The sequence below is a fragment of the Pseudomonas xanthosomatis genome (genome assembly GCF_019139835.1).
Lineage (GTDB): Bacteria > Pseudomonadota > Gammaproteobacteria > Pseudomonadales > Pseudomonadaceae > Aquipseudomonas > Aquipseudomonas fakonensis.
Genome location: NZ_CP077075.1, coordinates 2,016,701 through 2,072,016 on the forward strand (window position 1 = coordinate 2,016,701; position 55,316 = coordinate 2,072,016).

53 protein-coding genes and 1 pseudogene (2 of these 54 running past the window's edge) are annotated in these 55,316 nt (G+C 64.3%); 21 read left to right on the plus strand and 33 right to left on the minus strand.

Translation table 11 applies throughout. From position 1 onward, the window contains the following. From KSS93_RS09015 to KSS93_RS09030, 4 genes are all read right to left on the minus strand, one after another. A protein-coding gene (locus tag KSS93_RS09015; RefSeq protein WP_217842077.1) for an amino acid ABC transporter ATP-binding protein crosses the window boundary here: on the minus strand, positions 1-281 show its start. 454 nt of this gene lie to the left of the window's left edge; 281 of the gene's 735 nt are visible here — the first part of the coding sequence; its start codon is at positions 279-281; the stop codon falls past the left edge of the window. After that, a complete protein-coding gene (locus tag KSS93_RS09020; RefSeq protein ID WP_217887989.1) occupies positions 278-949 on the minus strand; it encodes an amino acid ABC transporter permease in 672 nt (223 codons plus the stop codon). Before KSS93_RS09020 ends, KSS93_RS09015 begins: the two co-directional genes overlap by 4 nt. Then, entirely contained in the window at positions 950-1,696 is a 747-nt protein-coding gene (locus KSS93_RS09025) for an amino acid ABC transporter permease (protein WP_217842079.1), read from the minus strand. 148 nt (positions 1,697-1,844) lie between these two features. Continuing rightward, positions 1,845-2,762 (minus strand): glutamate/aspartate ABC transporter substrate-binding protein, encoded by a 918-nt coding sequence (locus KSS93_RS09030; protein ID WP_217887990.1) that lies wholly within the window; start codon positions 2,760-2,762, stop codon positions 1,845-1,847. Positions 2,763-3,002: 240 nt separating this feature from the next. Here KSS93_RS09030 and KSS93_RS26890 point away from each other — a divergent pair, with 240 nt between their 5' ends. Then, positions 3,003-3,773 carry an NEL-type E3 ubiquitin ligase domain-containing protein gene (locus KSS93_RS26890; RefSeq protein WP_437182122.1) on the plus strand — a complete coding sequence of 257 codons (771 nt, stop codon included), beginning with the start codon at positions 3,003-3,005 and terminating at the stop codon, positions 3,771-3,773. A gap of 39 nt (positions 3,774-3,812) precedes the next feature. Here KSS93_RS26890 and glpD read toward each other — a convergent pair whose 3' ends face one another. The 4 genes from glpD to KSS93_RS09055 form a co-directional block, all read right to left on the minus strand. After that, entirely contained in the window at positions 3,813-5,345 is a 1,533-nt protein-coding gene (gene glpD, locus KSS93_RS09040) for a glycerol-3-phosphate dehydrogenase (RefSeq protein ID WP_217887992.1), read from the minus strand. Between the two features lie 243 nt (positions 5,346-5,588). Beyond that, positions 5,589-6,344, minus strand: a complete 756-nt coding sequence (glpR, locus tag KSS93_RS09045) for a DeoR/GlpR family transcriptional regulator (protein ID WP_217842083.1) — start codon at positions 6,342-6,344, stop codon at positions 5,589-5,591. Positions 6,345-6,586: 242 nt separating this feature from the next. Beyond that, entirely contained in the window at positions 6,587-8,086 is a 1,500-nt protein-coding gene (glpK, locus tag KSS93_RS09050) for a glycerol kinase GlpK (RefSeq protein ID WP_217887993.1), read from the minus strand. A gap of 66 nt (positions 8,087-8,152) precedes the next feature. Next, on the minus strand, positions 8,153-9,004 hold the full coding sequence (locus KSS93_RS09055; RefSeq protein ID WP_217842085.1) for an MIP/aquaporin family protein: 852 nt from the start codon (positions 9,002-9,004) through the stop codon (positions 8,153-8,155). A gap of 305 nt (positions 9,005-9,309) precedes the next feature. On the opposite strand from KSS93_RS09055, the gene ybaK reads away from it, so the two are divergent. Together ybaK and KSS93_RS09065 are read left to right on the plus strand one after the other, a co-directional pair. Next, positions 9,310-9,780, plus strand: coding sequence for a Cys-tRNA(Pro) deacylase (gene ybaK, locus KSS93_RS09060; RefSeq protein ID WP_217887994.1), 471 nt, complete (start codon positions 9,310-9,312; stop codon positions 9,778-9,780). A gap of 148 nt (positions 9,781-9,928) precedes the next feature. Then, positions 9,929-10,714 carry a PhzF family phenazine biosynthesis protein gene (locus KSS93_RS09065; RefSeq protein ID WP_217887995.1) on the plus strand — a complete coding sequence of 262 codons (786 nt, stop codon included), beginning with the start codon at positions 9,929-9,931 and terminating at the stop codon, positions 10,712-10,714. A gap of 334 nt (positions 10,715-11,048) precedes the next feature. On the opposite strand, the gene KSS93_RS09070 is transcribed toward KSS93_RS09065, so the two are convergent. Together KSS93_RS09070 and argF are read right to left on the minus strand one after the other, a co-directional pair. Next, positions 11,049-12,158, minus strand: coding sequence for an ABC transporter ATP-binding protein (locus tag KSS93_RS09070; protein WP_217887996.1), 1,110 nt, complete (start codon positions 12,156-12,158; stop codon positions 11,049-11,051). Next, positions 12,155-13,075, minus strand: a complete 921-nt coding sequence (argF, locus tag KSS93_RS09075; RefSeq protein ID WP_217842089.1) for an ornithine carbamoyltransferase — start codon at positions 13,073-13,075, stop codon at positions 12,155-12,157. The genes KSS93_RS09070 and argF overlap by 4 nt, the downstream gene beginning before the upstream one ends. Positions 13,076-13,439: 364 nt before the next feature. Here argF and KSS93_RS09080 point away from each other — a divergent pair, with 364 nt between their 5' ends. Then, positions 13,440-15,548, plus strand: a complete 2,109-nt coding sequence (locus tag KSS93_RS09080; protein ID WP_217887997.1) for a molybdopterin oxidoreductase family protein — start codon at positions 13,440-13,442, stop codon at positions 15,546-15,548. 91 nt (positions 15,549-15,639) lie between these two features. Next, positions 15,640-15,975: a Grx4 family monothiol glutaredoxin gene (grxD, locus tag KSS93_RS09085; RefSeq protein ID WP_103449407.1), complete on the plus strand. Its 336-nt coding sequence runs from the start codon at positions 15,640-15,642 to the stop codon at positions 15,973-15,975. A 150-nt stretch (positions 15,976-16,125) separates the two neighbouring features. On the opposite strand, the gene bfr is transcribed toward grxD, so the two are convergent. Next, positions 16,126-16,599: a bacterioferritin gene (gene bfr, locus KSS93_RS09090; RefSeq protein ID WP_217887998.1), complete on the minus strand. Its 474-nt coding sequence runs from the start codon at positions 16,597-16,599 to the stop codon at positions 16,126-16,128. A 201-nt stretch (positions 16,600-16,800) separates the two neighbouring features. Further along, positions 16,801-17,022 (minus strand): bacterioferritin-associated ferredoxin, encoded by a 222-nt coding sequence (locus KSS93_RS09095; RefSeq protein ID WP_046854452.1) that lies wholly within the window; start codon positions 17,020-17,022, stop codon positions 16,801-16,803. 213 nt (positions 17,023-17,235) lie between these two features. Between KSS93_RS09095 and KSS93_RS09100 the strand changes: the two genes are divergently transcribed. Then, entirely contained in the window at positions 17,236-17,838 is a 603-nt protein-coding gene (locus tag KSS93_RS09100; protein WP_217842092.1) for a peroxiredoxin, read from the plus strand. Positions 17,839-17,975: 137 nt separating this feature from the next. Here KSS93_RS09100 and rnt read toward each other — a convergent pair whose 3' ends face one another. Both rnt and pyrC read right to left on the minus strand, forming a co-directional pair. Further along, positions 17,976-18,650, minus strand: coding sequence for a ribonuclease T (rnt, locus tag KSS93_RS09105; RefSeq protein ID WP_217887999.1), 675 nt, complete (start codon positions 18,648-18,650; stop codon positions 17,976-17,978). Further along, complete coding sequence (pyrC, locus tag KSS93_RS09110; RefSeq protein WP_217888000.1) at positions 18,647-19,693, minus strand: dihydroorotase; 1,047 nt, start codon at positions 19,691-19,693, stop codon at positions 18,647-18,649. The genes rnt and pyrC overlap by 4 nt, the downstream gene beginning before the upstream one ends. Positions 19,694-19,823: 130 nt before the next feature. On the opposite strand from pyrC, the gene KSS93_RS09115 reads away from it, so the two are divergent. Then, positions 19,824-20,795 carry a flagellar protein MotY gene (locus tag KSS93_RS09115; protein ID WP_217888001.1) on the plus strand — a complete coding sequence of 324 codons (972 nt, stop codon included), beginning with the start codon at positions 19,824-19,826 and terminating at the stop codon, positions 20,793-20,795. Positions 20,796-20,923: 128 nt separating this feature from the next. Continuing rightward, entirely contained in the window at positions 20,924-22,147 is a 1,224-nt protein-coding gene (locus tag KSS93_RS09120) for an argininosuccinate synthase (protein ID WP_217842096.1), read from the plus strand. A 55-nt stretch (positions 22,148-22,202) separates the two neighbouring features. Here KSS93_RS09120 and KSS93_RS09125 read toward each other — a convergent pair whose 3' ends face one another. After that, positions 22,203-22,688, minus strand: coding sequence for a hypothetical protein (locus tag KSS93_RS09125; RefSeq protein WP_217888002.1), 486 nt, complete (start codon positions 22,686-22,688; stop codon positions 22,203-22,205). A gap of 367 nt (positions 22,689-23,055) precedes the next feature. Between KSS93_RS09125 and KSS93_RS09130 the strand changes: the two genes are divergently transcribed. After that, complete coding sequence (locus KSS93_RS09130; RefSeq protein ID WP_217888003.1) at positions 23,056-23,682, plus strand: response regulator transcription factor; 627 nt, start codon at positions 23,056-23,058, stop codon at positions 23,680-23,682. A gap of 42 nt (positions 23,683-23,724) precedes the next feature. Here KSS93_RS09130 and KSS93_RS09135 read toward each other — a convergent pair whose 3' ends face one another. The 7 genes from KSS93_RS09135 to metG form a co-directional block, all read right to left on the minus strand. After that, a complete protein-coding gene (locus KSS93_RS09135) occupies positions 23,725-23,901 on the minus strand; it encodes a PA3496 family putative envelope integrity protein (protein WP_217842098.1) in 177 nt (58 codons plus the stop codon). 103 nt (positions 23,902-24,004) lie between these two features. Further along, a complete protein-coding gene (gene nth, locus KSS93_RS09140) occupies positions 24,005-24,643 on the minus strand; it encodes an endonuclease III (protein WP_217888004.1) in 639 nt (212 codons plus the stop codon). A 4-nt stretch (positions 24,644-24,647) separates the two neighbouring features. Next, a complete protein-coding gene (locus tag KSS93_RS09145; RefSeq protein WP_217888005.1) occupies positions 24,648-25,169 on the minus strand; it encodes an NADH:quinone oxidoreductase in 522 nt (173 codons plus the stop codon). Beyond that, positions 25,162-25,776 (minus strand): RnfABCDGE type electron transport complex subunit G, encoded by a 615-nt coding sequence (locus KSS93_RS09150; RefSeq protein WP_217888006.1) that lies wholly within the window; start codon positions 25,774-25,776, stop codon positions 25,162-25,164. Before KSS93_RS09150 ends, KSS93_RS09145 begins: the two co-directional genes overlap by 8 nt. Further along, a complete protein-coding gene (locus tag KSS93_RS09155) occupies positions 25,773-26,753 on the minus strand; it encodes an RnfABCDGE type electron transport complex subunit D (protein WP_217888007.1) in 981 nt (326 codons plus the stop codon). Before KSS93_RS09155 ends, KSS93_RS09150 begins: the two co-directional genes overlap by 4 nt. Next, entirely contained in the window at positions 26,750-27,298 is a 549-nt protein-coding gene (locus KSS93_RS09160) for an Rnf-Nqr domain containing protein (protein ID WP_217888008.1), read from the minus strand. The genes KSS93_RS09155 and KSS93_RS09160 overlap by 4 nt, the downstream gene beginning before the upstream one ends. Positions 27,299-27,385: 87 nt before the next feature. After that, the gene (gene metG / locus KSS93_RS09165; RefSeq protein WP_217888009.1) at positions 27,386-29,428 is read right to left on the minus strand and encodes a methionine--tRNA ligase; all 2,043 of its coding nucleotides are present in this window, start codon (positions 29,426-29,428) and stop codon (positions 27,386-27,388) included. Positions 29,429-29,586: 158 nt separating this feature from the next. Here metG and apbC point away from each other — a divergent pair, with 158 nt between their 5' ends. Further along, positions 29,587-30,681 carry an iron-sulfur cluster carrier protein ApbC gene (gene apbC, locus KSS93_RS09170; RefSeq protein ID WP_217888010.1) on the plus strand — a complete coding sequence of 365 codons (1,095 nt, stop codon included), beginning with the start codon at positions 29,587-29,589 and terminating at the stop codon, positions 30,679-30,681. 170 nt (positions 30,682-30,851) lie between these two features. Here the strand turns inward: apbC and KSS93_RS09175 are convergent, their stop codons facing one another. Next, complete coding sequence (locus KSS93_RS09175) at positions 30,852-31,061, minus strand: cold-shock protein (protein ID WP_003254922.1); 210 nt, start codon at positions 31,059-31,061, stop codon at positions 30,852-30,854. Between the two features lie 343 nt (positions 31,062-31,404). On the opposite strand from KSS93_RS09175, the gene dcd reads away from it, so the two are divergent. Beyond that, positions 31,405-31,971, plus strand: coding sequence for a dCTP deaminase (gene dcd, locus KSS93_RS09180; protein ID WP_003258001.1), 567 nt, complete (start codon positions 31,405-31,407; stop codon positions 31,969-31,971). A 99-nt stretch (positions 31,972-32,070) separates the two neighbouring features. Beyond that, entirely contained in the window at positions 32,071-32,301 is a 231-nt protein-coding gene (locus KSS93_RS09185; RefSeq protein WP_217888011.1) for a hypothetical protein, read from the plus strand. On the opposite strand, the gene pdeM is transcribed toward KSS93_RS09185, so the two are convergent. The 9 genes from pdeM to KSS93_RS09230 all read right to left on the minus strand — a co-directional run bounded on the left by pdeM (position 32,302) and on the right by KSS93_RS09230 (position 43,577). Beyond that, positions 32,302-32,958 (minus strand): ligase-associated DNA damage response endonuclease PdeM, encoded by a 657-nt coding sequence (pdeM, locus tag KSS93_RS09190; protein WP_217888012.1) that lies wholly within the window; start codon positions 32,956-32,958, stop codon positions 32,302-32,304. It abuts the gene before it with no gap. Next, a complete protein-coding gene (locus KSS93_RS09195) occupies positions 32,951-35,398 on the minus strand; it encodes a ligase-associated DNA damage response DEXH box helicase (protein WP_217888013.1) in 2,448 nt (815 codons plus the stop codon). Before KSS93_RS09195 ends, pdeM begins: the two co-directional genes overlap by 8 nt. Positions 35,399-35,464: 66 nt before the next feature. Further along, complete coding sequence (locus tag KSS93_RS09200; protein WP_217888014.1) at positions 35,465-36,580, minus strand: succinylglutamate desuccinylase/aspartoacylase family protein; 1,116 nt, start codon at positions 36,578-36,580, stop codon at positions 35,465-35,467. A 76-nt stretch (positions 36,581-36,656) separates the two neighbouring features. Then, positions 36,657-38,309: an ATP-dependent DNA ligase gene (locus KSS93_RS09205; RefSeq protein ID WP_217888015.1), complete on the minus strand. Its 1,653-nt coding sequence runs from the start codon at positions 38,307-38,309 to the stop codon at positions 36,657-36,659. Further along, positions 38,306-39,322, minus strand: a complete 1,017-nt coding sequence (locus KSS93_RS09210; protein WP_217888016.1) for a ligase-associated DNA damage response exonuclease — start codon at positions 39,320-39,322, stop codon at positions 38,306-38,308. Before KSS93_RS09210 ends, KSS93_RS09205 begins: the two co-directional genes overlap by 4 nt. 400 nt (positions 39,323-39,722) lie before the next feature. Beyond that, entirely contained in the window at positions 39,723-42,152 is a 2,430-nt protein-coding gene (locus KSS93_RS09215) for a penicillin acylase family protein (RefSeq protein WP_217888017.1), read from the minus strand. A gap of 190 nt (positions 42,153-42,342) precedes the next feature. After that, positions 42,343-42,540, minus strand: coding sequence for an SEC-C metal-binding domain-containing protein (locus KSS93_RS09220; protein ID WP_029613223.1), 198 nt, complete (start codon positions 42,538-42,540; stop codon positions 42,343-42,345). A gap of 61 nt (positions 42,541-42,601) precedes the next feature. After that, entirely contained in the window at positions 42,602-43,078 is a 477-nt protein-coding gene (locus KSS93_RS09225) for a YchJ family protein (protein WP_217888018.1), read from the minus strand. Between the two features lie 4 nt (positions 43,079-43,082). Next, on the minus strand, positions 43,083-43,577 hold the full coding sequence (locus KSS93_RS09230; protein ID WP_217888019.1) for a DUF6231 family protein: 495 nt from the start codon (positions 43,575-43,577) through the stop codon (positions 43,083-43,085). Positions 43,578-43,737: 160 nt separating this feature from the next. Here KSS93_RS09230 and KSS93_RS09235 point away from each other — a divergent pair, with 160 nt between their 5' ends. The 5 genes and pseudogenes from KSS93_RS09235 (at position 43,738) to KSS93_RS09255 (ending at position 47,727) form a co-directional block, all read left to right on the plus strand. Beyond that, positions 43,738-44,430: a PA1041 family peptidoglycan-binding anchor lipoprotein gene (locus KSS93_RS09235; protein WP_217888020.1), complete on the plus strand. Its 693-nt coding sequence runs from the start codon at positions 43,738-43,740 to the stop codon at positions 44,428-44,430. Positions 44,431-44,519: 89 nt separating this feature from the next. Further along, positions 44,520-45,242 carry a PA1041 family peptidoglycan-binding anchor lipoprotein gene (locus tag KSS93_RS09240; protein WP_217888021.1) on the plus strand — a complete coding sequence of 241 codons (723 nt, stop codon included), beginning with the start codon at positions 44,520-44,522 and terminating at the stop codon, positions 45,240-45,242. A gap of 98 nt (positions 45,243-45,340) precedes the next feature. Next, a complete protein-coding gene (locus tag KSS93_RS09245; RefSeq protein ID WP_217888022.1) occupies positions 45,341-45,616 on the plus strand; it encodes a DUF1145 domain-containing protein in 276 nt (91 codons plus the stop codon). After that, the gene (locus KSS93_RS09250; protein ID WP_217888023.1) at positions 45,609-46,367 is read left to right on the plus strand and encodes a collagen-like protein; all 759 of its coding nucleotides are present in this window, start codon (positions 45,609-45,611) and stop codon (positions 46,365-46,367) included. The genes KSS93_RS09245 and KSS93_RS09250 overlap by 8 nt, the downstream gene beginning before the upstream one ends. A 116-nt stretch (positions 46,368-46,483) precedes the next feature. After that, positions 46,484-47,727, plus strand: a pseudogene (locus KSS93_RS09255) (IS256 family transposase). A gap of 844 nt (positions 47,728-48,571) precedes the next feature. Here KSS93_RS09255 and KSS93_RS09260 read toward each other — a convergent pair. Then, positions 48,572-49,036: a CopD family protein gene (locus KSS93_RS09260; protein WP_217842119.1), complete on the minus strand. Its 465-nt coding sequence runs from the start codon at positions 49,034-49,036 to the stop codon at positions 48,572-48,574. A gap of 98 nt (positions 49,037-49,134) precedes the next feature. On the opposite strand from KSS93_RS09260, the gene dinG reads away from it, so the two are divergent. From dinG to KSS93_RS09280, 4 genes are all read left to right on the plus strand, one after another. Further along, positions 49,135-51,279 carry an ATP-dependent DNA helicase DinG gene (gene dinG / locus KSS93_RS09265; RefSeq protein WP_217888024.1) on the plus strand — a complete coding sequence of 715 codons (2,145 nt, stop codon included), beginning with the start codon at positions 49,135-49,137 and terminating at the stop codon, positions 51,277-51,279. Positions 51,280-51,361: 82 nt separating this feature from the next. Next, positions 51,362-53,584, plus strand: coding sequence for a beta-galactosidase (locus KSS93_RS09270; RefSeq protein ID WP_217888025.1), 2,223 nt, complete (start codon positions 51,362-51,364; stop codon positions 53,582-53,584). 389 nt (positions 53,585-53,973) lie between these two features. Next, entirely contained in the window at positions 53,974-55,119 is a 1,146-nt protein-coding gene (locus KSS93_RS09275) for a serine hydrolase domain-containing protein (protein ID WP_217888026.1), read from the plus strand. A 98-nt stretch (positions 55,120-55,217) separates the two neighbouring features. Beyond that, positions 55,218-55,316, plus strand: partial view of an OmpA family protein gene (locus KSS93_RS09280; protein WP_217888027.1) — the 5' portion only. Its footprint extends 888 nt past the window's final position; only the first 99 of its 987 coding nucleotides appear in the window; it begins with the start codon at positions 55,218-55,220; the stop codon falls past the right edge of the window.

A 55,316-nucleotide genomic window follows, 5' to 3' on the forward strand; every position in this document is an offset into this window, starting at 1 on the left:
ATGGTCAGGTGCGGGAACAGCTCGAAGTGCTGGAACACCATGCCCACCCGCGAACGCAGCTTGGGCAGGTTGGTCTTGGGGTCGGCGATGGAGGTGCCGTCGACCACGATGTCGCCTTTCTGGAACGGCTCCAGCGCGTTGACGCACTTGATCAGGGTCGACTTGCCCGAGCCGGACGGCCCGCACACCACCACCACTTCACCCTTCTTGACCTCGGTGCTGCAGTCGGTCAGCACCTGGAAGTCCCCGTACCACTTGTTGACGTTCTTGATGGAAATCATACGGTGATCCTTTTTTGCAGGCGCTTGACCAGCCACGAAGCGGAGAAGCTGATGATGAAGTAGACGACACCGGCGAAGATCAGGAACTCATGGGAGCGCCCGATGATGTCGCCGTTGGCACGCGAAGAGTTGAGGAAGTCGACCAGGCCCACGGTGTAAACCAGCGAGGTGTCCTGGAACAGGATGATGCTCTGCTGCAGCAGTAGCGGGGTCATCTTGCGAAACGCCTGGGGCAGGATGATCAGGCGCATGACCTGGCCGTAGGTCATGCCCAGGGCCTGGGCGGCGCCCATCTGGCCCTTGGAGATCGACTGCACGCCGGCACGCACGATTTCGCAGAAGTACGCCGCCTCGAACATCATGAACGCCACCACGCACGAGGTGAACGCACCGACCGGGGTGTCTTCGCCGGTGATCCAGCGCAGCACGAACGGCACCGCCAGGTAGAACCAGGTGATTACCAGCAGCAGCGGGATGGAGCGGAAGTAGTTGACGTAGGCCCCGGCCAAGTTGGCCAGCAGCTTGCTCGACGACAGGCGCATCAGGGCCAGCACGGTGCCCAGGGCGATACCGCCGACCACGCCCATCACCATCAGTTGCAGGGTCAGCAGCATGCCGTCCCACAGCGCCGGCAGGGCAGGGATGATTTCGCTGAAGTCCATTTCCATTTACTTGCCCCCCACGGAAATCAGGCCAGGCACGGCGACTTTCTTCTCGACCATGCGCATCAGCAGCATCAGGCCCATGTTCAGGGTGAAGTAGATCAGCGTGGCCAGGGTGAACGCCTCGAACAGGTTGGCGGAAAACTCGGCCGTCTGTTTGGTCTGTGCCAACAGCTCCATCAGGCCGATCAGCGAGGCCACCGAGGAGTTCTTGAACACGTTGAGAAATTCGGAGGTAAGCGGCGGAATGATGATCCGGTAGGCTTGTGGCAGCAGCACGTTGCTGTAGATCTGCGACAGGCTGAAGCCCATGGCGCGGGCAGCGGCTTCCTGGCCGCGGGGCAGCGCCTGGATACCGGTACGCACCTGTTCGCAGACCCGGGCAGCGGTGAACAGGCCCAGGCAGATGACCACGCTGATCAGCGCCGAGGTGGTCGGGTTGAGGTCCTGCTTGAACCACTCCTGCAGGCCTTCGGGCAGCAGGTCGGGGACCAGGAAGTACCAGATGAACAGCTGCACCAGCAGCGGCACGTTGCGGAACAGCTCGACGTAGGCGGTGGCGATCCCTGACACCAGACGGTTGGGCACGGTGCGCATGACGCCGAGGACCGACCCCAGCAGCAGCGCGATGATCCAGGCGGAGATGGCGATGGCGATGGTCCAGCCCAGACCGGTGATGTACCAGTCCAGATAGGTCTCGCTGCCCACGCCGGTGGACTTGAAGAACACGCCCCAGTCCCAGTTGTAATTCATCGGGATTTCCCCTCAGACGGTTGTTTCACGGGCACCTTCGAGCTTCCAAGGGCGCTGGGCGCCCTCGGAAGAAGGGTAGACACTTAATCAGTGGCCTGTCGGAACGATTCGCGCAGTTGAGCGCCAGGCCACTATCTGCAGCTGAGGATCAGGACTGCTTGTCGTCGGCGGCCTTGTCGGTCGGCTCGGCGATCAGTTTTTTCAGCTCGTCGCTCATCTTGAACTGCAGGTTCAGGCCTTTTGGCGGGATCGGCTGCTGGAACCACTTGTCGTAGCTCTTGTTGACTTCACCGGACTTGTAATAAGCAACGATGGCGTCATCGACGGCTTTCTTGAACGCTGCGTCTTCCTTGCGCACCATGCAGCCGTAGATTTCGTACGACTGCGGGGTGCCGGTGATGACCCAGTCAGACGGCTTGCGCGCCTTGGCCATTTCACCGGCCAGCAGGGCGTCGTCCATCATGAAGGCCACGGCGCGGCCGCTTTCGAGCATGTTGAAGGCTTCGCCGTGGTCTTTTGCCGAGATCACGTTCATCTTCATCTGCTTGTCGGCGTTCATCGCCTTGAGCAGGCGCTCGGAGGTGGTGCCTGCGGTGGTCACCACGTTCTTGCCGGCCAGGTCCGGGAAGTCTTTATAGGATGGCTGGCCATCCTTGACCTTGGTCAGCAAGCGGGTACCGACTTCGAAGATGCCTACAGTGAAGCCGACCTGCTGCTGGCGCTCGACGTTGTTGGTGGTGGAGCCGCACTCAAGGTCGACGGTGCCGTTTTGTACCAGCGGGATGCGGGTTTGCGAGGTGACGAGGTTGTACTTGACCTTGATGTCGGTGCCCAGTTGCTTCTTGAGCGCTTCGACGACGGCCAGCTGGATGTCGTGGGAGTAGCCTACCGGTGTAGTGCTGCCGGCCAGGTAGGAGAACGGGATGGAGGAGTCGCGGTGGCCCAGGGTGATGGTGCCCGAGTCCTTGATCTTCTTGAGCGTGCCGGTCAGTTCTTCAGCCATGACTGGCGACGAGATGACAGCAGCCGCGATGGCGGCGCCCAGCAATTGACGAACGATGCGCATCAAATTTTCCTCGACGTGTTTGTTTTTTTTATGGAGCCGTTGGCGGACTCTTTCGTTCAACGAATACAGCATCCAGTGTGGTGCATTCGGCTTCCAAGTGTAGAGCATGACTCGTGCCAAGCTCTGATGTTGATCATAACGGCGCGAAATCATTGGGGATTAATCTTTTCTTACGATTGCTTTGTAAGAATTTTCGTACGGGCTTCCGAACGAATTGTATGGCTGCATTCGGAAATCCGAATGAGTGGCGGTAGCTGTCTACGGCCTGGACGCTTGGCAAAGCGCGTTTGCTGGTGGCTTTGCCCAGGAGCACCGCCATGCCGTTCGACCACCTACCCGCTGACACTGTCGATCACTCGAACTGCTGCGCCTGAGGTTGCACGACAATCCGCTGGAGCAACGCGCGCTAGAGCGCCTGGACGAAGTCTCGGAGTCTTCCAGCGAGTCTTCCGGCGCCTCGACGCGCAGGGCGTCCTTCACCCATGGCGAGGTCAACGAGGCCTTGCTCGACAGCCTGTTGATCGATACTCGCCCCGAACAGCGGGCCGCGCGGCAGCCATGTGGCACCGGTTGCAGGCAGAAACGCAAGCCTTGGATCTGTTCATTTTCATTGCCGATCTGGCCAACAGCACAGACTTCCGGGCGACCCCACAGGCCTATCGTGGGCGGATCTGGCGCATTCTCGAGGCCTGTGACCTGCATGAGACCCTGCGTGTTCGGGCGTTCACCGAGGCGGGAGGGGGTTGTGCCTGCGAGGATCGCCTGCTGTTGATCCTCAGCCAGCTGGAAACCGCCGTGCTGGCTGAGGAGGCGGTAGCCGGTGGGCCGGCTAGCCAGGTCGAGAGTTATGCCAGGGAGCGTTACGCCGAGCGCTTCGAGGCACTGGAGCAGGAGGCCAGCAGTGGCGCGCGGGTTGCTGGTAGTGATGCGCTGCGCCGGGAGCTCGAGCTCCAGAAGCAGCAACTATTGAAGCGGCTGGCGCGCAAGGCCTATGACCGTACGCAGCCTTGAAGGCCAATGGGGCCGCCTTGCGGCCCTTCGCGGGGGCTGTCAGGCTGCTTCGACCCGACCGCGTTTCGCTTTCGCGCAGCCCAGATAGTCCACCAACACCTGCTGCTCCGCCGCACTGGTGAACAGGCCCAGCTTGGTGCGGCGCCAGAGAATGTCATCGGCATCCACCGCCCACTCTTCGGCTTGCAGGTAATCCACCTCGCGGGTGAACAGGCCGCCGCCAATGGCACGGCCGAGGTCTTCCGGGCCGTTCACGCCATCGAGCAGGTGCCACACGCGGCTGCCGTAAGTCACGGCCCAGCGCTTGGCGATATCTACCGGCAGCCAGCCATGGCTGGCCAGCACGGAATCGACCAAGGCTTGCACGGTGGTCATGTTCTCGCCGCCTGGCAACGGCGCATCGGCGGTCCAGCTGCCGCGCATCTGGGTGAAGAACGGCTTGAGTTCGGCCATGGCCGATTCGGCCAGCTTGCGGTAGGTGGTGAGCTTGCCGCCGAACACCGACAGCAGCGGCGCCTCGCCTGCGCCGGCAGACAGCGCCAGGGTGTAGTCGCGGGTCACCGCCGAGGGGTTGTCCGACTCGTCGTTGCACAGCGGGCGTACGCCGGAGTAGGTGTGCAGGATGTCGGCGCGGTCCAGTTGATGGTTGAAGTGCTCGTTGACCACCTTGAGCAGGTAGTCGGTCTCCTGCTCGGTGATCGCCACCTGGGCCGGGTCGCCGCCGTATTCGCGGTCGGTGGTGCCGACCAGGGTGAAGCGCTCCAGGTAGGGAATGCAGAACACGATGCGCTGGTCTTCGTTCTGCAGGATGTAGGCGTGCTCGCCTTCGTACAACCGCGGCACGATCAGGTGGCTGCCCTGGATCAGGCGGATGCCATATGGCGCATCGAGCTTGAGGTCGTCCTTGATGAAGTTGGCGACCCACGGGCCGGCGGCGTTGACCAGGGCGCGGGCACGGATGGTCTGCAGGCTGCCGTCGGCGTGCTGAAGTTCGACCTGCCACAGGCCATCGACACGCTCGGCACGCAGGCAACGGGTACGGGTATGGATGTGCGCGCCCTTTTCACGGGCGGCCATGGCGTTGGTTACCACCAGGCGGGCGTCGTCCACGGCGCAGTCGGCGTATTCGAAGCCACGGGTAATGGCCGGCTTGAGCGGGTAGCCCGGGCCGAAGCGCAGGCTGCGCGAGGCGCCCAGGCGCTTGCGTTTGCCCAGGTGGTCATACAGGAACAGGCCGGCGCGGATCATCCAGGCGGGGCGCAGGTGCGGGCGGTGCGGCAGCACGAAGCGCATCGGCTTGACGATGTGTGGGGCCTTGGCCAGCAGCACCTCGCGCTCGGCCAAGGCTTCGCGCACCAGGCGGAATTCGTAGTGCTCCAGGTAGCGCAGGCCGCCGTGGATCAGCTTGCTGCTGGCTGACGAGGTGTGCCGGGCCAGGTCGTCCTTTTCGCACAGGAACACGCTCAGGCCACGCCCGGCGGCATCGGCGGCAATACCCACGCCATTGATGCCACCGCCGATCACGGCGAGGTCGTAACAGTCAAGCGGTTGTGGCGAAACGGGCTGGGACACGGCAAGGCCTCCTGGGCTGTTCATAGCGAATATGAACATTGATGTTCGTTTTCGAAAATACTAGCGCAATGAACAGGCGGTCGCCAGTCAGTCTTCATAGAAAAAACTGATCAGATGACAATCAAGTGAACATAAACGAACAGATAACCTGTTGGAGCCCGCTTGCCTGCAATAGCGTCCGTGCCGGTAGACGCTATTGCAGGGCCAGCCCCATCGCCGGCAAGCCGGTTCCTACAGGGGGGCTCAAACCACCTCGAGGCGGATCTTGTGCTGGTTGAGCTGCTGGGTGAGGGCGGGGGTGGGGGGCTGGTCGGTCACCAGGCAGTCGATCAGGCTGATCGAGCCCAGGCGAACCATGGCATTGCGGCCGAACTTGCTGGAGTCGGCGGCGAGGATCACCTGGCGGGCATTGGCGATGATTGCCTGGGAAACCCGCACTTCTTGATAGTCGAAGTCCAGCAGGCTGCCGTCTTCGTCGATGCCGCTGATGCCGACCACGGCAAAGTCGACCTTGAACTGGCTGATGAAGTCGACGCTGGCCTGGCCGACCACGCCGCCGTCGCGGCGCACCGTGCCGCCGGCCACCAGCACCTCGAAGTCATCCTTGGCGCCGAGGATGGCCGCCACGTGCAGGTTGTTGGTGATGATCTTCAGGTGGTTGTGGTTGAGCAGCGCGCGGGCGATGGATTCAGTGGTGGTGCCGATGTTGATGAACAGCGAGGCATGGTCGGGGATTTGCCGGGCCACGGCTTCGGCGATGCGCTGCTTTTCGTCGCGCATCTGGTCGGCACGCATGGCGTAGGCGGTGTTCTCGATGCTTGAGTCATAGGCCGCGCCACCGTGGTAGCGGCGCAGCAGGTTCACTTCGGCGAGCTGGTTGATATCGCGGCGGATGGTCTGGGGGGTGACGACGAACAGCTGCGCCATTTCCTCGATGCTGACGTAGCCGCGTTCGCGTACCAGCTCGAGGATTTGTTGTTGGCGTGGGGGCAGATTCATGGGCGGTCCTTGGGGGCTGCCGGACAAATGCTGCAATGATGCCGTAGGACGTTGTGTAGGACCAGCGCGGTTTTTGCGCAAACGTTCAGCCTGGCATCGCGGGGCAAGCCCGCTCCCGCGGGGGCGGCGCTTGCTTCAGGCCTGTGCTGTACCTGTAGGAGCCGGCTTGCCGGCGACGAGGCCGGCTCAGGCAGCACAAGACAGTTAGTTGTTCCCGCGGGTGCCCTGCGCTGCGGTCGATATCAGGCGTCGTGGTCTTCCCAGTCGCGGGTACGGTCCACGGCCTTGCGCCAGCCTTTGTAGAGCTTTTCTTTCGAGGCTTCATCCAGCTGCGGGCTGAACTCGCGTTCGATGATCGCCTTGTCGCGCAACTCGTCCAGGCCGCTCCAGAAGCCGCAGGCAAGGCCGGCCAGGTAGGCGGCGCCAAGGGCGGTGGTTTCGCGCATTTTCGGGCGCTCGACGCAGGTGCCGAGGATGTCGGCCTGGAACTGCATGAGGAAGTTGTTGGCCACCGCGCCGCCGTCCACACGTAGCTCGCTCAGGCGCTGGCCGCAGTCCTGCTGCATGGCGTCGAGCACGTCGCGGGTCTGGTAGGCGATCGACTCGAGCGCGGCGCGGATGATGTGGTCGACCTTGACCCCGCGGGTCAGGCCGAACAGCGCGCCACGGGCATACGGGTCCCAGTAGGGGGCACCCAGGCCGGTGAAGGCGGGCACCAGGTACACGCCGTTGCTGTCCTTGACCTTGCTGGCAAAGTATTCGGTGTCGTGGGCGTCGTTGACGATCTTCAGCTCGTCACGCAGCCACTGCACGGTGGAGCCGCCGTTGAACACCGCGCCTTCCAGTGCGTAGGCCACTTCGCCGCGCGGGCCGCAGGCGATGGTGGTGAGCAGGCCGTGGGACGATTTGACCGCCTGGCTGCCGGTGTTCATCAGCAGGAAGCAGCCGGTGCCGTAGGTGTTCTTGGCCTGGCCGGCCTCCACGCACATCTGGCCGAACAGCGCCGATTGCTGGTCGCCGGCGATACCGGCGATGGCGATGCCGCTTTTGGTGTGGCCGTAGACCTCGGACGATGGGCGTACTTCGGGCAGCATCTGCCGTGGGATGCCGAGGATCTCCAGCAGCTTGTCGTCCCACTGCAGGCTGTGGATGTTGAACATCAGGGTGCGCGAGGCGTTGGTGTAGTCGGTGACGTGCACCTTGCCGCCGGAGAATTTCCAGATCAGCCAGCTGTCGACGGTGCCGAACAGCAGCTCGCCGCGCTCGGCGCGTTCGCGGGCGCCTTCGACATTGTCGAGGATCCACTTGAGCTTGGTGCCGGAGAAGTACGGGTCGGTGACAAGGCCCGTGGCTTCGCGGATGTAGTCTTCGTGGCCGTCACGCTTGAGCTGGGCGCAAATCTCGGTGCTGCGACGGCACTGCCAGACGATAGCGTTGTACACCGGGCGGCCAGTTTGCTTGTCCCACACCACGGTGGTTTCACGCTGGTTGGTGATACCGATGGCGGCCACCTGGGCGTGGCTGATACCCGCCTGGGCCAAGGCCTCGACCATGGTTGCGCTTTGCGTGGCGAAGATTTCCATCGGGTCGTGCTCGACCCAGCCCGCTTGCGGGTAGTGCTGGGCGAATTCGCGCTGCGAGGTGCCGACCACGTTGGCGTCGCGGTCGAAGATGATGGCCCGCGAACTGGTGGTGCCCTGGTCCAGGGCGATGATGTAGTTCTTGTCCAGGGTGTCTGTCATGTCGATGGCCTTGCACGAAATGGGAGTAGGTCAGGGCGTGGCGGGCGTTCTCGCCCGGCGCTGGCGTCAGGAAACCTGGGTGTCGCCCTGCGGAGTATCGTCTGCTTGTGCGGCTGCGGCCTGCGCACTTGGCAGGTTGCGGGCAATCAGCCCGCGGTACAGGGCCGCGCCCAGGCTGGCGCCGAGGATCGGGGCGAACACCGGCACCAGGAAATACGGAATGTCGCGCCCGCCAGTAAAGGCCACTTCGCCCCAGCCGGCCAGGAAGGTCATCAGCTTGGGCCCGAAATCACGTGCCGGGTTCATCGCAAAACCGGTCAGCGGGCCCATGGCGCTGCCGATCACGGCAATCAGCAGGCCGATCAGCAGCGGCGCGGTGGCGCCCCGGGGCAGGCCATTGTTGTCGTCGGTCAGGGCCATGATCACGGCCATCAGGATGGCCGTGATCACCACCTCGACCAGGAACGCCTGGCCGGTGGACAGCGCCGGGTGCGGGTAGGTGGAGAACACCGAGGCCAGCTCCAGGCTGGCCTGGCTGCCGCGCAGCATGCCGTGGGCTTGTTCGAAATCGAAGAACAGGTTGCTGTACAGCGTGTATACGAGCGCGGCGCCGCAGAACGCGCCGCACACTTGGGCGAGGATGTAGAAGGGCAGTTTGCGCTTGTCGAAGCCGGCGAACAGGGTGAGGGCGATGCTCACTGCCGGGTTCAGGTGCGCGCCGGAAACACCGGCGGTGAGGTAGATGGCCATGCTCACGCCAACCCCCCAGATGATGCTGATTTCCCAAAGGCCGAAGCTGGCGCCTGCGACCTTGAGCGCGGCGACGCAGCCGGTGCCGAAGAAGATGAGCAGCGCGGTGCCGATGAACTCGGCCATGCATTGGGCGGACAGCGTGGGCTGGCGTAGAGCAGTCGTCATGTATTGACCTCGGTTCTTGTTGTTGTGAGGCGCTGGGCGCTCGACAGCAATTAGCCCAGCGCCAATCCCCATTGACGTCAGGCGGGTTACATCAGGTGCACCTAATAAGTGCACCGCTTATTCAGAAACGAAAAAATATAGACAAGAAACGCTGATGTCAAAGGTCGAAAATGAACGTTCAGCCACATTCTGACTGCCGCGGCGCCCCGTGAATCCATAGCCGCTGCTCTAGCCCGGGGGCGTGCTGGATGGCGCCGGGCATTTGCCCTAAAGTAGCGCCGACCTGTGATCGACTGGAGCCGTTGATGACCCCCGCCCTGGACCTGCTGAAAAAGGCGCGTGCCGAACACCGCGTGCACAGCTACGAACATGACCCGAAAACGGCCTCTTACGGCCTGGAGGCGGCGGAAAAGCTCGGCCTTGACCCGCAGCGGGTGTTCAAGACGTTGCTGGCCAGTAGCGAGAAGGGCGAGTTGCTGGTGGCGGTGGTGCCGGTGGTGGGCACCCTCGACCTCAAGGCGCTGGCACAGGCCGCAGGCGTAAAGAAATGCGAAATGGCCGACCCTCAGGCGGCTCAGCGCTCTACCGGTTACCTGGTGGGCGGCATCAGCCCGCTGGGGCAGAAGAAGCGCCTGCGCACGTTCATAGACCAGTCTGCGCAACAGCATGAAACCATTCATGTGAGTGCTGGCCGGCGGGGGCTGGAGGTCGAACTGGCAGCAGCGGTGCTGGCAGAGCACACCCAGGGGCAGTTTGCCGGGATTGGCCGCGGCTGAGCCTGCTGGCTGGTCTGGCGAGGCCGCTCCTAAAAAGGGCGCAGCAGCTGGATCTGTATGGTCACAAATATCTGCACTCTGTCACTGTTCGCCTGGCGCGCCTTGCCCCATGCTCGGCCCTCGATAACCAGGACAGAAGGACCGTGTCATGCAGTTGCACTTTCATCAGGTCGACGCCTTCAGTGACCGCCCGTTCGCCGGCAACCCCGCCATGGTCTACCTGCTCGAACGGTGGCTCGACGAAGCGCTGATGCAGCGTATCGCCGCCGAGCACAACCTGGCCGAGACCGCATTCGTGGTGGCCAACGGCGAAGCCTACGAGATCCGCTGGTTCACCCCCACCACCGAAGTGCCGCTGTGCGGCCATGCCACCCTGGCCAGTGCCTATGTGCTGTTCGAGGTGTACGGCGAGCAGAAGCCGCGCCTGGACTTCTACAGCCAGTCCGGCCCCTTGAGTGTCAGCCGTGAGGGTGATCGCCTGTTGCTGGACTTCCCGCGCATCGACCCGCAACCGGTGGACCAGCCGCTACCGGTGGCCGAGGCGCTGGGTTGCGAGGTGCTTGAGGTGCGCCACAGCAAGGGGAAGGAGCTGTTTGTGGTATTGCCGTCGGAGCAGGCCGTGCGCGACTGTACGCCGGACATGGCTGCAGTGGCCAACCTGCCTGGGCTTGGGGTGATCGTCACCGCGCGCGGTGACCAGCATGATTTCGTCTCGCGCTACTTCGCCCCGGCCATCGGCATCCCTGAAGACCCGGTGACCGGCTCTACCCATTGCCTGCTCATTCCGTACTGGGCCGAGCGCCTGGGCAAGACCGAACTGCGTGCAGCCCAGCGCTCGGCGCGCGGCGGCGAGCTGTTCTGCAGGCTGGAAGGGGAGCGGGTGAAGATTGGCGGGCATGCCACGCGGGTGGCCAGCGGAACGTTGACGCTCTGAGCAGGTGCTGATGCGCAGGCTTGCATAATCCCTGTAGGAGCCGGCTTGCCGGCGATGAGGCCGGTAGCCATTCGTATCCAGGCCTGGCCCTATCGCCGGCAAGCCGGCCCTCATAGAACTGCACATAACTCATTGATTTAGCATGGACCTGTGGGAGCGGGCTTGCCCGCGAAGCAGGCGACGCGGTGTCTGGCACCGGCTTCGCCGGTGTTCGCGGGCAAGCCCGCTCCCACAGGGTCCGCGGCGGGCTCGTGCCCAGTTCTCTGCGTGACAGCGCAGCCCGAAAGGGCTGGGTGATCTCCTACAGGGAACGTGCTGCGTTGTCAGCCGTTGCTCAGTGCGCCGAGCTGTAACGGCGCACGCCGCTTTCCTGTGCGGTCAGCTGCGCGGCCACGCTGCCTGGCACCGGGAACAGCACCAGGTGGTCCGCCGCCACGGCAATCCCTACGTCCTGCCCGACCTGGTGGTCGATATGGCTGGGGAAGATCGCCTCGAGCTGGCTGCCGGTGGGCAGTTGCAGGCGGTACAGGGTGGAGGCGCCAAGGAAGCTCTTGCCGACGATCTGTGCTCGCAGCGCGCTGTCGGGCGCATGGATGATGTCGTCCGGGCGCAGCAGCACGTCTACCGAACTGCCCAGGGCCATGGTGTAGGCGCGGTTGCCGCGCAGCTCGCCAAGCTCGGTGGTGACCGCCTCGTGGCTGCTCATCTGGCCGCGGATGAAATAACCCTGGCCGATGAAGCTGGCCACGAACGGCGTTTGCGGTTCGTGGTAGAGGTTGTAGGGTGTGTCCCACTGCTCCAGACGGCCTTCCTTGAACACGCCGACCTGGTCGCTGACGGCAAAGGCTTCCTCCTGATCGTGGGTGACCAGGATGGCGCTGGTGCCGCGGCTCTTCAGGATGTCGCGTACCTCATGGCTCAGGCGCCGGCGCAGCTCCACGTCGAGGTTGGAGAACGGCTCGTCGAGCAGCAGCAGTTGCGGCTCGGGGGCCAGGGCGCGGGCCAGGGCGACGCGCTGCTGCTGGCCGCCGGACAGCTCGTGCGGGTAGCGCCCGCCTAGGCCGCCGAGCTTGACCAGCTCGAGCATCTCTTCGACCACCTCGGCCTGCTTGGGGTGCTTGCCGATGCCGAAGGCGATGTTCTGCGCCACGGTGAGGTGCGGGAACAGCGCGTAGTCCTGGAACACCATGCCGATGCGGCGCTTCTCGGGCGCCAGGGTGAAGCCTGCGCGGGAGATGACCTCGCCGGCCAGCTGGATTTCACCGTCGTGCACCGGCTCGAAGCCGGCGATGGCGCGCAGCGTGGTGGTCTTGCCGCAACCGGACGAGCCCAGCAGGCAACCGATGTCGCCTGCGTTCAGGTGCAGGTTGAGGTTCTGGACGATGCGCTGGTCGCCATAGCCGCAGGCGAGGTTGCGCAGGTTGAGCAGTAGGGGTTGACTCATGCGTGGTGGTAAGCCGGTTCTACAAGGAATTCCAGAAGGGCCTTCTGTGCATGCAGGCGGTTTTCAGCTTCGTCCCAGGCGACCGAACGCGGGTCGTCGAGCAGGTCGTGGCTGATTTCCTCGCCGCGGTGGGCGGGCAGGCAATGCATGAACAGGGCGTCGGGTGCCGCCAGGTCGAGCAGTTCGCGGGTGACCTGGTAAGGCGCGAAATGCGCCAGGCGCCGTGCAGTTTCCTCTTCCTGGCCCATGGAAGTCCAGACATCCGTGGTCACCAGGTGTGCGCCACGTACGGCTTCTTTCGGGTCACGGATGATCTGCACGCGCTCGCCACCCAGTTGCAGGAAGCGGGCATCGGGCTCATAACCTTCGGGGCAGGTGATGCGCAGCTGGAAGTCGAACTGGCAGGCGGCCTCGATGTACGAGTTGCACATGTTGAAGCCGTCGCCGATCCAGGTGACGGTCTTGCCCTGGATCGAGCCGCGGTGTTCGAAGAAGGTCTGCATGTCGGCCAGCAGCTGGCACGGGTGCGATTCGTCGGACAGGCCGTTGATCACCGGCACTTTGGAGTTGGCGGCGAATTCGGTGAGGGTGCTGTGGGCATGGGTGCGGATCATCACCGCATCGACCATGCTCGACAGCACGATGGCGCTGTCGGCGATGGGTTCGCCGCGGCCCAGTTGCGTGTCACGCGGCGACAGGAAGATGGCCTGGCCACCGAGCTGGATCATGCCGGCTTCGAACGATACGCGGGTGCGGGTGGAGGATTTTTCGAAGATCATGCCCAGCACGCGGTTTTTCAGGGGCTCGAACAGCACGCCGCGCTTGCGCAGGTCCTTCAGCTCGATGCCTCGGCGGATCACACCGAGCAATTCGTCGGTGGTGAAATCCAGCAGGGAGAGAAAGTGCCTAGCGCTCATGATTGACTACCTTATCTGCAACGGTGTGCAGGTCGACCGTATGGGTTTTGTTGACAACGGGAGTGACCTGCGGCGTAAGCCGCACGGGGCGGACGGAATAGGGAAAGGCGCAATACTATAATTAAATGTCGCCTCAAACCAAGAGGGGAAACAGTGCGTCTGTGTCAGCGAGTGTCGTAAACCCTTGCAGGCGTGCTGTTTTTTATTTGCTACAGCGGTTGTACACGCCCGGGCGCGCCTTTGGCAAACGCGCTGTCGCGAATCGCCTGCCTGATGTCGGCCGATTCACGCCGCGAAGTGCGCTGGCCGGGCCTGTTGCACCGGCGCATAGTCGGCGTTCAAGAACAACCAGGCAAAGGCGGCCATGACCACGACCCTGCATCACCGAGCCTGTCACCTGTGCGAGGCCATTTGCGGCCTGAACATCGAAGTCAGCGTCGAGCCCGACGGCCGGGCGCGTATCGCCTCGATCAAGGGCGATGCTCTAGACCCGTTCAGCCGCGGGCACATCTGCCCCAAGGCGGTGGCCCTGCAAGACATCCAAGAAGACCCGGACCGCCTGCGCCAGCCGCATCGGCGCGTTGGCGGGCAGTGGCAGGCGATCGGCTGGGACGAGGCCTTCGCCCTGGCTGCCGAGCGCCTGTGGGCGGTGCAGCAGGCCCATGGGCGCAACGCGGTGGCGGTGTACCAGGGCAACCCGAGCGTGCACAACTACGGGTTGATGACCCACAGCAACTACTTTCTCGGTTTGCTGAAAACCCGCAATCGCTTTTCTGCCACGTCGGTGGACCAGTTGCCCCAGCACCTGACCAGCCACCTGATGTACGGGCATGGGTTGCTGTTGCCTATCCCGGACATCGACCATACCGACTTCATGCTGATTCTCGGCGGCAACCCGCTGGCGTCCAACGGCAGCATCATGACCGTGCCCGATGTGGAGAAGCGCCTGAAGGCGTTGAAGGCCCGTGGCGGGCGGCTGGTGGTCATCGACCCGCGGCGCAGCGAGACCGCAGCGTTGGCCGACCAGCACCTGTTCATCCGCCCCGGCGGCGATGCGGCGCTGCTGGCTGCGCTGCTGCATACCTTGTTTGCAGAACACCTGGCCAGGGGCTCGCACCTGTCAGTCAATGGCCTTGAGCAGGTGCAGCAGGCCATCCAGCCGTTCGACGCCGACAGCATGAGCGCCCATTGCGGCATTCCGGCAGATGCCATCCGCCAGTTGGCACGGGACTTCGCCAGCGCCGGCAAAGCGGTGTGCTATGGGCGCATGGGCGTTTCTACCCAGGCCTTCGGCTCGCTATGCCACTGGCTGGTGCAACTGATCAACCTGGTCACCGGCAACCTTGACCGCGTGGGCGGGGCACTGTGCACCGAGCCTGCGGTGGACCTGGTGGCAACCACCTCGGGTGGGCATTTCAACCAGTGGCAGAGCCGCGTGTCCGGGCTGCCTGAGTACGGCGGCGAGTTGCCGGTGTCGGCCCTGGCCGAGGAAGTCCTGGTGCCCGGCGAGGGCCAGGTGCGGGCATTGGTGACGGTGGCCGGCAACCCGGTGTTGTCCACCCCCAACGGTCGGCGCCTGGACCAGGCGCTCGAGGGGCTAGACTTCATGCTCAGTATCGACCTGTACATCAACGAGACCACCCGCCACGCAGACCTGATCCTGCCGTCCACCTCGGCGCTGGAGAACGACCACTACGATTCCACCTTCAACCTGCTGGCGGTGCGTAATGTCACCCGTTTCAACCGGGCGATCCTGAGCAAGCCTGAAGGGGCGTTGCATGACTGGGAGATTTTCGTCGGGTTGGCCAAGGCCTTCGCCGCGCGGGCCCAGCTCGAGCTCAAGGCGACCCTGCCGCCTGCACAGATGATCGACTATGCCCTGCGCAAGGGGCGTTATGGCGATGATGCGCCACAGCGCTTGTCGCTGCAGGCCCTTGACCAGCACCCCCACGGCCTGGACCTGGGGCCGCTGCAGCCGAACCTTGCCGCCCGCCTGCGTACCCCAAACCAGGCCGTGGAGGCGGCGCCGGCGGTGTTGCTGGCCGACCTGCAGCGCTTGGCCAGCCAGGCCGCTCCAGAGCCTGGCCAGTTGCTGTTGATCGGCCGCCGCCATGTACGCAGCAACAACTCGTGGATGCACAACTTCCATCGCCTGGTCAAAGGCAAGCCGCGCCACCACCTGCTGATGCACCCCGACGATTTGCGCCAGCGCCAGTTGCAGGACGGCCAGACCGTACGCATCCGTTCGCGCACCGGGGTGATCGAGGTGCCGGTACAGGCCAGCGAGGAGATGATGCCCGGCGTGGTCAGCCTGCCCCATGGCTATGGCCACAACCGTGCGGGAGCGCAGTTGCAGGTGGCGGCGGTGCAGCCCGGTGTGAGTGCCAACGACCTGACCGACGAGCACCTGCGCGACGGCGTGTCGGGCAATGCCGCGCTCAATGGCGTGCCGGTGCAAGTGGAGGCCGCATGAAGATCGGCAAGGCCGAGCACGCTGCTCGGCTTTCCGATACAATGCGCCACCGTGGCGACGATCACGTCGCAAAGTTCAGCCGAGGTGCTTCATGGATATCATCGATACAATCAAAGAGCAGATCGCCAACAACACCATTCTGCTTTACATGAAAGGTTCGCCGAATGCCCCGCAGTGCGGCTTCTCGGCCAAGGCATCGCAAGCTGTGATGGGTTGTGGCGAAAAGTTCGCCTACGTCGACATCCTGCAGAACCCGGAAATCCGCGCCAACCTGCCCAAGTACGCCAACTGGCCGACTTTCCCGCAGCTGTGGGTGGCCGGTGAGCTGGTCGGCGGCAGCGACATCATGCTGGAAATGTTCGAAAAGGGTGAGCTGCAGACCCTGATCAAGGACGCGGCCGCCAAGGCCAAGGCTTCCGAAGCCTGATTCCGGGTTTTCCAGCCGGAATGCAAAAGCCCCGCGAATGCGGGGCTTTTTTGTTGGGGCTGTCGGGCCGCAAAAAGCATCGCCGGCAAGTCGGCTTCTACAGGGGATCCCTTGTAGGAGCCGGTTTGCCGGCGATGCTGTTCAGGGAACTTACTCTTCGCCCATCTGCGATTGCAGGTAGTTCTCGATAGTGATCTTGTCGATCAGGCCCAGCTGGGTTTCCAGCCAGTCGATGTGTTCTTCCTGGTCTTCGAGGATGTCTTCAAGCACATCGCGCGAACCGAAATCGCCAGCGGTTTCGCAGTGGGCGATGGCCGCCTTGAGGTCGCCGTGGGCTCTTTTTTCAAGCTTCAGGTCGCAGTCGAGCATCTCTTTGGTGTGCTCGCCGATCATCAGCTTGCCCAGGTCCTGGACGTTGGGGATGCCTTCGAGGAAGAGGATGCGCTTGATCAGCTTGTCAGCGTCCTTCATCGCCTGGATGGACTCTTTGTACTCAAGCTTGCCGATCTTGTTCAGGCCCCAATCTTCGTACATGCGGGCATGCAGAAAATACTGGTTGATTGCGACCAGCTCGTTTCCGAGGATCTTGTTGAGATGCTGGATGACGCTTACGTCGCCTTTCATGATGGGGTCCTGCCCTGTAGAAGTTGAGCCAATGAAAACAAGTTTGAGCCCGACAACTACCTATGTCAAACCTAAGTTATTGAATAATAAGTGAAATTTAATCGGAATAAGAATGTTTGTGAACCGCGTTAGAACGCTAACTTATTGAATTACAGGCATAAAAAAACCGGGCACTGGGCCCGGTTCTTCGAAATGGGTTGTTTACGCCGCGTTGAATTCAACGGGGTAGGGCAGGGCAGCCTGCTGACTGAGTTGCAGCTCGGTCAGGGTCTCGCGCACCACCTGCTTGGCGAGGCAGGCGCATTTGCCGCACTGGCTGGCGACGTTGGTGGCGGCTCGAACTTCCTTGTAGCTGCAGCATCCTTCGTAGATCGCATCGCGGATCTGTCCGTCGGTAACACCGACACAAAGACACACATACATAAAGGCTGACCATCGCGGGTGGATTCGATGGTTTGCAGAGTAATGGTAATGAGAATGCTTGTCAAAGCACTTTCTGGGAGGGCCGTGCTTGAGCGACCGGTGGCACAGATTCGGCCTGTCACGATAAGCCGTGTATGATGGTCGGCCTTTGCCGGTTCCGGGGGACGCGTTCCGCCCGGGCAAGGTTTTCCACCCCTCATCAGGAGAAATCGCATGAGCGTACTCGTTGGTAAAAAAGCCCCTGACTTCACCGTCCCGGCTGTTCTGGGCAATGGCGAAATCGTCGACAGCTTCAACCTGGCCTCGGCCATCAAGGGCAAGTACGGCCTGGTGTTCTTCTACCCGCTGGACTTCACCTTCGTCTGCCCGTCCGAGCTGATCGCCCTGGACCACCGCATCCCTGACTTCCAGGCGCGCAACGTCGAAGTGATCGGCGTTTCGATCGACTCGCACTTCACCCACAACGCCTGGCGTAATACCCCGGTCAACAACGGCGGCATCGGCCAGGTCAAATACACCCTGGCAGCCGACATGACCCACGAAATCTGCAAGGCCTACGACGTCGAGTCCGAAGGCGGCGTGGCTTTCCGTGGCGCGTTCCTGATCGACACCAACGGTGTTGTGCGTTCGCAGATCATCAACGACCTGCCACTGGGTCGTAACATGGACGAGCTGCTGCGCCTGGTCGACGCCCTGCAATTCCACGAAGAGCACGGCGAAGTCTGCCCTGCCAACTGGAAGAAAGGCGACAAGGGCATGAATGCTTCGCCAGAGGGCGTAGCCGCCTACCTGAGCGAGAACGCTGGCAAGCTGTAAAGCAGGTGTACAAAAAAACCGGCCCTGGTGGCCGGTTTTTTTGTGCTTCGAGTTTCAAGCTGCAAGCTACAAGAGAAGGCACGGCGTACGCGGTCTGCGCTCTCTTGCGGCCTATAGCTTGCAGCTTGCAACTGCCTTCAATCGTTGAAGTCGCGCCAGCCGCCCATTTCTTTCCAGCGATTGACGATGCCGCAGAACAGCTCGGCGGTCTTCTCGGTATCGTAACGCGCCGAATGCGCCTCACGCCCGTCGAAGTCGATGTCGGCGCTCTGGCATGCTCGCGCCAGTACGGTCTGGCCGTAGGCAAGGCCGGCCAGCGTCGCGGTGTCGAAGCTGGAGAACGGGTGGAACGGGTTGCGCTTGATGTCGTTGCGCGCCACCGCGGCGTTGAGAAAGCCCAGGTCGAAGCTGCTGTTGTGGCCAACCAGGATCGCCCGCTTGCAGCCGTTGGCCTTCAGCGCCTTGCGCACGCCACGGAAGATGTCGGTCAGCGCGCTCTCTTCGCTGACTGCCATGCGCAGCGGGTGGTCCAGCTTGATGCCGGTGAACTCCAGCGCAGCCTGTTCGATGTTGGCCCCTTCGAACGGTTCGACCCGGTAGAAGTAGGTGTGCTCGGGGAACAGGAAGCCCTTTTCGTCCATGCCGATGGTCACCGCGGCGATTTCCAGCAGGGCGTCGGTGGCGCTGTTGAAGCCGCCGGTCTCGACATCCACCACTACCGGCAGGTAGCCGCGAAAGCGCTCGGCCATGGGGTGGCGCGAGCCGCTGCTGGCCTGGCCGTCCTGTTCGTCGTCGTAGAGGTCTTCGCTCACGCGTTGTCCTCCAGCAGGCGCCAGTGCAGTTTTTCACCGGCACGCAGCGGGATCACGGTGTTGTCGCCGAACGGCAGGCTGGTAGGGGCGGTCCACTCGTCACGCACCAGGGTGATGGTGTCGGTGTTGCGTGGCAGGCCGTAGAAGTCCGGGCCGTGCTTGCTGGCAAAACCTTCGAGCTTGTCCAGCGCGTTGCGCTGCTCGAACGCCTCGGCATACAGCTCGATGGCGGCGTAGGCGGTGTAGCAGCCGGCACAGCCGCAGGCGTTTTCTTTGGCGTGCTGGGCGTGGGGTGCCGAGTCGGTGCCGAGGAAGAACTTCGGGCTGCCGCTGGTGGCCGCGTCCAGCAGCGCCACCTGGTGGGTGTTGCGCTTGAGGATCGGCAGGCAATAGAAGTGCGGGCGAATACCACCGACCAGCATGTGGTTGCGGTTGTACAGCAGATGCTGGGCAGTGATGGTGGCGCCGACGTTGGCCGGCGCCTCGGCGACGAACTGCGCGGCATCGCTGGTGGTGATGTGCTCGAACACCACTTTGAGCGTTGGGAAGCGTTCGACCAGGCGGCGCATGTGCTCGTCGATGAAGCGCTTCTCGCGGTCGAACACGTCGATCTCGCTGCGCGTCACTTCACCGTGCACCAGCAGCGGCATGCCGGTTTCGGCCAGCGCTTCGATGGCCGGGAAGATGTTGTCGATGCTGGTAACGCCGGAATCGGAGTTGGTGGTAGCGCCGGCCGGGTACAGCTTGGCGGCGTACACGAAGCCGCTGGCCTTGGCTGCGCGAACGTCCTCGGGGCTGGTGCGGTCGGTGAGGTACAGCACCATCAGCGGCTCGAAGCGGCTGCCGGCCGGGCGGGCAGCGAGGATGCGCTGGCGGTAGGCATCGGCTTCGACGGCATTGCGTACCGGCGGGACCAGGTTGGGCATGATGATGGCACGGCCGAAGGTGCGGGCCACATCAGCAACGGTATGGGGCAGGACGGCACCATCGCGCAGATGGATGTGCCAGTCGTCGGGACGCAGGAGGGTCAGGCGATCGGACATTGGGGATTCCAGGCGGGTCGAACTCAGGCGCCAATGCTACCGGAAAACCCCGGCCCGAGCACGGCTATCAAGTTTTCTGCGGGGCGTCCGATAGCCTTGGAGTAAGCCGTCAGAATTTGTGGAGCCGCCTGTGCGCCAGCGTTATCTAGCCCTGTTCACTCTCGTTGCCAGCCTTCCGGCCGGGGCAATGACATTCCAGACCCGCGTCGAGAGCGTCGCCTGGAAGGTCGAGGGGGACCAGTTCGAGTGCCGTCTGAGCCAGCCGATCGAAGGTTTCGGCAGTGGCGAATTCGTGCGCCGCGCCGGCGAGCAGCCGACCTTCCAGCTGCGTTCGGACAGCAACGTGCTGGGCGCAGGTTCCGCCACCCTGCTGGCCGCAGCGGCGCCTTGGCAGCCGGGGCGTGGTGACATCAACTTGGGCGCGGTACGCATGGCCCGTACCGGGGTGCTGTTCACCTCAAGCCAGGGCCAGGCCAGCCGCCTGATCAACGGGCTGCTGGACGGGCGCAGCACGGTGGTGCGCAACTACACCGGTGAAGGCGGGCGGCCCATGGAGGTGCGCGTGCTGCCGGTCAGCTTCGCCAAGGCCTACAGCGACTATCAAGTGTGTGCGGCCAAGCTGCTGCCGATGAACTACGACCAGATCCGTCAGACCCAGATCGGCTTCCCGGGCACGGGCCTGGAGCTGGACAGCTCGGCGCGGGCGCGCCTGGACGTGATCCTCGACTACCTGCGGGCCGACCCGTCGGTCAACCACATCGAGCTCGACGGCCACTCCGACAACAGCGGCAACCGCCTGACCAACCGCGACAACTCGCGGCGCCGGGCCCTGGCGGTGGCTGAATACCTCAAGGCCCATGGCGTGCCGGAAGAGCAGATCACCGTGCGCTTCCATGGCGAGCGCTACCCGCTGGTGAAGAACAACAGCGCGGCCAACCGCGCCCGCAACCGCCGGGTGAACATCCAGCTCGACCGCGTCACGCCCGTCGAAAAACCGGTAGAAGCACCGGTTGCGCCGCCAGCTCCGGCTGCAGCCCCAGCCAGCCCGGCTGCGGCACCAGTTGTGCCTGCCGCGCAGCCAGCCCCTGCGAAGAAGGCCTGAGCGCGACCGTTGGTCGCGCTGGCGACAGTTCCTGTCGCTTTGTCATCACAAGCTGTCGCCCCACTGTAAATTTTGCGGCAAGGCCGTTAGAATCGAAGGCTTTCCGTACAACCCCGTGGAGTGATGGCATGGCGGACGTAAAAAAGGTCGTACTGGCGTATTCCGGCGGCCTTGATACTTCGGTGATTCTCAAGTGGCTGCAGGACACCTACAACTGCGAAGTGGTGACCTTCACCGCTGACCTGGGCCAGGGCGAAGAGGTCGAGCCGGCCCGCGCCAAAGCCGAGGCGCTGGGCATTAAAGAAATCTACATCGACGACCTGCGCGAAGAGTTCGTGCGCGACTTCGTGTTCCCGATGTTCCGTGCCAACACCGTCTACGAAGGCGAGTACCTGCTGGGTACTTCCATCGCCCGCCCGCTGATCGCCAAGCGCCTGATCGAAATCGCCAACGAAACCGGCGCCGACGCCATTTCCCACGGCGCTACCGGCAAGGGTAACGACCAGGTACGCTTCGAGCTGGGTGCCTACGCGCTCAAGCCAGGCGTCAAGGTCATCGCACCATGGCGTGAGTGGGACCTGCTGTCCCGCGAGAAGCTGATGGGCTACGCCGAGAAGCACGGCATCAAGATCGAAAACAGCGGCAAGAAGAAGTCGCCGTACTCGATGGACGCCAACCTGCTGCACATCTCCTACGAGGGTGGCGTGCTGGAGGACCCGTGGGCCGAGGCCGAAGACGACATGTGGCTGCCAAGCTGGGGCGTTTCTCCGGAAGCTGCGCCAGACCAGGCGACCTACATCGAGCTGACCTACCGCAACGGTGACATCGTCGCCATCGACGGCGTCGAGAAGTCCCCGGCCACCGTGCTGGCCGAACTGAACCGGGTCGGCGGTGCCAACGGCATCGGCCGTCTGGACATCGTTGAAAACCGCTACGTCGGCATGAAGTCCCGCGGCTGCTACCAAACGCCTGGCGGCACCATCATGCTCAAGGCGCACCGTGCCATCGAGTCGATCACACTGGACCGCGAAGTCGCTCACCTGAAAGACGAGCTGATGCCCAAGTACGCCAGCCTGATCTACACCGGCTACTGGTGGAGCCCGGAGCGTCTGATGCTGCAACAGATGATCGACGCTTCGCAGGCCAACGTGAACGGTGTGGTACGCCTGAAGCTGTACAAGGGCAGCGTCAGCGTGGTTGGCCGTCAGTCGGACGACACCCTGTTCGACGCCAACATCGCGACCTTCGAAGAAGATGGCGGCGCCTACAACCAGGCCGACGCCGCTGGCTTCATCAAGCTCAACGCACTGCGCATGCGCATTGCGGCCAACAAAGGCCGTTCGATGCTGTAAGTCGAGCGTTAGCGACAAAAAACCCGGCCATGGCCGGGTTTTTTGTTTCTGTGCCTCAAGAATTCATGAAGGGCCCATGCGCGTTGTCCTGCATCGGCCCGACCGACAGCTTGATGCAGGTACGTTGGTCGAGGTCATAGAGAACCCAGTTGCGAACCGCCGAGTAGGGCGGATTGAGCGCGCTGCACATGTGCTGTTCGATGGTGGTGCGGCTCTGCGGCCCGGACAAGGCGATTATGATCGGGCCGCTGTTTGCCGCTGGCGACTGCCCCCGGTTGGTGGCCGGCGCCGGTGGTGGGTTGAACAACGATGCCTGTTCCGGTGCGAGGTCGGCCTTTTCTGGGGCAAACAGTGAGTTGGCGTTGAAGTTGAGGGTGAGGAAGAACAACACCGTCAGGAAAAACGGGAACCCGACCAGGAACCATGTGTAGATCGACTGGCTGGAATCGTTGAGAAACGGCAGCGATGCCAGCGCCGAAGCTTCGACGACACCGGCAAAGACCGCAATGATGCTCAGGGGGCTGAGTGATGGCTGCTTCATGATGATGAACCCGAAAGGCTTTGCTCATCTGTAGGGCTTTTTGTTCCGGGGCATAAGGGCGGCGGCTTTCCCTGGCAGCTGTATCAGCCTGGCTGGTCCACGCGTCCTGTGGCAAGGGGCGAAATTTCCCGCACCTGCTATCCCTTTTCGGCACTTTGTCGATGATGCCCAGCTTGATAAGTTTCAGCGCTTATTCGATGTTCCTGCGGATGATGCATCCCGGAAAAGTCTTGCATGTAGGAAGTTTCCTTAATGCATGTAGTACAGCTCTTTACATGCATCTTCCGGGGAAATCGCTGCTTATTGATTGTCGACGCTCGGTTATGGTGAGTGGTCGAAATCAAAATCACGAATCAATGGGTAACGCATGAACAAAGTGCTGATCGTGGATGATCACCCGGTCATTCGGCTGGCTGTGCGCATGCTGATGGAGCGGCATGGTTACGAGGTGGTGGCAGAAACCGACAACGGCGTCGATGCCTTGCAGCTTACGCGCGAGCATTTGCCGGACATCGTCATCCTGGATATCGGGATTCCCAAGCTCGATGGGCTCGAGGTGGTTGCCCGCCTGGAACTGGTAAGCCCGGCGAGCAAGGTGCTGGTGCTGACCTCGCAGGCCCCTGGGCATTTTTCCATGCGTTGCATGCAGGCTGGGGCTGCCGGCTATGTATGCAAGCAACAGGAACTGACAGAACTGCTTAGCGCCATCAAGGCGGTATTGTCCGGTTACAGCTACTTCCCCAACCAGGCGTTGCACAAGGGCAGGCCGGTCAGCAGTACTGGGAGCGAAACGGAAATGGTCGAGCGCCTGTCAGGGCGTGAAATGATGGTGTTGCAGCAACTGGCGCGCGGCAGGAGCAACAAGGAAATCGCCGACAGCATGTTCCTCAGCAACAAGACGGTGAGCACTTACAAAACCCGCCTGCTGTTCAAGCTCAATGCCCGCTCGCTGGTCGACCTCATTGAACTGGCCCAGCGCCACGGCCTGGCCTGAATGCAGAAAAGCCTCCGTGTCAGGAGGCTTTCTCGATGTGTATCAGAGGTCGTAATCGAAGTCTGCCAGTTGCTTTTGCAGGCGGCGCTCTTCCAACATATTGTCGATGGTGCGGCGCTTGCTGAGGTTGGTTTTGGCCGTTTCGACCTGGGGCTCCACTTCCTCTTCCGCGCTGGTGAATTCGTCGTCGGCAGCAAGGTCTTCTTTATCGGTGCTCATGCGTCACTCCAAGCCAAAGGGCCATTGGCCGTCCTTATAGCTGGATTCGCGAAGCCGGTAAAAAAGATTTTTTCAATCGAATATTGCAATTTCTTCTATTGCATCAATCGTCGGAAGTCTTGAGCTTGTACTCGCACAAATCTTCGATACGGCAACTGCCGCAGCGGGGCTTGCGCGCCTGACAAACATAGCGGCCATGCAGGATCAGCCAGTGGTGGGCGTCGAGCAGATAGTCCTTGGGGACGAACTTGAGCAGCTTTTTTTCCACCTCCAGCACGGTTTTGCCGGGGGCGATGCCGGTGCGGTTGCTGACCCTGAAAATATGCGTGTCGACCGCCATGGCCAGTTGCCCGAATGCTGTGTTCAGCACCACGTTGGCGGTTTTGCGGCCCACGCCCGGCAGGGCTTCCAGGGCTTCGCGGGTTTGCGGTACCTCGCCACCATGCAGTTCGATGAGCAGCCGGCAGGTCTCGATGACGTTCTTGGCCTTGCTGTTGTACAGCCCGATGGTCTTGATGTACTCGCTCAGCCCTTCCACGCCCAGCGCATGGATGGCCTGTGGCGTATTGGCGACCGGGTACAGGCGTGCGGTGGCCTTGTTCACGCCCACATCGGTGGCCTGGGCCGAGAGAATAACGGCAATCAGCAATTCGAACGGCGTGGTGTAGGCGAGCTCGGTCTTGGGTTCTGGGTTGTCTTCATGCAGCCTGCGAAAGATCTCCAGGCGTTTGGCGGCATTCATGGGGTTAAAGGGTTCCTTGACGGCGTGAGGGTGAGGACGGCGGGCGCAGGCGATTGTACAGGCCCAGCAGCAGGCCGAGCAGTACCAGTGCGCCTGGCACCAGTGCGGCGATGTGCAACCCCATGCCGGCCAGCCACTGGCGGCCCAGGCCCAGGGCCAGGCATGTCAGCAGTACCCCGGCCAGGCCCTTGACCAGCGTTCGCCAGCGACGCTGGGTGGGCAGCAGGTATTCGATGCCAATGCACTGCAGGGCGATGATCGCCGGGTAGTGGTTGAACGGCAGCGCGCGGGCCATGGCCCAGGCATCCAGCCCCAGTTGCAGGCAGGTTGCCAATGCGGCGGCCAGCATCAGAGAGGCCCAAGTCCGTGTTGCGCCGCCCAAATGTGGCCGCAGTGGGGTCATCAAGCCTTGGTGCGCTGTGATCAGGCCCAGGCAGCAGGTGCCGGCCAGGGCGGCCTGGGCCAAGGTCGAGGTGGCGCCCAGCAGTGGGGCCAGGCAGGCGGTAAGCAGCAGTGGCTTATTCATCGGCAGGCGCTGCCAGCAGTGACGGGCGATGTTCGTCGAAATAACGCAAGGCATCTTGCGTGGCGTCGATTACCGCGCGCGAGGTGACGGTTGCCCCCGCCAAGTGGTCGAACTGGCCCTGGTCACGCTTTAGCGCCCAGGCCTGTGCTGGCGTGTCGGTGAGGCCTTTGCCGACGAACTGCTGCAGCCAATGCCGCGCCGGGTCGGCCAGTTGGTCACCAAGGCCGGGGCTTTCCTGCTGCTGCAGTACCTGAATGCCCAGCAAGCGACCGTTGGCGGCGATGGCGATGGCCAGTTCGATTGGCCCGGCATAGCCCTGGCTCTGGCTGTGCAGCAAGATGGCGACGGCCTGGCCGGCTAGGGTCGCCCGGTAGCCGGCCAGCAGGCGGCTGTGGCCCAGGTGTGTGTCGGCCAGCGCCAGGGGCGTGTGCAGCGGCTGGTTGTCATAGCTGCCCGCAGGCAGCACGGCCAGCCACGCTTGCTCGCGCAGCTGGAGTTCGGCTTCGGCGATGGGTTGCTCGGTGGCGCGCTGCCAGGCCAGGCTCAGCGCCAGCGCCAGGCCCGTCACCAGTACCAGCAGCACAATGCTGCGCGCGCGTGCGTTCATGTGCTTGCCGCCTCCCGGCGCTCGGCCCAACGGTCAAGGGTAGGGGCCGCCAAGTTCATCAACAGGATGGCGAATGCAGTGCCATCGGGCAGGCTGCTCCAGGTGCGCATGGCATAGATGAGCAGGCCGGCGCCCACGCCGAAGGCCAGCCGCGCACGGGCGCGCTTGCAGCCTGAAACCGGTTCGGTGGCAATGAAGAAAGCTGCGAGCATGGTCGAGCCGCTGAACAGGTGCAGCAGCGGCGAGCCATGGGAATCGGAACCCGAGCCGTTCCAGCCCAGCAGGCTGAACAGCAGTATCCCGCCCAGCAGCCCGGTGGGTGCATGCCAGGTGAATACCTTGCGCTGCAGCAGCCACAGGCCGCCCAGGAGGAACGCCAGGTTCACCCATTCGCTGCCGCGCCCGCCCAGGTGGCCGAAGGCAGGGTGGCTGGCGAACAGTTCGTCGATGGTCAAACTGCGGTTGTGGCGCAAGGTATCGAGCACCGTGGGGCTGGCCCAGGCGTCGATGCCTTGGCTGGCGGCGAAGCTCAGGTTGAGGCTGTCGAGCAAGCCGGGCGCCTGGCCCGGCCAGTGGTTCATCTGCGCCGGAAAGCTCAGCACGGCGAACGCGTACCCCACCATCGCCGGGTTGCACAGATTGCCCCCGACACCGCCGAACGCTTGCTTGCCCAAGCCGATGGCGACGCAGGACGCCGTCACGGGGAGCCACCAGGGCGCCTGGGCGGGCAGGGCGACGGCCAGCAAAACGGCGCTCACCACGGCGCTACCGTCGGCCACTGCCGGCGCAATGGGTTGCCGGCGCCCCCATAGCAGCAGCGCCTCGCAGGCCAGCGCGCTGATGGTGCACAGCAGCAGGTTGATCGCAATGCCCCAGCCGTGCAGCCAGAACAGCGTCGCAAGGCCAGGTGCGCAGGCCAGCAGCACCAGGTTCATGGCGCTACGCAAGCGCGGGTCGGGCATAAGCTGCGGGGTCATGGCCCGAACATTCCGTTTAGCCCCGAGAAAGCCATGGCCATGATACCGGCACCGATCAGCGTGATGGGCAGGCCACGCAAGGGTGCTGGGATGTCTGCATGCTGGCTGCGTTCAAGCACGCCGGCGAGCAGCAACAATGCCAGCCAGAAGCCAGCACCGGCAATGAGGCCCCAGCGCAGGGCCTGCCAGGTGCTGCTGCCATCCCTGCCCAGCTCCAGCAGCAGGCCCAGCGCGGCGGCGTTGCCCATCAACACTGTGTGCAAGCCGGGTATCGGCCAGTCGGGGCGCAAGCGTTGCACCAGCGGCGGCAGGCACCACGCCAGGGCGGCGAGCAGTGGCAGTAACAGGAACAGGCGCATGTCCTGTAGCCCGAGCGCGGCCAGCAGTTCGTGCTGCAACAGGTAGCCCGCTGGCAGTGCCGCGACCATCAGCAATGCGCTGCAGGCGCCAAGGGCATGCAGGCGACGGCGGTCAGGCCGTTCGGGCTCGAGAGCCAGGATATTGATCAGCGCGGCGCTGAACAGGGCCAGGACGAAGTCGCTCATGAACATGCCGAAGGCCGGGAGTTGCCCTGATTATCGGGCAGTGGGCGGCAGATGCAAATGCCCCGGCCAGTGGCCGGGGCAAGGGGCTTACTTGATGCGCTGGCCAGGCTTGGCGCCGCTGTCCGGGCTCAGCAGGTAGATTTCTTCACCGCCGGGGCCGGCGGCCATGACCATGCCCTCGGAAATGCCGAAGCGCATTTTGCGTGGTTTGAGGTTGGCTACCATCATGGTCAGGCGGCCTTCCAGCTGGCTTGGGTCGGGGTAGGCCGACTTGATGCCGGAGAACACGTTGCGGCGCTCGTCACCGATGTCCAGGGTCAGCTGCAGCAGCTTGTCGGCGCCCGGTACCGCTTCTGCCTTGACGATCAGCGCCACGCGCAGGTCGACGGCGGCGAAGGTGTCGAACTCGATCTCTGCCGACAGTGGGTCCTTGGCCAGCTCGCCATTGCCGGCCGGCGCCTGTTGGGCTTCGGCGGCCAGCAGGTCTTCCTTGCTGGCGGCGACCATGGCTTCGACTTTGCTGGGCTCGATGCGGCTCATCAGCGCCTTGAACGGGTTCAACTGGTGGTTTTCCAGGCGCGACTTGTGGTCGTTCCAGGTCAACGGGGCGACGTTGAGGAAGGCTTCGGCATCAGTTGCCAGCACTGGCAGCACCGGCTTGAGGAAGATCACCAGCTGGCGGAACAGGTTGATGCCTTGGGCACAGATGGCCTGCACTTCGTCCTGCTTGCCCTCCTGCTTGGCCAGCGACCACGGCGCCTTGTCGGCGATCCAGGCGTTGGCACGGTCAGCCAGGGCCATGATTTCGCGCATGGCGCGGCCAAAGTCGCGGCCTTCGTAGGCATCGGCAATGGATGGTGCGGCTGCCAGGAAGGCTTCGGTCAGTTCGGGAGCGGCGTCGCCTGCAACCATCACGCCGTCGTTGCCCTTGTGGATGAAGCCTGCGCAGCGGCTGGCGATGTTCACCACCTTGCCCACCAGGTCGGAATTGACCTTCTGCACGAAGTCCTCGAGGTTCAGGTCGAGGTCATCCACGCCACGGCCGAGCTTGGCCGCGTAGTAGTAGCGCAGGTATTCCGGCTGCAGGTGGTCGAGGTAGGTGCGCGCCTTGATGAAGGTGCCGCGCGACTTGGACATCTTCGCGCCGTTGACGGTGAGATAACCGTGCACGTTCACTGCGGTCGGCTTGCGGAACCCCGCGCCTTCGAGCATGGCCGGCCAGAACAGGGCGTGGAAGTTGACGATGTCCTTGCCGATGAAGTGGTACAGCTCGGTCTTGGAGCCTTCATTCCAGAACGCGTCGAAGTCCAGCTCCGGGCGGCGTGCGCAAAGGTTCTTGAAGCTGGCCATGTAGCCGATCGGCGCATCCAGCCACACGTAAAAGTACTTGCCAGGCTCGCCCGGGATTTCGAAGCCGAAGTACGGCGCATCACGGGAGATGTCCCACTCCTGCAGGCCCGAGTCCAGCCATTCGGCGAGCTTGTTGGCCACCGCGTCCTGCAGGGTGCCGCTGCGGGTCCACTGCTGCAGCATGGCCTGGAAGTCCGGCAGCTTGAAGAAGAAGTGCTGGGAGTCACGCAGCACCGGGGTGGCACCGGAGATCGCCGACTTGGGGTTTTTCAGTTCGGTCGGGGCGTAGGTGGCGCCGCATTTTTCGCAGTTGTCGCCGTACTGGTCTTCGGCCGCACATTTGGGGCAGGTGCCCTTGATGAAGCGGTCGGCGAGGAACATGCCCTTTTCAGGGTCGAAGTATTGGGTCACCGAGCGGGTGGCGATGTGCCCGGCGTCACGCAGACGGCCGTAGATCAGGCTCGACAGCTCGCGGTTTTCGTCGCTGTGGGTGGAGTGGAAGTTGTCGAAGTCCACCAGAAAATCAGCGAAGTCGCTGCTGTGTTCAGCTTGGACGTTGGCAATCAGTTGTTCCGGGGTGATGCCTTCTTTTTCGGCGCGCAGCATGATGGCCGAACCGTGGGCGTCGTCGGCGCAGACGTAGATGCACTGGTTGCCACGCAGCTTCTGGAAGCGCACCCACATGTCCGTCTGGATGTACTCCAGCATATGGCCAAGGTGGATCGATCCATTGGCATAGGGCAGGGCGCTGGTGACGAGAATCTGACGTGGCTCGGACATGGTGGCTCGGCTACTTATCTGGCTACGGGGTAAAAATGAGGGTGATCGGCCACTATAAAGGGCTGGCGAAGATATTTCACCCCGCGAACGCATATGCTGACGATTGACGGGTTAGCATAGGCGCCTGTTTCGTATTCAGTTTGCCAATGGGAGTGTCCATGAGTGCCGTCACCCGTGCCGCCGTCGAAGGCGTGCTTCGCCAGTACACCGACCCCTACCTGAACCAGGACCCGGTCAGCGCCGGCTGTGTGCAGGCCATCGACATTCAGGGCGGGCAGGTCAGCGTACAGCTGCAGCTTGGTTATGCCGCCGGGCTGTTCAAGGGTGGCTGGGCCCAGGTGCTGCAGACGGCCATCGGCAACCTCGACGGGGTGAGTGCGGCTAGCGTCACCATCGGCTGCCAGATCGCCACCCACAAGGCCCAGGCCCAGGTGCCGGCCATGGCCAACGTGAAGAACATCATCGCCGTGGCCTCGGGCAAGGGCGGCGTGGGCAAGTCGACCACAGCGGCCAACCTGGCTTTGGCGCTGGCCCGCGAAGGTGCGCGGGTGGGCATTCTCGACGCTGATATCTATGGCCCCAGCCAGGGCGTGATGTTCGGCATCCCCGAAGGCACCCGCCCGCAGGTGCGCGAGCAGAAGTGGTTCGTGCCGATCAAGGCCCATGGTGTCGAGGTGATGTCCATGGCCTTCCTTACCGACGACAACACGCCGATGGTCTGGCGCGGCCCTATGGTTTCCGGTGCGTTGCTGCAGTTGGTCACCCAGACCGCCTGGGACGACCTGGACTACCTGGTGATCGACATGCCGCCGGGGACCGGTGATATCCAGCTGACCCTGGCGCAGAAGGTGCCGGTGGCCGGCTCGGTGATCGTCACCACGCCGCAGGACCTGGCTTTACTGGACGCCAAGAAGGGCGTCGAGATGTTCCGCAAGGTCAACATCCCGGTGCTGGGCGTGGTGGAGAACATGGCCGTGCACATCTGCTCGAACTGCGGCCACGCCGAGCACCTGTTCGGTGAAGGCGGTGGCGAGAAGCTGGCGGCGCAGTACGGTGTCGAGCTGCTGGCTTCGCTGCCGCTGTCGATGTTGATCCGCGAGCAGGCCGACAGTGGCAAACCGACCGCCATCGCCGAGCCGGAAAGCCAGATCGCCATGGTTTACCAGGAGCTGGCGCGGCAGGTGGGCGCGCGCATCGTGCTGCAGGAAGCGGCGGCACCAGCGATGCCGAGCATCACCATCAGCGAAGATTGATTGCCACGCATAAGCTTCAGGCCTGTGCTGTCCTTGTAGGAGCCGGCTTGCCGGCGATGAGGCCGGCACAGCCAGCACAAGACAGTTGCTCCCGCCTGATTGCATTTCCAGTAAGCACAAAAAAACCCGCCAATGGCGGGTTTTTTCTGAAGCGAGGAAGCTAAATCGACTTAGGCGATTTGAACTTCTTCAGCCTGCATGCCTTTCTGGCCGCGGGTAGCGACGAAAGTAACAGCCTGGCCTTCTTTCAGGGTTTTGAAGCCGTCAGCTTGGATGGCTTTGAAGTGTACGAACAGGTCGTCGCCCGACTGAGGGGTGATGAAGCCGTAGCCTTTCTCGTCGTTGAACCACTTAACAACACCGGATTGACGGTTGGACATTTTTCTGTCTCCTTGGACAAAGTTTTGTGGCGGCCTGGGAAAGCCCCGAGCCGTGAACTGAGTGCAAAGGAGCAGAAGGTGTCAGGAGATGGGCCGATCGTAAATCGTGCATCAAACAGATCTTCGGTGTCGCGTGCAGCACAGTGGGCGTAACCTTAACCCACTTTCCCTGACCTGCCAATAACCCTGGGCATGTTTGTCGCAATTCGGATCGACGGCGCCTGCAAGCCCCGTCCGGCGGGGATTGCAGCATGGATGAGGGATCTGACTTTGCCGCAGGCGTCGGGACCGGTAAGATGCGCGTCACGATTTTTTTCACCTTGCACTCTCAGGACACCCCGCCATGAGCATCAAATCGGACAAGTGGATTCGCCGCATGGCGCAGGAACACGGCATGATCGAACCGTTCGTCGAGCGCCAGGTGCGCGGCGAGCAGGACAGCCGGGTCATCTCCTTCGGTGTTTCCAGCTACGGCTACGACGTGCGCTGCGCCGACGAATTCAAGGTGTTCACCAACATCAATTCGGCCACCGTCGACCCCAAGAACTTCGATGCCGGCAGCTTCGTCGACATCAAGAGCGACGTGTGCATCATCCCGCCGAACTCCTTCGCCCTGGCCCGCACCGTCGAGTACTTCCGCATTCCACGCGATGTGCTGACCATCTGCCTGGGCAAGAGCACCTACGCCCGTTGCGGCATCATCGTCAACGTCACCCCGCTGGAACCTGAGTGGGAAGGCCACGTGACCTTGGAGTTCTCCAACACCACCACCCTGCCGGCGAAGATCTACGCCAACGAAGGCGTGGCGCAGATGCTGTTCCTGCAGTCCGACGAAGAGTGCGAAGTGTCGTACAAGGACCGCGGCGGCAAGTACCAGGGCCAGCGCGGCGTCACCCTGCCGCGTACCTGACCCGACCAACTGCGGGGAATTGTTGGCGGGCAGTGCACTCCAAATCTTGAACGGTCCCGGCGCGCATGACGTGCGCCGGCTCTAGTCAGGAGCTGCCCGATGAAACTCGACCCCGCAATCAACGCCAAGCTGGCCGTGCTGCAGCCGAACCAGATCGGCTTGCCGGCCTGGTCGCTGCTGGCCCACCCGCCCACGCCGCTGCAGGCCGGCGGCGTGCCGCACCAGCCCGACCCCGACACCCCGCAACCGCCGCAGCCCGGCGAGCATCCGCCGATGGAGCCGGGCGAGCCGACCTTACCGGATGAGCCACCTCCCGCTCCTGTTGCTTGATCAGGTCCCCAGCGGCCAGACCTGCCCGGCACCCGCCAGATAAAGGCGTGAGTCGGCCTCTGGCTGTACATTCCAGCCGCCGGTGAATTCACCGAACGCCGGCAGCAGCGCTACCTGCGGGCCAAACACGAAGCAGGGCATACGCAGCCGCTGGCGGCCCCGTCCGCGCAATACGTAGGCCGGGTGTACATGCCCGGCCAGTACCGGGTGGATGGCATGGGGCTCAGGTTCGTGGCACAGGGCAAAGGGCTCCAGCAGCCAGGGCTCCTCATGCACCCTGATACCCAACTGCGCAGGCGGGTCACCTGCGTGGCGGTCGTGGTTGCCGCGCACCAGTACGATCTGCAAGGCCGAGTGGCGTTCGCGCCAAGCCTGCAGGGCAGCCAGGGTGCCCGGCGCTCGGGCGCTGCGGGCATGCAGAAAATCGCCCAGCACGATCAGCGTGGAGCAAGCATGTGCGGCCAGCAGCGCGTCGAGCCTGGCCAGCGTCACTTGCGTGGTGCCGTGCGGCACCGGTTGGTGCAGTGCCCGGTAGCTGGCAGCCTTGCCGATATGCAGGTCGGCCACCAGCAGCGCCTGCCGCCTGGGCCAGTAGATGGCCTTGTCGGCGAGCAGCAGCAAGGTTTCGCCGGCATATTCGATTGCCAGTTCAGCCATGCCCGTCACCTGCGGCGTTTTCCAGCTCTGCCACCATGCGGGCGATGCGATCGGCCAGTTTTTCGGTGCTCAGGGTTTCGCGCATGCCTTCCACCAGCAGGGTGAAGGCCAGCGGGCCTGGGCGCTTGAGGGCATGCAGGTCCAGGCGTTGGCTGCTCATGCGTTGCAAATGCCTTTGCAACCGGTCGATTTCCAGTTCCTCGCCCAGCACTTCGTCGCGGGCCTGGCCCAGTAGCAGGTTGCCCGGGTCATGCTTGCGAAACACCTCGAAGAACAGCCCGCTGGAGGCCTGGATCTGCCGGGTACTTTTTTGCGCCGCCGGGTAGCCGCCGAACACCAACCCGGAAATCCGCGCGATTTCGCGAAAGCGGCGCAGGGCCATTTCGCTGGCATTGAGGCTGGCCAGCACGTCTTCGAGCACCTGCCCGGCGCTCAACGCCGCCGGCAAGTGGGTGGCCCAGTCCACCCGGCTGGGGGTGAGCAATTCGAAGCCGTAGTCACTCACTGCAATCGACACCGACAGCGGTTGCTCGCGGCTGACCCGCCAGGCGATCAGGCTGGCCAGCCCCAGGTTGGCCATGCGCCCGGCAAAGGGGTAGAGGAACAGGTGCGAGCCCTGGCGGCTGCTCAGGGTTTCGGCTAACAGGGTGGTGCGGGTGGGCAGTGCCGACCAGCTAGCCTGCAATGCCAGCAGCGGGCGCACCGCGCGCAGCTCGGCGCTTTCGAAATGGCCGTGGGCGGCGGCCTCCAGTTGCTCGACCAGGGCGTCGGCCAGTTCGCTGGACAACGGCATGCGCCCGCCATTCCAGCGCGCCACCGCTGCCTTGCGCGAGGTGCTGCGGCGCACATAGGCGGTCATGTTCTCGACCCGCACCAGCTCCAGTACCCGCCCGCCGAACATCAACGTGTCGCCGGGGCGCAGGCGGGCGATGAAAGCCTCTTCAACGCTACCCAGCGCCTTGCCGCCGCCGCCCTTGCTCCAGAACTTCAGTTGCAGGCTGGCTTCGCTGACGATGGTCCCGATGCCCATGCGATGGCGCCGCGCCAGGCGTTCGCTGGTCACCCGCCAGATGCCGTCGGCGTGGGCCTCCACACGCTGATAGTCAGGGTAGGCACCCAAGGCGCTGCCGCCGTTGTGCACGAACGCCAACGCCCACTGCCACTGGCTGGCCTTCAGGTCGCGGTAGGCCCAGGTGCTGCGCACCTCGGCCAGCAGTTGCTCGGGGCGCATGCCGGCGCCCAGGGCCATGCTCACCAGGTGCTGCACCAGCACATCCATGCACAGCCGGGGTGAGCACCGCGCCTCGATGTGCCCGGCAGCCAGCGCCTGGCGGGCGGCGGCCGCCTCCACCAGCTCCAGGCTGTGGGTGGGCACCAGGGTGATGCGCGAAGTGCGCCCCGGCGCATGCCCGGAACGCCCGGCGCGCTGCATCAGCCGGGCGATGCCCTTGGCCGAGCCGATCTGCAGCACCCGCTCTACCGGCAAAAAGTCCACCCCCAGGTCCAGGCTCGAGGTGCACACCACGGCCTTGAGTTGCCCTTGCTTGAGCGCCCCCTCGACCCAGTTGCGGGTTTCCCGGGCCAGCGAGGCGTGGTGCAGGGCGATCAGCCCGGCCCACTCTGGGCGCGCCTCGAGCAGCGCCTGGTACCACAGCTCGGCCTGGGCGCGGGTGTTGGTGAACACCAGGCTGCTGGCGCTGGCGTCCAGTTCGGCGGCCACTTGGGCGAGCATCTTCAGGCCCATGTGCCCCGCCCAGGGGAAGCGTTCGAGCTGCGCCGGGATCAATGTATCGACGATCAGGCGCTTGTCCTGGCGCCCCTTGAGCAGCAGGCCGCCACCCGGCACCAGCACCTGCAAGGCATGCTCGAGGTTTCCCAGGGTCGCCGACAGCCCCCACACCACCAACTGCGGCCGCCAACGGCGCAAGCGCGCCAGGGCCAGTTGCAGTTGCACCCCGCGTTTGTTGCCCAGCAGCTCATGCCACTCATCCACCACCACCAGGCGCAGGCTGGCGAAGTCCTGCTCGGCCTGGGCCCGGGTCAGCAGCAGGGTCAGGCTCTCGGGGGTGGTGATCAGCGCGCTGGGCAGGCGCCGGGCCTGGCGGGCGCGCTCGGCGCTGCCGGTGTCGCCGCTGCGCACGCCCACGCTCCAGTTCAACCCAAGCTCATCCACTGGCGCCTGCAAGGCCCGCGCGGTGTCGGCGGCCAGGGCACGCATGGGGGTGATCCACAGTACCTGCAGCGGGGCGGGTTGGCGGCCGGGGGCGGTGCCTGCAAAGGCGCGAAGCGCGCCCAGCCAGAGCGCGTAGGTTTTGCCAGCGCCGGTGCTGGCGTGCAGCAGGCCGCTGTCGCCACGGCCGATCGCGGCCCATGCCTGGCGCTGGAAGGCGAACGGCTTCCAGCCGCGGCTGGTGAACCATGCAAGGGCGAGGTCGGGCATGCGGCGCGGGTCCTTCGAAGGCTGTGCTTCTAATGACCCTGCGCGCCTGCGTTTGGTTTTACCGGGTCAGTTGCCCAAAAGGTAGCCGCTGCGGCACACCTTCTGGCCGGCCACATGGGCCACCACCATACCCGCCGTGGCCATGCGCCGCACGCTGCGGGCGTACATCAGCCCGGCCTGGGTGGTGTGCAACGGGGTCACCCGGTCGCTGAGCGGGTCGATCACCTCGGCCACCAGTTGCCCGGCTTCAAGCTGCTGCCCCGGCTTGGCATGGAACACCAGCAAGCCGCCCAGTGGCGCGGTCACAGGCTCTACTGCGGCCAGTGGCGTTGCCGGCTGGCGCAGCGCCGGCAAGGGGGCCGGCTGGCCTTCGATCACGCCGCTGTGGGTGAGAAAGTCGAGGATCGCCTGGCAGTCCTGGCTGGCCAGGGCGTGGCTGACGTCGGCCTGGCCGCGCAGCTCGATGGTCACCGAGAAGCTGCCCAGGGGGATCGGGAAGCGCTTGGCGAAGCGTTGCTGCAGTTGCCACCAGACCAGGCTGAAGCACTCGTCGAACGACTGGCCGCCCGAATCGGTGGCCAGCAGGCTGGCCTGCACGCCCAGGTAGCGTGCCAGTGGTTCGACCTGAGGCCAGGCTTCAGGGGTGGTGTACAGGTGCTCCACGGCCTCGAAGTCGCAGTGCAGGTCGAGCACCATGTCGGCGTCGCAGGCCAGCCGTTGCAGGGTCAGGCGTTGCGATTGCAGCGGCGTGCGTACCGGGTGTGCGTCCAGGCCACGGCGCAGGTATTCGCGGATCAGCGCCAGGTTGTGGGCTGGGTCCTGGGTCAGGTGGGCTTCGAGCTGGTCGCCGATGTTGTCTGCCAGGTCGACGAAGTTGCGGTTGAAGTTCTCGCCGCTCTGCAGCTCGAAACGGCCCAGCGGCGCGTCCAGCAGCACCTGCTCCAGGCCCACCGGGTTGGCCACCGGCACCAGGATGATTTCGCGGCGCAGGCGGCCTTGTTGCTCAAGTTCGCCCAGGCGCTGCTTCAGGTGCCAGGCCACCAGCATGCCAGGCAGTTCGTCGGCGTGCAGCGAAGCCTGGATGTACACCTTGGCGCCATCGCGCGGGCCGAAGTGAAAACTGTGCAACTGGCGGGCGATGCCGGGCACGGGAGACAACAGGTCGTGGGTCGAATGGTGCATGGGGGTCCTGATTGAAACGTTCTTTGACAAGGGCCGGGATCAAGGATAGAAGCACAACTTCGGCCCCGCTGCACCCTCAGCCGAGCAGCGCCTGCAGGGTCGCCAGGTCGTCGGCCTGTTCCACTGGCTTGTCGTGGCGCCAGCGCAACATGCGCGGAAAGCGCACGGCGATGCCGCTCTTGTGCCGCTTGGACAGAGCGATGCCTTCGAAGCCCAGCTCGAACACCAGCGTCGGGGTGACGCTGCGCACCGGGCCGAAGGTTTCCACGGTGGTCTTGCGGATGATGCCGTCAACCCGGCGCATTTCCTCGTCGCTAAGCCCGGAGTAGGCCTTGGCGAACGGCACCAGGCTGCGCCCGGGCGTACCGGGTGGGGCGTCCCACACGGCGAAGGTGTAGTCGCTATACAAGCTGGCGCGCCGGCCATGGCCGCGCTGGGCGTAGATCAACACGGCATCGACGCTGAACGGGTCGACCTTCCACTTCCACCACAGGCCCATGTCCTTGGTGCGGCCCACGCCATACAGCGCGTCACGCTGCTTGAGCATCAGCCCCTCGACCCCCAGGCTGCGCGATGCTTCGCGCATGCCTGCGAGGTCGGCCCAGCTGTCGCCGGTCAGCAGCGGCGACAGCAGCACCGGGGCCAGCGGGTGCTCTGCCAGCAGTTGTTCCAGCTGCTGGCGGCGTACGTGCTGCGGGCGGTTGCGCCAGTCCTCGCCCTGGTATTCCAGCAAGTCGTAGGCCTGCAGCACCACCGGGGCATCCGCCAGCAGCTTCTTGCCCAGGGTCTTGCGGCCCAGGCGTTGTTGCAGCAGGGCGAAGGGTTGTACGGCGATGCCCTCGACGCCGGGCTTCCATACCAGTATTTCGCCATCGAGCACGCTGCCGTCGGGCAGCATGTGAGTCAGGCCGTGCAGCTCGGGGAAGCGCTCGGTAACCAGCTCTTCGCCGCGCGACCACACCCACAGCTGACCGTCACGCTTGACCACCTGGGCACGGATGCCGTCCCACTTCCATTCCACCTGCCAGCCTTGTGGCGGGCCGAGCAGGGCGTCGAACTGCTCCACCGGCAGTTGCAGGGCGTGCGCCAGAAAAAACGGGTAGGGCTGCCCGCCACGCTGCTGGTGTTCGTCGGCCGATTCCGCGGCGATCAGCTTGAGGTAGCTGGCGGCGACCGGGCGATGGCTGAGGTCGGTGTAACCCACCATTCGCTGGGCCACGCGTTTGGCGTCGAGGCCGGCCAGTTGCGCCAGGGCGCGGGTCACCAGCAGCTTTGATACCCCCACGCGAAAGCTGCCGGTGACCAGTTTGAGGCTGAGCATCAGGCTTGGCCGGTCAAGCTGCGCCCACAGCTGCGGCAGGCGTTCGCGTACCTGCTCCGCTGGCTGGCCGCGCAACGGCAGCAACTGCTGTTCGACCCAGTCGGCAAGCCCTGTATCGCTGCCATGGGGGTTTTCCGGCAGCAGCAGCGAGACTGTCTCGGCCAGATCGCCCACCGCCTGGTAGCTCTCCTCGAACAGCCACTCGGGCAGCCCCGACAGCTGCGTGGCCAGTTCGCGCAGCAAGCGGCTCGGCACCATCTGCCGTGGCCGCCCGCCAGCCAGGAAGTACACCGCCCAGGCGGCATCGGCGGCGGGTGCATTGGCAAAATAGTCACGCAGCGCCTGCAGCTTGGCGTTGCTCGAAGTGGTGGCGTCCAGGCGCAGGTACAGCTCGGCGAAGGCTTTCATGCCTCGGCTTCCGTGGCCGGCACATCATCTTCTTCACCGTATTCGGTGACGAAAGCGCGGGCATCCAGGCCTTGCTCGGTGAGGTAGCGCACCAACACGTTCACCGAACCGTGGGTGACCATCACCCGCTCGGCGCCGGTCTGGCCGATGGCCCACAACAGGCCCGGCCAGTCGGCGTGGTCGGAAAGCACGAAGCCGCGGTCCACGCCGCGCCGCCGGCGGGTGCCGCGCAGGCGCATCCAGCCGCTGGCGAAGGCGTCGCTGTAGTCGCCGAAGCGTTTCATCCAGCTGCTGCCGGCCGCCGAGGGCGGAGCCAGTATCAGCGCCTGGCGCAACAGCGGGTCGTTGCGCGGTATATCGCTGGCATACAGGGTGGCTGGCAGTTGCACGCCGGCTTCGCGGTACACCCGGTTCAGTGGCTCCACTGCGCCGTGCACGACGATCGGGCCAATGCTGGCGTCCAGCCCGTGGAGGATGCGCTGGGCCTTGCCGAAGGCATAGCAGAACAGCACGCTGGCCTTGCCTTGCGCGCAGTTGCCGCGCCACCAGGCGTTGATCTGGGCGAACACCTCGGCCTGGCTCGGCCAGCGGTAGATCGGCAGGCCGAAGGTCGATTCGGTGATGAAGGTGTGGCAGCGCACCGGCTCGAACGCAGCGCAGGTGGCGTCGGGCTCGACTTTGTAGTCACCGGAGGCCACCCACACCTGGCCCTGGTATTCCAGGCGCACCTGGGCCGAGCCCAGCACGTGGCCTGCCGGGTGCAGGCTCAAGGTTACGCCGTGGTGCAGCAGGCGTTCGCCGTAGGGCAGGGTTTGCAGGTCGATGTTTGCGCCCAGGCGGCTGCGCAGCACGCCCGCGCCTGCGGCGGCGGTCAGGTAGTGGCGGTTGCCGGGGCGGGAATGGTCACCGTGGCCGTGGGTGATCACCGCGCGCTGCACCGGGCGCCAGGGGTCGATGTAGAAATCGCCGGGCGGGCAGTACAGGCCTTCGGGGCGGGCGATGACGAGGTCCATGGCGAGGGGCGGTGGTTGTGGGTGGTACAAGGTGGGAGCGTGGGGGGGAGGGGAAAGTTCGGTTGGGTGGGGGCGGTAAGGTGTCCGGCGCTGCAAGGCATTCGGCGAACACATGGCAGCCTTCACCCCATCCCCGCCAGAAACCACCCAACCATAAAAGGCCGCCTGTAGACGCTAATGCTGTTCACTTAAGAGAGGCGTTGCCTGGGTTGGGGCTGCTTCGCAGCCCATCGCGACACAAGGCCGCTTCCCACAGGTACTGAGCAAGGCTGAATTACCAAGCCATGCGCAGTACCTGTGGGAAGCGGCCTTGTGTCGCGATGGGCCGCAAAGCGGCCCCGGCAATTCTAAGTGGACAGCATTACGCCTGTGGAGGCGGCTTTTTCATGGCTGCTTGAACCTACTTCCCCGGCACCAGCGTCAAGCGCTGGCTGCCATAGGCCCGGCCGAAGTTCTGCGGCTGCAGCGGCAGGCTCATGAAGCGCCCCTTGAACCACGCATCCAACCCGTCGCTGTAATGACGGCTGGCCGGGTTGCCCGACTGGCCGCTGCTGGTCAGCAGCTGCAGCGGTTCGGCCTGACCGAAGTCGACGATCATCCGCGCCGAGGCCGGCAGGCGGGTGTCGAAGTTGTTGCCCCAGGCGTAAGGCGTTAACGCCAGGGTGCTGGAGTCGCCACCCGCGGCCATGGGCGAGCGCTTGAGGCTGTCGCCCAGCCCCTGGTAACTGGCCGCTGGCCATTTGTACTGGTGCAGCTTGCCCCACTGCCAGGCGCGGCGGTCGGCGCCCAGCTGCGCGGTGCCGGCGTCGATCGCGCCCGCCAGGCTGCGGGCCAGGATGGCGGGTTTGTCTTCTTTTTGCGGGGTGTTGCGGTCATCCCAGAACGGGCTGTCATCGCGGCCCAGCAGGTGGTCGGCCTGGGCTGAATACGACAACTGCGCGTTGCTGACGAAGGCCTGCCAGGCGGCGCCGGACTCCGGGCCGAGGTCGTCGAGGAAGGTTTGGCGGGTGACCTCCTGAAGGAACAACTCGTACAGCGCGGCATCGGCCGACACCGGGCTCAGGCGGCCGTCGAAGGCCTTGAGCCGGGTGAGTGCCTCGCGGGCCTTGTCGCGTTGGGCCGCGGGCAGGGCATCGATGGCCTGCTTGAGCGGCAGGGCCATGCCCGGTGCGTCGAACATCTGCTTGAGCCTGGCTGCCAGCAGGGTCACCTGGTCGTTTTGCAGGGCCATCAGGCTGCGGCTGTCGTGGCGGCCATTGCCGGCCAGTTCGGCCAGGCGTTCGGCGCGCTCGGGGTAGTACCAGGTACTCGACAGCTGCATGCCATAGCCCTTGGGCTGGCTGCGCTGGTTGGCGTGGCCGATGAAGCCGCCGGGCGGGTCCTGGTCGTAGGGGTGGAGCATGGCGTCGGCGTAGCCGTCCCAGTCATAACGCCCGTCCCAGCCCGGCGAGGGCAGCAGGCCCTGGCCGTCGCGGCGGTTGGGGTAGCGGCCACTGACCTGCCAGCCGATGTGCTCGGGTTCGGCGAACACGAAGTTCAGCGCCGCAGCGCTTACTTCGCGGGTGCTGTCGAAGGCGCGCTCGAGGTTGCTGGCGCGGGTCAGGTCGAACAGCGCATCAAGGCTGCGGTCATCCTTGAGCTGCGGCAGGTGCAGGGCCAGGGCCAGGCTGCCGTGGCCCGGCAGCAGGGTGCCGTGACGGGTGTCGTACATCACTTCGCGCTGCGGGCGCTGGCCACGGACGAAGAAGGTCTCGTTGCGCGCCCGGGCCGCTTGCCATTTGCCGTCGGCCAGGTACGTCAGCTGGTTGCCCTGGCGGCGTACTTGCTCGAGGAACAGGTCCTGGTTGTCGGCCATCACCGCGCTGGCGCTGAAGGCCAGCTTGCCGTTGTAGCCGGCCAGCACGATCGGCAGGCCGGGCAGCGACAGGCCGGCCACCTGATACCTGGCGGTGTGGATCTGCACCGGGCTCAGTGCCCAGGCGGCGCGGCTGTCGCTGGCCAACAGGCTCTTGCCGCTGCGGCTGCGCTGCGGGCCCAGGGCCAGGTTGGCCGAGCCCGGGGCGCCCAGCAGGCCGAGGTCGGCCAGTTGCTGGCCGGCGGCGGCCAGCGAGGCCAGGCCCGGCAGTTGGCTGGCCAGGTTGATGCCCTTGAGCTTGTCGGTTTCGGCATGGGCCAGGGGTTCGTCCGGAGCGCCGGGCAACAGCCAGGCCAGCTTGTCGCTGCCGACCTTCTGCGCCAGGGTCAGGGCCGAGAGTTCCTCCTGCAGGTTCACCGACTGGCTGAACGCATACAGGCTGAAGATCAGCGCCGAGTCCTCGGGCTTCCAGTATTCGGGGCGGTAGCCGCTGCCGGCAAGCTCGGCCGGCAGCTTGTCGCGGTAGCGGAACAGGTAGGCGTTGACCCCGCGGGCGTACACCTCGAAGAAGCGCTTGAGCCGCGGCGAGGCGTCGGCGTAAAGCTGGCCGGCGCTTTGCTTGAGGTTGGCAGCGCGCATCAGGCGGTCGATTTCCAGCGCGTCGGGGCCGGCCAGCTCGGCCAGGCGGCCCTGGGCCAGCAGGCGCATGCTGAGCATCTGGCCGATGCGGTCACCGGCGTGCACATAGCCCAGGCTGAACAGTGCGTCGTGGAAGTTGCTGCTCTCGATCAGCGGCGCGCCCATGGCGTTGCGCCGTACCGAAACGTTCTGTGCCAGGCCCTTGAGCGGCTGCACGCCGGTGGTCGGTGGCACGCTGTCCTGATAGCCGCCCATCTGGCAGCCGGCCAGCGCAAGCAGGCCGAGCAGCGCGGCAGCACCGCCGAAGCGAAGGCGGAAGGGAGGTAGGACGGCCATGACGGGGCTCCTGCAGGGCGTGGCGGGGTTCGGAAGGCGCTAAGGTAGTGAGCGCGCAGTCGCCGTGCAAGGTGCCGGGGCGGTTTATTTACCAGTGGTCATGCATCGCGGGGCAAGCCCGCTCCCACACGCTTGTCGTGGGAGCGGGCTTGCCCCGCGATGTTGTGCTCGGCGTGTTGGGCTTCGCCGATCAGGCGCCGTGGCACTTCTTGAATTTCTTCTCGCTGCCGCATGGGCACGGGTCGTTGCGGCCAACGTCCTTCAGGGCGTTGCGCACCGGCTCCTGGTGGCCGTGGTTGCAGTGCGGGCCGTGCACATGGCCGTGATCGTGGTGATGGTCGTGACCATGGTCGCAGTCGGGGCCATGGACATGGGGTTGTTGGGTCATTGCGGGGTACTCCGGTTGAAGATGGCCGCGATTATCTCACCACTGGCCGACAAGTGCAGCGTCAGCCGGCGATGTAGCTGGCGCAGCACTTCTTGAACTTGTGCCCGCTGGTGCAGGGGCAGGGGTCGTTGCGCCCGGCCTTGAGCGGCACAGTCGGGTCGATGAAGTACCAGCGGCCCTTGTTCTGCACGAACGCCGAGCGCTCGCGGTGCTGGTGGTCGCCTTGTGCATCGTGCCAGCGGGCGGTGAAGGTGACGAAGGCATGTTCGGGCTGCCCGCCGAGCACCTCGGCGCTTTCCACCTCCAGCCCCAGCCAGGTGCTCTGGGCGCTCCAGGCGCTGATCGCCGGGCGGTCCAGGCCGGCCTGCTGGGCCGGCAGGGTGGTCGCCACCAGGTAGTCGACCAGGCCCAGCACATAGGCGCTGTAGCGCGAGCGCATCAACGTCTGTGCGTCGGGCGCCGGGGTGCCGGCGTGATAATGCCCGCAGCAGGCCTCGAGCAGGTTGCCACTGCCGCAGGGGCAGACCGAGACACTCATTGAATCACCACCAGTACTTGCCGAAGTTTTGCGGGTTGGCCCAGAACTTGGCGTTGAGCCAGTCCGGCACCTGTTTGTAGTCATGCAGATCATAGGTGAACAGGCTCAGTTCCTGCCCGTCGCGCTGGAATTTTTCGCTGGCCGACAGTGCCAGCGAGAAAAAGTCGGTGGCCTGCCAGCCGCAGGCGACGAGGTCGGCCAATACCGCGACGCGGCTGGCGTTGAGGTTGCGGATGCCGCCCAACAGCTGCAGGCCATCGCGCTTGGGCAGGTGCTCAAGGCAGTCCACCAGTAGCGCCAGGTCGAAGCGTTGTGCGGCCAGTGCATCAGGCAGCGCGCCGGGGGTGGCCAGCTCGATGCGGGTGTCGGGGTGAGCTTCGGCAAAGGCATCCAACGCCGGGAAGCGGCTGCCTACCAGCAGCAGGGTGCGCGGGGCGAAGCGCTCGAGCAGGGCGGCCAGGGCCTGTTGCGGCGTGCGGGGTGAGACAGCGTCGGTCATTGCCATTCCTCGTTCAGGTCGCTCAAGACTAACGGCCCGGGGGCTGCGGGCAAAGAGGCAATGGACGAAGTCATGGCTTATTGCTGGCAGAGCGGTAAACGGCAGTCTTTACTCCCAGAGCGTCGGTTTAGCACCGATTCCCCTATGGAGAAGCAACAAGATGAGCATAGTACGCACAGCGATACCCCTGGTTCTGCTCACCAGTGTGTTGACTGGTTGTGCAGGTTTGCAAAAAACCGACTGGCCGAAGTGTGCTGCCGTCGGGGGCGTGGGCGGCGCGGCCCTTGGCGCCATCGAGAGTTCCAGCTGGGCTGGTTGGGGCGCCTTGCTCGGTGGCGGCCTGGCGGCCGGCTATTGCTGGGCCCATGGTGATGGCGACGAAGACGGCGACGGCGTGCCGGACAGCCGCGACAAGTGCCCAGGCACTCCGCGCGGCGTGCAGGTGGACGCCAACGGTTGCCCGCCAGCGCCGGCGCCAGTGGCCGAAGAAGTGGTGGTACAGAAGGAAGAGGTCATCGTCATCCGTGACGTGCACTTCGAGTTCGACTCGGCGCGCCTGACCGCCACCGACAAAGAGCGTCTGAACACCGTGGCCACACGCCTCAAGCAAGAGGCTCCGAGTGCGCGCCTGAGCGTTACCGGGCACACCGACAGCGTCGGCTCCGACAGCTACAACCAGAAGCTCTCCGAGCGCCGTGCGCATTCGGTGACCGACTACCTGGTCGAAAGCGGAGTGCCGCGCAGCAGCTTTATCTCTGTGGTGGGGGCCGGTGAAACCCAACCTGTGGCTGATAACGCCACGGCTGACGGGCGGGCGATGAACCGCCGTACCGAGATCAAGATCCAGCGTTAAGCGCCGTGCGCCCGCGCCTTGAGAAGTGGCGCGGGCGCGTCTTTACTCCTGGGTGACCGGTAGTGGCCGGTGACACAGGAGCATTCAGCATGAGTGTAATGTCGAAGGCGGCACTGCCGCTGGTGCTGGCCTCCGGGCTGCTGGCCGGTTGCGCCACCCACAGCGATGGCAGTGCCCCCCTCAATCAAAGGACCTGGCCTCTGTGCAGCCTGCTTGGCGGGCTCGTCGGCGGTGGCCTGGGCGCCATCGAAAGTTCCAGCTGGGCGGCCGGTGCCGGTGCTGCCGGGGTGATCGCCGGTGGCCTGATCTGCTATGCCCAGGATGGCGACGAGGATGGCGATGGTGTCTTCGACCGCCGCGACCGTTGCCCGGACACCCCGGCCGGTACGCAAGTCGACCACATGGGCTGCCCGTTGCCCCAGTACCCGCCTGTGCAACCCAAGCCTGAGCCGGTTGCTGCAGCGCCCGAGGTGATCACCCTTGATGACCAGGGCCAGGTATTGTTCGCCTTCAACTCCGCCGAGCTCAACGACGGGGCCCGGCAGCGCCTGCAGACCCTGATGCCGAAGCTGGGCGACCCCAGTGTGGGCAGCGTCAAGGTAATCGGCCATACCGACAGCGTTGGCTCGGACAGCTACAACCAGGCGTTGTCAGAGCGCCGGGCCAGTAGCGTCGCCGAGTACCTGATCAGCCAGGGGCTGGCGCCGCAGAAGGTCACCAGCCAGGGCCGCGGCGAGAGCGAGCCTGTCGCCGACAATGACACCGACGAGGGCCGGGCGCATAACCGACGGGTGGAATTGCACCTGAATTGACCCTCTGGCGCGTGCCCCTGCAACAGGGGTACTGTTGCCGGCGCGGTTCGCTCGAACGAGCCGCGCCGACATAACAATTAAACCAGTGGGGGCGGGGTATGAAGTTCATCCTGGGCCTGGGCAAGGCGCTGACGGTGGTGTTCTGGTGGATCGTGCTGGTCAACCTGTTCATGCCGCAGCCAGTGCCGATCAATCTGCTGATCAATGCCGCCGGTACCCTGCTGCTGACGCTGCACGTGCTGGAGGTGCTGTTCTTCAATGCCAGCCTGCGCGGGCGCAGCCACCGCTGGTTCGACCGGTTGCAGATTCTGCTCACCGGGATTTTCCATGTGATGTCCATCCCCAAACCTGAAGAGGCGTCTAGCCGTGCGTAAACTGTTGTTGCTGGCCGCCCTGGCCACGCCCATGGCCCAGGCCGAGAGCCTGGAAGTCGCCGCCCATTCGATGCTGCGCCTGCCCGACAAGGCGGCCAGCGTGCACCTTGAGCAACTGCGGGTGGCTGATTCGGCCACCCTGCTGCTGCCGGCCTCGCTCACCGAACTGAAAATCGACCGCCTGGAGCTGGGGCGTGATGCGCGCATTGCCATCGCGCCGGCCGAGCATGACCTGCGCATCGTTGCGGCCAGCGCGTATCTTGGGGCTGGCAGCGAGTTCAGTGCGCCGGGGGCTGCGGGCAGTTATGAGCGTGCGGCGCGGCCCGGGCGTAACCTGGATTTGCGCCTGGAGGCGCTGGAGGCCGAGCAGTTGGCCATTGATGCCCGGGGTGGTGCCGGGGCGCCGGGCTATGTTGGGCTCGACGGGGCCAATGGCAAACCGGGTGGTTGCACCTGGGGACAGGCCAGCCGTGGGGCCAATGGCGATGATGGGGGCAATGGGCATGATGGTGCTGCCGGTGGTCGGGTTCGCCTGGCGGTGCCGGAGGGGTTCGAGCGGGAGCGGATTGTGGTGCGGGTTGACGGTGGGGCTGCGGGTAAGCCTGGGGCGGCTGGCAAGCCTGGCAAGGGTGGGGCCAGCAAGGGGTGCCTGGTTTATCGCACCGATGCGGGGGGGAATGGGCGGCCTGGGGCCGAGGGGGCGCCTGGGTTGGCGGGGGCTTCTGGGGAGTTGATATTGCAGCGGTTGTGATTTTTGGGTTGTTAGTTGGTTAGTTAGTTGCTTGGTTGGTTTTGAAAGTTGTATGCGTATTCATGAGGGTGTCAGAAATTTTGTGTTCGGGCATAACATGAGTAAGAGGTGCATGTATGCCAACCAAAAAGAAACCCCTGCGTGACCTGCCCCAAATCCCCAAAGAGCTGCTAGAGCAGTTCGGTGAGGGCCTGATGACTGCCGAAGCTATCGAGGATGCCTCTGCGGCGTTCAAGAAGGCCCTGATCGAACGCGCCCTGAGTGCCGAGCTGGGCCATCACCTGGGTTATCCGCCGGGCGCGCAGCGCCCAGAGGATGAAACCAATCAACGTAACGGCAAGAGTGGCAAGACTGTTTTAACCGGGGACGGCCCATTGCGGCTGGATATCCCCGTGACCGAGACGGCAGTTTTGCGCCCATTCTGATTCCCAAGCATGAGCGGCGTTACACCGGTTTCGATGACAAGATCATCGCCATGTATGCACGTGGGATGACGGTCAGAGAGATCCGCGCCTTTTGTCCGAGCAGTACGGGACGGATGTTTCACCCGATTTCATCAGCTCTGTGACCGCCGAGGTCATGGAAGAAATCGGCGCGTGGCAGCAGCGGCCGCTTGAGCCTATGTACCCGGTCATTTTCTTTGATGCATTGCGGGTGAAGATCCGTGAGGAAGGCCTGGTGCGCAACAAGGCCATTTACCTGGCGCTGGGCGTTCTGCCGGACGGGACGCGCGATATCTTGGGCATCTGGATTGAGAACACCGAGGGTGCGAAGTTCTGGATGAAGGTGTTCAACGACCTCAAGACGCGAGGTGTCGACGATGTCCTTATTGCCGTGACCGATGGTCTTAAAGGCATGCCAGAGGCCCTCAGCGCAGTGTTTCCAGAGACGACGCTACAGACGTGCATCGTCCACCTGATCCGCAACAGCCTGGACTTTGCAGCCTGGGACAAGCGGCGGGCACTGGCCAAGGCGCTCAAGCCGATCTACCAGGCCATCAATGCCGAAGCGGCTGAGCAGGCGCTCGATGAGTTTGAAAGTGGGCCTTGGGGCAAGCAATATCCAACGGTCGTTGCGGCCTGGAGACGCGCTTGGGATCGAGTGATCCCCTTCTTTGTCTTCCGCCGGCCATCCGGAAAGTGATTTACACCACCAATGCCATCGAAAGCATCAATGCCCAGCTGCGCAAGATCATCAAGACCCGGGGTCATTTCCCGAACGATGAAGCAGCCACCAAGCTGATCTGGCTGGGTCTGAGAAACATCACGCGAACTGGGGCTCAGCGGCGCATGATTGGAAAAGTGCGATGAATCAATTCGCGATTTTGTACGGGGATCGATTCATCAGGCCAACCTGGTGAAAATCAGGGCCTGCTTGACGGCAGGCCGCTACCGGCCCGCACACAAAAAAACTGACACTCCCGTATTCATTATCTTTATTGACGCTTATTCACCTTTCCGCCCTTACGGCGGGTAACTTTTTGAGGGATCAAAAAGTCACCAAAAAATCCACGCTCCATTCATACGGCCCCTGCGCTTCGCTCCGGGGTTCCCTCACTCCGGGCTTGCTCCGGGGGTACGCGCCGACGGGCCGTCCCTGGCCCGATCGGCGCTCGACCGGCATCCATGCCGGTCGCCCCCCTACGCAATCCCTGCGTTCGGCCTCCTGAAGTCGCGAAGTTAGGTGCGGCGCCTGCACTGGCGCAGCTAACCGCTAGTTGTATTTGTGGGAACTCAGGATTGCAATCGCCGGCTTGCCGGCGATAGGGCCCTAACAAAAAACACATCAATAACAATAAAACCAACATCCCGGCTGTTGATCTGGCTTTTGATCTTGCTTCTAAGCGCGCGATAGTTCAGGCAACACAAATCGCGACTTCAGGAGGCCGAGCGTAGGGATTGCGTAGGGGGGCGACCGGCATGGATGCCGGTCGAGCGCCGATCGGGCCAGGGACGGCCCGTCGGCGCGTACCTCCGGAGCAAGCCCGGAGCGAGGGGACCCGGAGCGAAGCGTAGGGCCGGATGATGGGAGCCAGCGTTTTTTGGTTACTTTTTGTCGCGTTTGACAAAAAGTGACCCGCCGTAAGGGCGGAAAGGTGACGAAAAGCAGTCATCGTCAATGAATGCGCATACATCTACCAAAGCAATCACCATGGACTCCGAACCCGAACCCGAACCCGAACCCGAACCCGAACCCGAACCCAATCAAATCAAAACCCGAGAACTGGCCACAACCACCACCCCAACCCCAATCAGAAGATTAACCCCCACCATCCGCCGAATCCGCCCCAAAACCCCAGCCCCCGAAGCCCAATCCTCAGCCTGCACCGCCGCCCGAAGCTCAGGCAGCAACAACGACTGAATCCGCATGAACAGCGCAAACATCACGATCCCGCCCCCGATCATCACCTGAACGTACCGCGGCGCGGTCTCGAACCCGGCAAAGCGCAGGTGGATCATGCCCACCCCGCTGACAGCCAGAATCGCCACCGCCAGCCAGACCCATCTGAAGAACCGCTGGAAAACCTCAACCCACAACCGCAACCGCGCAGGCCCCTCCAGGGCCGCAACCGTTGCCGGGCGCAGCACCAGCCAGGCGAAGAACATCCCGCCGACCCACACCAGGGCGGCCAGGACATGCAGTGTGTAGGGCAGGGCAAAGGCGAGCATCCGGATCTCCATGCGGCACAAAGGGCAATAGCGGGGTATGATAGCCGGCCCATGCGAAACACTGAAAATATATCCAGCCCTCCGGGCGCCCGCAGACCATGATCAGTACCGAACTCAAAGCCACCATCCAGGGCGCCTATTCGCGTTTCCTCGAAGCCAAAAGCCTCAAGCCCCGCTACGGCCAGCGCCTGATGATCGCCGAAGTGGCCAAGGTGCTCGGCGACATCGCCACCGACGACGAAGGCCGCCGTGCGGGCGAGCCTGCCGTGGTGGCGGTCGAGGCCGGCACCGGTACCGGCAAGACGGTCGCCTACAGCCTGGCCGCCATTCCGGCCGCCAAGGCCGCCGGCAAGCGCCTGGTGATCGCCACCGCCACCGTGGCGCTGCAAGAGCAGATCGTGTTCAAGGACCTGCCCGACCTGATGCGCAACAGCGGCCTGAACTTCAGCTTCGCCCTGGCCAAGGGGCGTGGGCGTTACCTGTGCCTGTCCAAGCTCGACGTGCTGCTGCAAGAGGGCCACGCCCAGTCGGCCACCGCCCAGCTGTTCGAGGAAGAGGGCTTCAGGATCGAGGTCGACGAGCGCAGCCAGAAGCTGTTCAACAGCATGATCGAGAAGCTCGCCGGCAACCGTTGGGACGGCGACCGCGACAGCTGGGCCGAGACCATCGAAGACCAGGACTGGGCGCGCCTGACCACCGACCACGGCCAGTGCACCGGCCGGCATTGCCCGAATTTCCAGCAGTGCGTGTTCTACAAGGCCCGCGAAGGCATGGGCAAGGTCGATGTGATCGTCACCAACCATGACATGGTGCTGGCTGACTTGGCGCTGGGCGGCGGCGCGGTGCTGCCCGACCCGCGCGACACCATGTACGTGTTCGACGAAGGCCACCACCTGCCCGACAAGGCCATTGGCCACTTCGCCCATTACTCGCGCCTGCGCTCCACCGCCGAATGGCTGGAGCAAACAGCCAAGAACCTCACCAAGCTGCTGGCCCAGCACCCGCTGCCCGGTGACCTGGGCCGTTATATAGAGCAAGTGCCGGAGCTGGCGCGCGAGGTGCGCACCCAGCAGCAGTTCATGTTCACCCTGTGTGAGCAGGTGGCGGATTTTCGTGCCGGCGAGGACATGGAAGGCCGCGACCGCCCGCGCTACCGCTTCGAAGGCGGCGTGGTGCCCGAGCAGATCCGCGAAGTCGGCATCGAGCTGAAAAAAGGCTTCGCCCGCCTCAATGACCTGTTCACCCGCCTGGCCGATCTGCTCAAGGAAGGCATGGACGGCGAGAACAACATCGGCATCGCCAGCCACCAGGCCGAGGAGTGGTACCCGCTGTTCGGCAGCCTGGTGACCCGTGCCCAGAGCAACTGGGAGCTGTGGACCGCATTCACCGCCGAAGACCCGGAAGACAACCCGCCCATGGCGCGCTGGCTGACCTTGGCCGAAAACGGCGCGCTGTTCGATATCGAGGTCAACGCCAGCCCCATCCTGGCCGCCGAGATGCTGCGCAAGAGCCTGTGGAACGTCGCCTACGGCGCCCTGGTCACCTCCGCCACGCTGACCGCCCTGGGCAAGTTCGACCGTTTTCGCATGCGCTCGGGCCTGCCCCGCGATGCGGTGCAGTGCGTGGTGCCCAGCCCCTTCGTGCACGGCGATGCCGGGCTTTTGCGGGTGCCCGACCTGGGGGCCGACCCGCGCGATGCCACCGCCCATACCGCGGCGATCATCCGCGAACTGCCGGCCATGGTCGAAGACGCCCGCGGCGCGCTGGTGCTGTTCTCGTCGCGTAAGCAGATGCAGGACGTGTTCGACGGCCTGGACCGCGACTGGCGCAAGCTGGTGCTGATCCAGGGCAACCTGTCCAAGCAGGAAACCCTGAACAAGCACAAGGCGCGGGTCGATGACGGCCAGCACAGCGTGCTGTTCGGCCTGGCCAGCTTCGCCGAGGGTGTCGACCTGCCGGGCGCTTACTGTGAGCACGTGGTGATTGCCAAGATCCCGTTCGCGGTGCCGGACGACCCGGTCGAGGCAGCTTTGGCCGAGTGGATCGAAGCCCGCGGCGGCAACCCGTTCATGGAAATCGCTGTGCCCGACGCCTCGCTGCGCTTGATCCAGGCCTGCGGCCGGCTGCTGCGCACCGAGCAGGACCGTGGCGTGATCAGCTTGCTCGACCGGCGCCTGGTCACCCAGCGCTACGGCAAGGCTATTCTCAACGCACTGCCGCCATTCCGGCGGGAAATCGACTGACCGCCGGAGCACGACGCGCCGGCCCCGTTGTCCATCACTCAGTCGCGAGCCCATGAGGGCTCAGAAGGAGAGCAACCGCCCCATGATCCGTCGCACCCTGCCCGCCATGCTTACCCTGTTGTTCAGCGCACCATTGCTCGCCGGGCAACAGACGCTGTTCAGTTTCGTGCGCCCTGCCTCGGTGGTGAACGTCGTCACCCAGGACGCCGGGATGCCGCAGTACAACGCCGAGCAGACGGCCGAAGGCGAGGTGTTGCGGCGGGTGGTGTTCAACCCGGTGGCAAAGCCGACGCTGCAACTCACCCCGCAGGCCGGGGCCTGGGACTGGTCGGCCGGGCGCTACCTCACCCTGCGTTTGCAAAGTGCCATGGACTGGGCGCTGACTGTGGATGTGCAGGTGCAGGGCAGCGACGGGCGCACCCTCAGCAGCCGCATCGACTTGCCGGCAGGCCCGGCGCAGACGGTGATGATTCCGCTCACCGCCAGCTCGCCGCTGAGCCAGGGCATGCGCGCCGGCCCGCCGATGCCCTGGGCCCACGAAGGCCAGCGCCTGTTGCTGGCCAGCAGCAGCGGCGAGCTCGACCTCAAGCAGGTGATCTCGGTCAGCCTGAGCATCCCAAACCCCAAAGTCGCCCAGAGCCTGCTGATCGAAAAAGTCGGGCTGCAGGACGACGACCAGGCTTACCAGGCTGCCTACAGCCAACTGGTCGACAGCTACGGCCAGTCCACCCGTGGCAGTTGGCCGGAGAAGGTCGCAAGCGACGATCAACTCAAAGCCGCCGACAACCGCGAGCAGGCGCAGCTCAAAGCCTGGTTGCTCGAGCGCGACAAGCTCGGCCTGGACCCGTACGGCGGCCTGCAGGCCGGCCCGGCGTTCGAAGCCAAGGGGTTCTTTCGTACCGAAAAACGTGACGGGCGCTGGCACCTGGTAACCCCCGACGGCCACCCGTTCTACTCGTTGGGGGTCAATGCGGTTGCTGCCGACGGTGGGCGCACCTACGTACAAGGCCGCGAAGGCATGTTCAAGGGCCTGCCCGCCGAGGGCGATGCCCTGGCGGCTTTGTATGGCCAGGGCAACAACGACGACGGCAATGCCTCCTCGCAAGGGCGCGGGTTCAAGCAGGGGCGCTGGTTCGACTTCTATGCCGCCAACCTGCAACGCACCTACGGCAAGCCCTGCCCGGGCGCTACCGATGCCTGCCCGCCCCTGGCATTCGACGCGCCGCGCTGGCAAACCCACACCCTCGACCGCCTGCAGGCCTGGGGCTTCAACACACTGGGCAACTGGAGCGACCCGGGCCTGGAGCAGGCCCGGCGCATGCCCTACACCTTGCCGCTGGCGATCGTCGGCGATTATGCCAGCATCAGTACCGGCATGGACTGGTGGGGACGCATGCCTGACCCGTTCGACCCGCGCTTTGCCATGGCCACCGAACGCGCCGTGGCCATCGCTGCCCGCGATCACCGCGACGACCCTTGGCTGATCGGTTATTTCGCCGACAACGAACTGGCGTGGGCAGCCCCGGGCGATGACCCCAAGGCCCGCTATGGCCTGGCCTACGGCACCTTGCGCCTGACCACCGACGTGCCGGCCAAGCGTGCGTTCTTGAAGCAACTGCGCGACAAGTACCGCAACCAGCAAGGGCTGTCGAAGGCATGGGGCATCGAGCTGAGTGCCTGGGAGCTGATGGAAGACCCAGGTTTCGAGGCACCGCTGCCCAACCCCGAGCACCCGGAAATCGAACGCGATTACCAGTATTTCCAGCTGGTGTTCGCCCAGACCTACTTCAAGACCATTTCCGACGCACTCAAATGGCACGCGCCAAACCACTTGCTGCTGGGTGGGCGCTTTGCGGTGAGCACGCCCGAGGCGGTCAAGGCCTGTGCCGAGTTCTGCGATGTGCTGAGTTTCAACTTCTATACCCTCAAGCCCGAGGACGGTTACGACTTCGCCCGCCTGGCCGAGCTGGACAAGCCGGTGCTGGTCTCGGAGTTCCAGTTCGGCTCGCGTGACCGCGGCCCGTTCTGGCCCGGCCCGGTGGAGGTGGCGCGTGAAGAGGACCGCGGCCCGGCCTACGCCAACTTCCTCAAGGCTGCCCTGGCCCAGCCGATGATCGTTGGCGCGCACTGGTTCCAGTACCTGGACCAACCTGCCAGCGGTCGGCTGCTGGACGGCGAGAACGGGCACCTGGGGTTGGTGGGCATCACCGATTTGGCCTACCCGGGCTTTGTCGAGGCGGTGCGCAGGAGCAACCTGCAACTGACCACGCAATTGCGCACCCAGTTGGAAAAGCCCGCGCCATAAGCGGTCCTCTGTAGGAGATCACCCAGCCCTTTCGGGCTGCGCTGTCGCGCACAGAACTGGTCTTGCAGATGCGCCACGGTCTCTGTGGGAAGCGGCCTTGCCGGGGCGCCGTCCGGTCGAGATGGGGCGCGAAGCGGCCCCTAGATCTCGACCTCATGCAAAATTGCCGGGGCTGCTGCGCAGCCCATCTCGACCGGACGGCGCCCCGGCAAGGCCGCTTCCCACAGGGACCTTGTTAAATCAATGAGTTGCAGTTTGTTCTATGAGAGCCGGCTTGCTACCTTGTTTCATTTGCGCAACCAACCACCCAGCCATCTGCAGTAGGCAAACCGTCCAACTACTGAAACAATGCACGCCTTTGCCAGCCAGGTCGTTCGGAGAGGTAGCGGGTGCAGATCCAGGGTCACTATGAGCTGAAGTTCGAGGCGGTGCGCGATGCCTTCGCCGCGTTGTTCGAGGATCCCCAGGAGCGTGGCGCGGCGCTGTGCATCCAGGTCGGCGGGCAGACCGTGGTCGACCTGTGGGCTGGCAGCGCCGACAAGGACGGCCACGAGGCCTGGCACAGCGACACCATCGCCAACCTGTTCTCCTGCACCAAGACCTTCACCGCCGTCACCGCCCTGCAACTGGTGGGTGAGGGCAAGCTGGCCCTCGACGCCCCCGTGGCCCGCTACTGGCCGGAGTTCGCCCAGGCTGGCAAGGACAATGTCACCCTGCGCCAACTGCTCAGCCACCGCGCCGGCCTGCCCGCCATTCGCCAACTGCTGCCGGCTGAAGCGCTCTACGACTGGCAAGTGATGGTCGATGCCCTGGCCGCCGAGGCTCCCTGGTGGGCGCCGGGTACTGAACATGGCTACGCCGCCATCACCTACGGCTGGCTGATCGGCGAGCTGATTCGCCGCGTCGATGGCCGTGGCCCGGGTGATTCCATCGTGGCGCGTACCGCACGGCCACTGGGCCTGGACTTCCACGTAGGCCTGGCCGATGAAGAGTTCCACCGCGTGGCGCACATCGCCCGTGGCAAGGGCAACCCCGGCGATGCCGCTGCCCAGCGCCTGCTGCAGGTGACCATGCGCGAGCCCGAGGCACTCTCGACCCGCGCCTTTACCAACCCGCCGGCGATCCTCACCAGTACCAACAAACCCGAATGGCGGCGCATGCAGCAGCCGGCTGCCAACGGTCACGGCAATGCCCGCAGCCTGGCCGGCTTCTATGCCGGCCTGCTGGATGGCAGCCTGCTGGAGTCCGAACTGCTCGACGAACTGACCCGCGAACACAGCCTGGGCCAGGACCGTACCCTGCTCACCCAGACCCGCTTCGGCCTGGGCTGCATGCTCGACCAGCCGCAGGTGGCCAACGCCACCTTCGGCCTTGGCGCCCGCGCCTTCGGCCACCCGGGGGCCGGCGGCTCGGTGGGCTTTGCCGACCCTGAACACGACGTGGCCTTTGGCTTTGTCACCAACACTCTCGGCCCTTATGTGCTGATGGACCCGCGCGCGCAGAAGCTGGTGCGAGTACTGGGCAGTTGCCTTTGATCGGGTAACGCGGGTATTGCCCGGGCCCTTTGACTATCCTCAATGCCAACGCCTGATTGCGTGGGCAAAATTCCTTTCTATTTCATGGTGTATCGCTGATGTCTTCACATAAAACCTTAGCACTCGCCCTGTGCCTGGCCATGACCGGCTGCGCCAGCCACTCGCAGGAGGCGTCGAAGGACGGCGGCCTGAGCTGG

What these genes read in the sequence shown, in the direction of transcription:
- KSS93_RS09020 (WP_217887989.1), bottom strand. Translation starts at nt 949, where the DNA reads ATGGAAATGGACTTCAGCGAAATCATCCCTGCCCTGCCGGCGCTGTGG.
- KSS93_RS09025 (WP_217842079.1), bottom strand. Translation starts at nt 1,696, where the DNA reads ATGAATTACAACTGGGACTGGGGCGTGTTCTTCAAGTCCACCGGCGTG.
- KSS93_RS09030 (WP_217887990.1), bottom strand. Translation starts at nt 2,762, where the DNA reads ATGCGCATCGTTCGTCAATTGCTGGGCGCCGCCATCGCGGCTGCTGTC.
- KSS93_RS26890 (WP_437182122.1), top strand. Translation starts at nt 3,003, where the DNA reads ATGAGTGGCGGTAGCTGTCTACGGCCTGGACGCTTGGCAAAGCGCGTT.
- glpR (WP_217842083.1), bottom strand. Translation starts at nt 6,344, where the DNA reads ATGAATCTGCCCCCACGCCAACAACAAATCCTCGAGCTGGTACGCGAA.
- glpK (WP_217887993.1), bottom strand. Translation starts at nt 8,086, where the DNA reads ATGACAGACACCCTGGACAAGAACTACATCATCGCCCTGGACCAGGGC.
- KSS93_RS09055 (WP_217842085.1), bottom strand. Translation starts at nt 9,004, where the DNA reads ATGACGACTGCTCTACGCCAGCCCACGCTGTCCGCCCAATGCATGGCC.
- ybaK (WP_217887994.1), top strand. Translation starts at nt 9,310, where the DNA reads ATGACCCCCGCCCTGGACCTGCTGAAAAAGGCGCGTGCCGAACACCGC.
- KSS93_RS09065 (WP_217887995.1), top strand. Translation starts at nt 9,929, where the DNA reads ATGCAGTTGCACTTTCATCAGGTCGACGCCTTCAGTGACCGCCCGTTC.
- KSS93_RS09070 (WP_217887996.1), bottom strand. Translation starts at nt 12,158, where the DNA reads ATGAGTCAACCCCTACTGCTCAACCTGCGCAACCTCGCCTGCGGCTAT.
- argF (WP_217842089.1), bottom strand. Translation starts at nt 13,075, where the DNA reads ATGAGCGCTAGGCACTTTCTCTCCCTGCTGGATTTCACCACCGACGAA.
- KSS93_RS09080 (WP_217887997.1), top strand. Translation starts at nt 13,440, where the DNA reads ATGACCACGACCCTGCATCACCGAGCCTGTCACCTGTGCGAGGCCATT.
- grxD (WP_103449407.1), top strand. Translation starts at nt 15,640, where the DNA reads ATGGATATCATCGATACAATCAAAGAGCAGATCGCCAACAACACCATT.
- bfr (WP_217887998.1), bottom strand. Translation starts at nt 16,599, where the DNA reads ATGAAAGGCGACGTAAGCGTCATCCAGCATCTCAACAAGATCCTCGGA.
- KSS93_RS09095 (WP_046854452.1), bottom strand. Translation starts at nt 17,022, where the DNA reads ATGTATGTGTGTCTTTGTGTCGGTGTTACCGACGGACAGATCCGCGAT.
- KSS93_RS09100 (WP_217842092.1), top strand. Translation starts at nt 17,236, where the DNA reads ATGAGCGTACTCGTTGGTAAAAAAGCCCCTGACTTCACCGTCCCGGCT.
- pyrC (WP_217888000.1), bottom strand. Translation starts at nt 19,693, where the DNA reads ATGTCCGATCGCCTGACCCTCCTGCGTCCCGACGACTGGCACATCCAT.
- KSS93_RS09120 (WP_217842096.1), top strand. Translation starts at nt 20,924, where the DNA reads ATGGCGGACGTAAAAAAGGTCGTACTGGCGTATTCCGGCGGCCTTGAT.
- KSS93_RS09125 (WP_217888002.1), bottom strand. Translation starts at nt 22,688, where the DNA reads ATGAAGCAGCCATCACTCAGCCCCCTGAGCATCATTGCGGTCTTTGCC.
- KSS93_RS09130 (WP_217888003.1), top strand. Translation starts at nt 23,056, where the DNA reads ATGAACAAAGTGCTGATCGTGGATGATCACCCGGTCATTCGGCTGGCT.
- KSS93_RS09135 (WP_217842098.1), bottom strand. Translation starts at nt 23,901, where the DNA reads ATGAGCACCGATAAAGAAGACCTTGCTGCCGACGACGAATTCACCAGC.
- nth (WP_217888004.1), bottom strand. Translation starts at nt 24,643, where the DNA reads ATGAATGCCGCCAAACGCCTGGAGATCTTTCGCAGGCTGCATGAAGAC.
- KSS93_RS09145 (WP_217888005.1), bottom strand. Translation starts at nt 25,169, where the DNA reads ATGAATAAGCCACTGCTGCTTACCGCCTGCCTGGCCCCACTGCTGGGC.
- KSS93_RS09150 (WP_217888006.1), bottom strand. Translation starts at nt 25,776, where the DNA reads ATGAACGCACGCGCGCGCAGCATTGTGCTGCTGGTACTGGTGACGGGC.
- KSS93_RS09155 (WP_217888007.1), bottom strand. Translation starts at nt 26,753, where the DNA reads ATGACCCCGCAGCTTATGCCCGACCCGCGCTTGCGTAGCGCCATGAAC.
- KSS93_RS09160 (WP_217888008.1), bottom strand. Translation starts at nt 27,298, where the DNA reads ATGAGCGACTTCGTCCTGGCCCTGTTCAGCGCCGCGCTGATCAATATC.
- metG (WP_217888009.1), bottom strand. Translation starts at nt 29,428, where the DNA reads ATGTCCGAGCCACGTCAGATTCTCGTCACCAGCGCCCTGCCCTATGCC.
- apbC (WP_217888010.1), top strand. Translation starts at nt 29,587, where the DNA reads ATGAGTGCCGTCACCCGTGCCGCCGTCGAAGGCGTGCTTCGCCAGTAC.
- KSS93_RS09175 (WP_003254922.1), bottom strand. Translation starts at nt 31,061, where the DNA reads ATGTCCAACCGTCAATCCGGTGTTGTTAAGTGGTTCAACGACGAGAAA.
- dcd (WP_003258001.1), top strand. Translation starts at nt 31,405, where the DNA reads ATGAGCATCAAATCGGACAAGTGGATTCGCCGCATGGCGCAGGAACAC.
- KSS93_RS09185 (WP_217888011.1), top strand. Translation starts at nt 32,071, where the DNA reads ATGAAACTCGACCCCGCAATCAACGCCAAGCTGGCCGTGCTGCAGCCG.
- pdeM (WP_217888012.1), bottom strand. Translation starts at nt 32,958, where the DNA reads ATGGCTGAACTGGCAATCGAATATGCCGGCGAAACCTTGCTGCTGCTC.
- KSS93_RS09195 (WP_217888013.1), bottom strand. Translation starts at nt 35,398, where the DNA reads ATGCCCGACCTCGCCCTTGCATGGTTCACCAGCCGCGGCTGGAAGCCG.
- KSS93_RS09200 (WP_217888014.1), bottom strand. Translation starts at nt 36,580, where the DNA reads ATGCACCATTCGACCCACGACCTGTTGTCTCCCGTGCCCGGCATCGCC.
- KSS93_RS09205 (WP_217888015.1), bottom strand. Translation starts at nt 38,309, where the DNA reads ATGAAAGCCTTCGCCGAGCTGTACCTGCGCCTGGACGCCACCACTTCG.
- KSS93_RS09210 (WP_217888016.1), bottom strand. Translation starts at nt 39,322, where the DNA reads ATGGACCTCGTCATCGCCCGCCCCGAAGGCCTGTACTGCCCGCCCGGC.
- KSS93_RS09215 (WP_217888017.1), bottom strand. Translation starts at nt 42,152, where the DNA reads ATGGCCGTCCTACCTCCCTTCCGCCTTCGCTTCGGCGGTGCTGCCGCG.
- KSS93_RS09220 (WP_029613223.1), bottom strand. Translation starts at nt 42,540, where the DNA reads ATGACCCAACAACCCCATGTCCATGGCCCCGACTGCGACCATGGTCAC.
- KSS93_RS09225 (WP_217888018.1), bottom strand. Translation starts at nt 43,078, where the DNA reads ATGAGTGTCTCGGTCTGCCCCTGCGGCAGTGGCAACCTGCTCGAGGCC.
- KSS93_RS09230 (WP_217888019.1), bottom strand. Translation starts at nt 43,577, where the DNA reads ATGACCGACGCTGTCTCACCCCGCACGCCGCAACAGGCCCTGGCCGCC.
- KSS93_RS09235 (WP_217888020.1), top strand. Translation starts at nt 43,738, where the DNA reads ATGAGCATAGTACGCACAGCGATACCCCTGGTTCTGCTCACCAGTGTG.
- KSS93_RS09240 (WP_217888021.1), top strand. Translation starts at nt 44,520, where the DNA reads ATGAGTGTAATGTCGAAGGCGGCACTGCCGCTGGTGCTGGCCTCCGGG.
- KSS93_RS09245 (WP_217888022.1), top strand. Translation starts at nt 45,341, where the DNA reads ATGAAGTTCATCCTGGGCCTGGGCAAGGCGCTGACGGTGGTGTTCTGG.
- KSS93_RS09260 (WP_217842119.1), bottom strand. Translation starts at nt 49,036, where the DNA reads ATGCTCGCCTTTGCCCTGCCCTACACACTGCATGTCCTGGCCGCCCTG.
- dinG (WP_217888024.1), top strand. Translation starts at nt 49,135, where the DNA reads ATGATCAGTACCGAACTCAAAGCCACCATCCAGGGCGCCTATTCGCGT.
- KSS93_RS09270 (WP_217888025.1), top strand. Translation starts at nt 51,362, where the DNA reads ATGATCCGTCGCACCCTGCCCGCCATGCTTACCCTGTTGTTCAGCGCA.